This window comes from Nonomuraea sp. NPDC049649, from assembly GCF_040675175.1.
GTDB lineage: Bacteria > Actinomycetota > Actinomycetes > Streptosporangiales > Streptosporangiaceae > Nonomuraea.
Map to the genome: position 1 here is coordinate 166,848 of NZ_JBFAOH010000010.1, position 54,722 is coordinate 221,569.

General features: G+C 72.3%; 49 protein-coding genes, 7 tRNA genes, 2 pseudogenes and 1 riboswitch (1 of these 59 only partly in view). Of the genes and pseudogenes, 29 read left to right on the forward strand and 29 right to left on the reverse strand.

What is annotated here, in order from left to right:
* Positions 1-95 carry the beginning of a tRNA dihydrouridine synthase DusB gene (gene dusB / locus AB0J42_RS16355; protein ID WP_364294537.1) on the reverse strand. It extends 1,015 nt beyond the left edge of the window, so 95 of the gene's 1,110 nt are visible here — the first part of the coding sequence; it begins with the start codon at positions 93-95; the stop codon falls past the left edge of the window.
* Between the two features lie 107 nt (positions 96-202).
* Between dusB and AB0J42_RS16360 the strand changes: the two genes are divergently transcribed.
* The 5 genes and pseudogenes from AB0J42_RS16360 to AB0J42_RS16380 all read left to right on the forward strand — a co-directional run bounded on the left by AB0J42_RS16360 (position 203) and on the right by AB0J42_RS16380 (position 1,983).
* Positions 203-274 (forward strand) — tRNA-Gly (locus tag AB0J42_RS16360).
* Between the two features lie 15 nt (positions 275-289).
* Positions 290-363 (forward strand) — tRNA-Cys (locus AB0J42_RS16365).
* A 1-nt stretch (position 364) separates the two neighbouring features.
* Positions 365-439: transfer RNA gene (locus AB0J42_RS16370), tRNA-Val, on the forward strand.
* 405 nt (positions 440-844) lie between these two features.
* Positions 845-1,345 (forward strand): annotated as a pseudogene (locus tag AB0J42_RS16375) (hypothetical protein); the annotation flags it as partial.
* Between the two features lie 467 nt (positions 1,346-1,812).
* A complete protein-coding gene (locus AB0J42_RS16380; RefSeq protein WP_364294539.1) occupies positions 1,813-1,983 on the forward strand; it encodes a hypothetical protein in 171 nt (56 codons plus the stop codon).
* Here the strand turns inward: AB0J42_RS16380 and AB0J42_RS16385 are convergent.
* Positions 1,980-2,606: an alpha-ketoglutarate-dependent dioxygenase AlkB gene (locus AB0J42_RS16385; RefSeq protein WP_364294542.1), complete on the reverse strand. Its 627-nt coding sequence runs from the start codon at positions 2,604-2,606 to the stop codon at positions 1,980-1,982. The two genes, AB0J42_RS16380 and AB0J42_RS16385, sit on opposite strands and share 4 nt — an antisense overlap.
* A 64-nt stretch (positions 2,607-2,670) precedes the next feature.
* Between AB0J42_RS16385 and AB0J42_RS16390 the strand changes: the two genes are divergently transcribed.
* Positions 2,671-3,510 (forward strand): VOC family protein, encoded by an 840-nt coding sequence (locus AB0J42_RS16390; protein ID WP_364294545.1) that lies wholly within the window; start codon positions 2,671-2,673, stop codon positions 3,508-3,510.
* A 19-nt stretch (positions 3,511-3,529) separates the two neighbouring features.
* Complete coding sequence (locus tag AB0J42_RS16395; protein WP_364294548.1) at positions 3,530-4,795, forward strand: MFS transporter; 1,266 nt, start codon at positions 3,530-3,532, stop codon at positions 4,793-4,795.
* A gap of 40 nt (positions 4,796-4,835) precedes the next feature.
* Here AB0J42_RS16395 and AB0J42_RS16400 read toward each other — a convergent pair whose 3' ends face one another.
* A complete protein-coding gene (locus AB0J42_RS16400) occupies positions 4,836-5,204 on the reverse strand; it encodes a DUF2203 domain-containing protein (protein WP_364294551.1) in 369 nt (122 codons plus the stop codon).
* An 11-nt stretch (positions 5,205-5,215) separates the two neighbouring features.
* The gene (locus AB0J42_RS16405) at positions 5,216-5,806 is read right to left on the reverse strand and encodes a GntR family transcriptional regulator (protein WP_364294554.1); all 591 of its coding nucleotides are present in this window, start codon (positions 5,804-5,806) and stop codon (positions 5,216-5,218) included.
* Here AB0J42_RS16405 and AB0J42_RS16410 point away from each other — a divergent pair.
* From AB0J42_RS16410 to AB0J42_RS16420, 3 genes are all read left to right on the forward strand, one after another.
* Positions 5,796-6,479 carry an MFS transporter gene (locus AB0J42_RS16410; protein WP_364294557.1) on the forward strand — a complete coding sequence of 228 codons (684 nt, stop codon included), beginning with the start codon at positions 5,796-5,798 and terminating at the stop codon, positions 6,477-6,479. The two genes, AB0J42_RS16405 and AB0J42_RS16410, sit on opposite strands and share 11 nt — an antisense overlap.
* Before the next feature lie 399 nt (positions 6,480-6,878).
* The gene (locus AB0J42_RS16415) at positions 6,879-7,550 is read left to right on the forward strand and encodes a hypothetical protein (RefSeq protein WP_364294560.1); all 672 of its coding nucleotides are present in this window, start codon (positions 6,879-6,881) and stop codon (positions 7,548-7,550) included.
* Positions 7,551-7,593: 43 nt separating this feature from the next.
* Positions 7,594-8,142 carry a GNAT family N-acetyltransferase gene (locus tag AB0J42_RS16420; protein ID WP_364294563.1) on the forward strand — a complete coding sequence of 183 codons (549 nt, stop codon included), beginning with the start codon at positions 7,594-7,596 and terminating at the stop codon, positions 8,140-8,142.
* Between the two features lies 1 nt (position 8,143).
* Here the strand turns inward: AB0J42_RS16420 and AB0J42_RS16425 are convergent, their stop codons facing one another.
* Positions 8,144-8,332, reverse strand: coding sequence for a hypothetical protein (locus AB0J42_RS16425; RefSeq protein ID WP_364294566.1), 189 nt, complete (start codon positions 8,330-8,332; stop codon positions 8,144-8,146).
* Between the two features lie 22 nt (positions 8,333-8,354).
* A pseudogene (locus AB0J42_RS16430) lies at positions 8,355-8,666 on the reverse strand (epoxide hydrolase N-terminal domain-containing protein); the annotation flags it as partial.
* 35 nt (positions 8,667-8,701) lie between these two features.
* Here AB0J42_RS16430 and AB0J42_RS16435 point away from each other — a divergent pair.
* Entirely contained in the window at positions 8,702-9,529 is an 828-nt protein-coding gene (locus tag AB0J42_RS16435) for a transcriptional regulator (protein ID WP_364294569.1), read from the forward strand.
* On the forward strand, positions 9,514-9,969 hold the full coding sequence (locus AB0J42_RS16440) for a hypothetical protein (protein WP_364294572.1): 456 nt from the start codon (positions 9,514-9,516) through the stop codon (positions 9,967-9,969). Before AB0J42_RS16435 ends, AB0J42_RS16440 begins: the two co-directional genes overlap by 16 nt.
* A gap of 446 nt (positions 9,970-10,415) precedes the next feature.
* Here the strand turns inward: AB0J42_RS16440 and AB0J42_RS16445 are convergent, their stop codons facing one another.
* Complete coding sequence (locus AB0J42_RS16445; protein ID WP_364294575.1) at positions 10,416-16,859, reverse strand: CHAT domain-containing protein; 6,444 nt, start codon at positions 16,857-16,859, stop codon at positions 10,416-10,418.
* 96 nt (positions 16,860-16,955) lie between these two features.
* On the opposite strand from AB0J42_RS16445, the gene AB0J42_RS16450 reads away from it, so the two are divergent.
* Positions 16,956-17,360, forward strand: coding sequence for a nitroreductase family deazaflavin-dependent oxidoreductase (locus AB0J42_RS16450; RefSeq protein ID WP_364294578.1), 405 nt, complete (start codon positions 16,956-16,958; stop codon positions 17,358-17,360).
* Here the strand turns inward: AB0J42_RS16450 and AB0J42_RS16455 are convergent, their stop codons facing one another.
* Together AB0J42_RS16455 and glgA are read right to left on the reverse strand one after the other, a co-directional pair.
* The gene (locus AB0J42_RS16455) at positions 17,361-18,839 is read right to left on the reverse strand and encodes an Nramp family divalent metal transporter (RefSeq protein WP_364294581.1); all 1,479 of its coding nucleotides are present in this window, start codon (positions 18,837-18,839) and stop codon (positions 17,361-17,363) included. It abuts the gene before it with no gap.
* A gap of 66 nt (positions 18,840-18,905) precedes the next feature.
* On the reverse strand, positions 18,906-20,075 hold the full coding sequence (gene glgA / locus AB0J42_RS16460) for a glycogen synthase (RefSeq protein ID WP_364294584.1): 1,170 nt from the start codon (positions 20,073-20,075) through the stop codon (positions 18,906-18,908).
* 168 nt (positions 20,076-20,243) lie between these two features.
* Between glgA and glgC the strand changes: the two genes are divergently transcribed.
* Positions 20,244-21,479: a glucose-1-phosphate adenylyltransferase gene (gene glgC, locus AB0J42_RS16465; RefSeq protein WP_364294587.1), complete on the forward strand. Its 1,236-nt coding sequence runs from the start codon at positions 20,244-20,246 to the stop codon at positions 21,477-21,479.
* 9 nt (positions 21,480-21,488) lie between these two features.
* Positions 21,489-21,776: a hypothetical protein gene (locus AB0J42_RS16470; RefSeq protein ID WP_364294590.1), complete on the forward strand. Its 288-nt coding sequence runs from the start codon at positions 21,489-21,491 to the stop codon at positions 21,774-21,776.
* 4 nt (positions 21,777-21,780) lie between these two features.
* Here the strand turns inward: AB0J42_RS16470 and AB0J42_RS16475 are convergent, their stop codons facing one another.
* Positions 21,781-22,449: a DUF2249 domain-containing protein gene (locus tag AB0J42_RS16475; protein WP_364294593.1), complete on the reverse strand. Its 669-nt coding sequence runs from the start codon at positions 22,447-22,449 to the stop codon at positions 21,781-21,783.
* 11 nt (positions 22,450-22,460) lie between these two features.
* Positions 22,461-22,886 carry a MarR family winged helix-turn-helix transcriptional regulator gene (locus AB0J42_RS16480; RefSeq protein ID WP_364294596.1) on the reverse strand — a complete coding sequence of 142 codons (426 nt, stop codon included), beginning with the start codon at positions 22,884-22,886 and terminating at the stop codon, positions 22,461-22,463.
* Between the two features lie 82 nt (positions 22,887-22,968).
* Here AB0J42_RS16480 and AB0J42_RS16485 point away from each other — a divergent pair, with 82 nt between their 5' ends.
* On the forward strand, positions 22,969-23,244 hold the full coding sequence (locus tag AB0J42_RS16485) for a DUF3040 domain-containing protein (protein ID WP_364294599.1): 276 nt from the start codon (positions 22,969-22,971) through the stop codon (positions 23,242-23,244).
* Positions 23,245-23,330: 86 nt separating this feature from the next.
* Positions 23,331-23,786 carry a hypothetical protein gene (locus AB0J42_RS16490; RefSeq protein ID WP_364294602.1) on the forward strand — a complete coding sequence of 152 codons (456 nt, stop codon included), beginning with the start codon at positions 23,331-23,333 and terminating at the stop codon, positions 23,784-23,786.
* Positions 23,787-23,899: 113 nt separating this feature from the next.
* Here the strand turns inward: AB0J42_RS16490 and AB0J42_RS16495 are convergent, their stop codons facing one another.
* From AB0J42_RS16495 to AB0J42_RS16525, 7 genes are all read right to left on the reverse strand, one after another.
* The gene (locus AB0J42_RS16495) at positions 23,900-25,036 is read right to left on the reverse strand and encodes a mechanosensitive ion channel family protein (protein ID WP_364294605.1); all 1,137 of its coding nucleotides are present in this window, start codon (positions 25,034-25,036) and stop codon (positions 23,900-23,902) included.
* A gap of 21 nt (positions 25,037-25,057) precedes the next feature.
* On the reverse strand, positions 25,058-26,053 hold the full coding sequence (locus AB0J42_RS16500; RefSeq protein WP_364294608.1) for a ribonucleotide-diphosphate reductase subunit beta: 996 nt from the start codon (positions 26,051-26,053) through the stop codon (positions 25,058-25,060).
* 12 nt (positions 26,054-26,065) lie between these two features.
* Positions 26,066-28,210, reverse strand: coding sequence for a ribonucleoside-diphosphate reductase subunit alpha (locus tag AB0J42_RS16505; RefSeq protein ID WP_364294611.1), 2,145 nt, complete (start codon positions 28,208-28,210; stop codon positions 26,066-26,068).
* A gap of 90 nt (positions 28,211-28,300) precedes the next feature.
* Positions 28,301-28,499, reverse strand: a riboswitch (cobalamin riboswitch).
* Between the two features lie 32 nt (positions 28,500-28,531).
* Positions 28,532-29,446 carry a tripartite tricarboxylate transporter substrate-binding protein gene (locus AB0J42_RS16510; protein WP_364294614.1) on the reverse strand — a complete coding sequence of 305 codons (915 nt, stop codon included), beginning with the start codon at positions 29,444-29,446 and terminating at the stop codon, positions 28,532-28,534.
* 75 nt (positions 29,447-29,521) lie between these two features.
* Positions 29,522-30,259, reverse strand: coding sequence for an SAM-dependent methyltransferase (locus AB0J42_RS16515; protein WP_364294617.1), 738 nt, complete (start codon positions 30,257-30,259; stop codon positions 29,522-29,524).
* Positions 30,260-30,356: 97 nt separating this feature from the next.
* Positions 30,357-32,180: a glutamine--fructose-6-phosphate transaminase (isomerizing) gene (glmS, locus tag AB0J42_RS16520; RefSeq protein ID WP_364294620.1), complete on the reverse strand. Its 1,824-nt coding sequence runs from the start codon at positions 32,178-32,180 to the stop codon at positions 30,357-30,359.
* 9 nt (positions 32,181-32,189) lie between these two features.
* Positions 32,190-32,477: a hypothetical protein gene (locus tag AB0J42_RS16525; protein ID WP_364294623.1), complete on the reverse strand. Its 288-nt coding sequence runs from the start codon at positions 32,475-32,477 to the stop codon at positions 32,190-32,192.
* A 910-nt stretch (positions 32,478-33,387) separates the two neighbouring features.
* Here AB0J42_RS16525 and AB0J42_RS16530 point away from each other — a divergent pair.
* From AB0J42_RS16530 to AB0J42_RS16555, 6 genes are all read left to right on the forward strand, one after another.
* Positions 33,388-35,106 carry a peptidoglycan recognition family protein gene (locus AB0J42_RS16530; protein ID WP_364294626.1) on the forward strand — a complete coding sequence of 573 codons (1,719 nt, stop codon included), beginning with the start codon at positions 33,388-33,390 and terminating at the stop codon, positions 35,104-35,106.
* Between the two features lie 86 nt (positions 35,107-35,192).
* Positions 35,193-35,264, forward strand: a tRNA-Gly gene (locus AB0J42_RS16535).
* 15 nt (positions 35,265-35,279) lie between these two features.
* Positions 35,280-35,350, forward strand: a tRNA-Cys gene (locus AB0J42_RS16540).
* A gap of 52 nt (positions 35,351-35,402) precedes the next feature.
* Positions 35,403-35,474 (forward strand) — tRNA-Gly (locus AB0J42_RS16545).
* A 19-nt stretch (positions 35,475-35,493) separates the two neighbouring features.
* Positions 35,494-35,565: transfer RNA gene (locus AB0J42_RS16550), tRNA-Val, on the forward strand.
* Between the two features lie 686 nt (positions 35,566-36,251).
* Positions 36,252-37,073, forward strand: a complete 822-nt coding sequence (locus AB0J42_RS16555; RefSeq protein ID WP_364294629.1) for a hypothetical protein — start codon at positions 36,252-36,254, stop codon at positions 37,071-37,073.
* Positions 37,074-37,233: 160 nt separating this feature from the next.
* Here the strand turns inward: AB0J42_RS16555 and AB0J42_RS16560 are convergent, their stop codons facing one another.
* Genes AB0J42_RS16560 through AB0J42_RS16585 form a run of 6 tightly spaced genes read right to left on the reverse strand, consistent with a single transcriptional unit; the run spans position 37,234 to position 42,464 of the window.
* Positions 37,234-37,545, reverse strand: coding sequence for a DUF6401 family natural product biosynthesis protein (locus AB0J42_RS16560; RefSeq protein WP_364294632.1), 312 nt, complete (start codon positions 37,543-37,545; stop codon positions 37,234-37,236).
* 43 nt (positions 37,546-37,588) lie between these two features.
* Positions 37,589-38,722: a 4-carboxymuconolactone decarboxylase gene (gene pcaC / locus AB0J42_RS16565; protein WP_364294635.1), complete on the reverse strand. Its 1,134-nt coding sequence runs from the start codon at positions 38,720-38,722 to the stop codon at positions 37,589-37,591.
* Positions 38,719-40,146: a lyase family protein gene (locus AB0J42_RS16570; RefSeq protein ID WP_364294638.1), complete on the reverse strand. Its 1,428-nt coding sequence runs from the start codon at positions 40,144-40,146 to the stop codon at positions 38,719-38,721. Before AB0J42_RS16570 ends, pcaC begins: the two co-directional genes overlap by 4 nt.
* Positions 40,136-40,627: a protocatechuate 3,4-dioxygenase subunit alpha gene (gene pcaG / locus AB0J42_RS16575; RefSeq protein WP_364294641.1), complete on the reverse strand. Its 492-nt coding sequence runs from the start codon at positions 40,625-40,627 to the stop codon at positions 40,136-40,138. Before pcaG ends, AB0J42_RS16570 begins: the two co-directional genes overlap by 11 nt.
* On the reverse strand, positions 40,627-41,292 hold the full coding sequence (pcaH, locus tag AB0J42_RS16580; RefSeq protein ID WP_364294644.1) for a protocatechuate 3,4-dioxygenase subunit beta: 666 nt from the start codon (positions 41,290-41,292) through the stop codon (positions 40,627-40,629). The genes pcaG and pcaH overlap by 1 nt, the downstream gene beginning before the upstream one ends.
* Positions 41,293-41,306: 14 nt before the next feature.
* Positions 41,307-42,464: a 4-hydroxybenzoate 3-monooxygenase gene (locus tag AB0J42_RS16585; protein WP_364294647.1), complete on the reverse strand. Its 1,158-nt coding sequence runs from the start codon at positions 42,462-42,464 to the stop codon at positions 41,307-41,309.
* Between the two features lie 80 nt (positions 42,465-42,544).
* Here AB0J42_RS16585 and AB0J42_RS16590 point away from each other — a divergent pair, with 80 nt between their 5' ends.
* The 4 genes from AB0J42_RS16590 (at position 42,545) to AB0J42_RS16605 (ending at position 46,324) form a co-directional block, all read left to right on the forward strand.
* Entirely contained in the window at positions 42,545-43,300 is a 756-nt protein-coding gene (locus AB0J42_RS16590; protein WP_364294650.1) for an IclR family transcriptional regulator, read from the forward strand.
* Between the two features lie 28 nt (positions 43,301-43,328).
* Positions 43,329-44,174, forward strand: a complete 846-nt coding sequence (locus AB0J42_RS16595) for an SDR family oxidoreductase (RefSeq protein WP_364294653.1) — start codon at positions 43,329-43,331, stop codon at positions 44,172-44,174.
* Positions 44,175-44,271: 97 nt separating this feature from the next.
* Positions 44,272-44,847, forward strand: coding sequence for a cupin domain-containing protein (locus AB0J42_RS16600; RefSeq protein ID WP_364294656.1), 576 nt, complete (start codon positions 44,272-44,274; stop codon positions 44,845-44,847).
* A gap of 61 nt (positions 44,848-44,908) precedes the next feature.
* The gene (locus AB0J42_RS16605) at positions 44,909-46,324 is read left to right on the forward strand and encodes an FAD-dependent oxidoreductase (RefSeq protein ID WP_364294659.1); all 1,416 of its coding nucleotides are present in this window, start codon (positions 44,909-44,911) and stop codon (positions 46,322-46,324) included.
* On the opposite strand, the gene ligD is transcribed toward AB0J42_RS16605, so the two are convergent.
* Positions 46,321-47,502 carry a non-homologous end-joining DNA ligase gene (ligD, locus tag AB0J42_RS16610; protein ID WP_364294662.1) on the reverse strand — a complete coding sequence of 394 codons (1,182 nt, stop codon included), beginning with the start codon at positions 47,500-47,502 and terminating at the stop codon, positions 46,321-46,323. The genes AB0J42_RS16605 and ligD overlap by 4 nt on opposite strands.
* A gap of 36 nt (positions 47,503-47,538) precedes the next feature.
* Entirely contained in the window at positions 47,539-50,871 is a 3,333-nt protein-coding gene (locus AB0J42_RS16615; RefSeq protein ID WP_364294665.1) for a BTAD domain-containing putative transcriptional regulator, read from the reverse strand.
* 55 nt (positions 50,872-50,926) lie between these two features.
* Here AB0J42_RS16615 and AB0J42_RS16620 point away from each other — a divergent pair, with 55 nt between their 5' ends.
* Positions 50,927-52,201 carry an FAD-binding protein gene (locus AB0J42_RS16620; protein WP_364294668.1) on the forward strand — a complete coding sequence of 425 codons (1,275 nt, stop codon included), beginning with the start codon at positions 50,927-50,929 and terminating at the stop codon, positions 52,199-52,201.
* 74 nt (positions 52,202-52,275) lie between these two features.
* Here AB0J42_RS16620 and AB0J42_RS16625 read toward each other — a convergent pair whose 3' ends face one another.
* From AB0J42_RS16625 to AB0J42_RS16635, 3 genes are all read right to left on the reverse strand, one after another.
* Positions 52,276-52,479, reverse strand: coding sequence for a hypothetical protein (locus AB0J42_RS16625; protein ID WP_364294671.1), 204 nt, complete (start codon positions 52,477-52,479; stop codon positions 52,276-52,278).
* A gap of 113 nt (positions 52,480-52,592) precedes the next feature.
* Complete coding sequence (locus tag AB0J42_RS16630) at positions 52,593-52,874, reverse strand: hypothetical protein (RefSeq protein ID WP_364294674.1); 282 nt, start codon at positions 52,872-52,874, stop codon at positions 52,593-52,595.
* 1 nt (position 52,875) lies between these two features.
* Positions 52,876-53,403, reverse strand: coding sequence for an ATP-binding protein (locus tag AB0J42_RS16635; RefSeq protein ID WP_364294677.1), 528 nt, complete (start codon positions 53,401-53,403; stop codon positions 52,876-52,878).
* Between the two features lie 210 nt (positions 53,404-53,613).
* Here AB0J42_RS16635 and AB0J42_RS16640 point away from each other — a divergent pair, with 210 nt between their 5' ends.
* Complete coding sequence (locus AB0J42_RS16640; protein ID WP_364294680.1) at positions 53,614-54,429, forward strand: helix-turn-helix transcriptional regulator; 816 nt, start codon at positions 53,614-53,616, stop codon at positions 54,427-54,429.
* Positions 54,430-54,722 lie beyond the last annotated feature (293 nt).

Consider the following 54,722-nt stretch of genomic DNA (forward strand, 5'->3'; position numbering starts at 1 on the left):
TGCTCCCTGCAGAGCACGCGGAACGGCGCGTTCGTGATGCCCGCCATCGGCGCCAGCACCACCGGCGGCCACACCTGCATCGGCCCGATCCTCACCCAGCCAGTTGTAGCGCACGTCCGCGCACGAGCGGTATTCGCGGGGGCTCCGCGCCCGCCGATGAGGCATAACGACGGGAAATTCGCTACAGTAGGCGGGCAACAACGCGGAAGTGGCTCAGGGGTAGAGCATCACCTTGCCAAGGTGAGGGTCGCGGGTTCGAATCCCGTCTTCCGCTCGGAGAGGTCGCCCCGGTGGAGTGGCCGAGAGGCGAGGCAGCGGCCTGCAAAGCCGTGCACGCGGGTTCAAATCCCGTCTCCACCTCCATGGACGATTAGCTCAGCGGGAGAGCGCTTCCCTGACACGGAAGAGGTCACTGGTTCAATCCCAGTATCGTCCACCACCTCTTCAAGCCCCCGGCCACCCGGGGGCTTCCTCATGTACGGGGTGTGATCAGGTCCTCGAGCCGGCTTCCGCATGTCCGGACCGCGAGCCCCGGCGGCTCACTTCCCGGTAGCGGCTACGAGCCCGCGGGCCGGTGAGCGCCGGCATACCGGGCGCTCGTACTCTTGCGCGGGTGCGTCCTCACAGGTGCTGGACCAGAACCGCCGCCGTGCTGCTCCTCGGCGCTCCCCTGCTCGTGACAGGCTCCCCCCGCCGAGGCGAGACCCCTGTCGGCTGGCGACCATGCCCTGGCCGAACGGCGGTTGCCCGGGCAAGCCCACCCTCCGGCTGACCTTCGACGACGGCTCGGCGAAGACCCTGCTGCCGGCCGACGACACCCACATCTGGGCGGGGCCACCCCGACAACGTCAACGGCGACAAGTACCTGCTGCGGGTCGCCGACCAGGGCAAGGGCCCGTTCACGGCCGCGACGAGCAAGGCCTGCCTGCGGTTCGACCTCGACGGGCTGCCCACGGTGAAGAAGGCCGAGCTGACGCTGACCGGCAAGGCGGACGCCAGGAAACAGGTCATGCTGTTCGGCAACGGCGAATCCTTCGACGAGGACACCCGTACCTGGAACAACACCGTGCAGTACACCTACTCCTGGCAGGGCGACCCCGGCGGTTTCGACTGGAAGCGGCCGGCCGGCGCCGACAAGGAGTACTACGTCCAGCTCCCCCGCTTCTCCTTCGCGGGGCCGCTGGCCGCTGCTGCTGCACCTCGCGGTGTACTTCCCCGAGTTCCGCGTGGCGGGCGAGTGGCGCGCCGACGCTCTCGGCTTCCTGGAGGGGCAGCTCGACGACTCGACCTACCCCGACGGCGGCTACTGGGAGGCGACGGACGGAGGACATGCGCTCGACGCTGAGACAAGGCGCAGGATTCGACGGCCCCGGGGTCGATCACGCACCTGGTCTCCAACCCGGTCTTCGACCGAATCGGAGCCCACATCAAAGCCTCCGCGCGCTCCACGAACGGTCCATCCTGGCCCTGCACTCGAGCCTGTGGCAGGACGCCGAGTACGCGTCGTACGTCAAGACGGGTCACGGGCGGAACCACCTTCGGCACCCTCCTGCTGCCCTCCACGGGAGCGGCGGACCCGTCGGCCGCCGTGGAACGCCTCCCCGTCAGCGGCGCCACGCCGTTCGAGGCGACCGCGCTGAACCTGGGCGCGCGCGGCGAGGGCGTGTACGGCAAGTCCTGGAACAAGCAGGCGTCCCGGTCGTTCGGGCCGTACGACTACGACGGGAAGATGTTCTACACCGAGACCGGCGCCGCGGGTCAGACGGTCGTGATGGTGCCACCCGGGTCAAGTCGCCCGTCGAGGTGCCGGACGTGGCCGTGCGCGCCGGGACCGGCGGCACCGTCCGCATCGACGGCGGCGGCCTGACCGCGAGCACCGACCAGGCGCGTGCCACCGCGCCGGGGGCCACGAAGGTGCTACTGAACGGCACCCAGGTGCCCTTCACCCGGGACGGCGCGCTCGTCTACGCGGCGGCCGTCTAGCGGACGCCGCGAGGGCGGAACTGGATGCTGATCCGGGGACCCGCGGGACGGGTCGTCTTGGGGACGGCGTGCTCCCAGGTGCGCTGGCAGCTGCCGCCCATCACGATCAGGTCGCCGTGGCCCAGGTCGTAGCGGAGCGACGGGCCGCCGCCGCGCGGACGCAGCAGCAGAGGACGCGCGTAGCCGACGGACAGGATCGCCACCATCGTGTCCTGGGTGCTGCCGCGGCCGATGGTGTCGCCGTGCCAGGCCACGCTGTCGCGGCCGTCGCGGTAGTAGCAGAGCCCGGCGGTGGCGAACGGCTCGCCCAGCTCCTCCCGGTAGTGGTCGTCGAGGGCGCGCTTGGCGTCGGCGAGCACCGGGTGCGGCAGCGTCTCGCCCTCGTCGTAGAACTTCAGCAGCCGGGGCACGTCGACCACCCGGTCGTACATCTTGCGCCGCTCGGCCTTCCACGGCACCGACTCGGCCAGCCTCTCGAACAGCTCGTCGGCCCCCGACAGCCAGCCGGGCCGCACGTCGAGCCAGGCGCCCCGGTCGAGGACGGTGCGGCGGACCGCCGGGCCGAGCGGCCCCAGGGCGAGCTCTTCGTCCAGGCTGAGCAGAGACGCTTGGTATACAGCCATGCCACCGAGTGTACGTCACCGACTCAAACAGATTTTCGATTGTGCCGGATGTCACGCCTGGGGCATGAGGGATGGGGTAAGCGCGTGGCGTCACCTCGGGCCGCAGCGGGGCACGGGCCACCACATCCCGACCAAGGAGCGCGTCATGCTCACCACCGAGTTCCCGCCGGGCAGCCCGTGCTGGGTCGACCTCGGCAGCCTCGACCTGGAGACCACCACGGAGTTCTACAGCGGCCTGTTCGGCTGGAGGTTCCAGCCCGTCATGGAGGGTTACGGCTTCTGGCAGTCCGACGGCAAGACGGTGGCCGCGGCCGGGTCGGTGCTGGAGGAGGGGTCCGGGCCGGCCTGGATGATCTACTTCCACGCGCCCGACTGCGACGCCACCGCCGAAGCGGTGCAGCGGGCGGGCGGCACGGTCCGCGCCCGGCCCTTCGACATCGAGGGGCAGGGGCGGATGGCGCAGTTCACCGACCCGGCGGGGGCGGAGTTCGCCGCCTGGCAGCCGGGCGGCACGCGCGGTCTCGACCTGGTGACCGAGCCGGGGTCGCTGGCCTGGGCGGAGCTGCACGTGCCGGATCCCGACGGCGTCCGCGGCTTCTACCAGTCGGTCTTCGGCTGGCGGATCGAGGACATGGACATGGGCGACCTCGCCTACCCGGTCGTCTCCCCGGAGGGCGGCGGCGCGGACTCGGCGATGGCGGGGCTGATGCCGCTGGAGCCGGGCGGCCGGGCCCACTGGCTGCCGTACTTCGAGGTGCCCGACTGCGACACGACGGCGGCCCGCTGCCAGACGAGCGGCGGCTCCGTGCACGGGCCGGTGGACGAGGTGCCCGGGGTGGGGCGGATGGCGTTCCTGTCCGACCCGCACGGGGCGCGGTTCGCGGTGATCACCAGCTCGCCCTGAAGGCTGTAACGTCCTGCGGGTGCTGAGACGTTACATGGCCGGCGCGCTCGTCTCCCGGACCGGCGACGAGATGTCGGGGCCCGCGCTGCTGGTCGCCGGGCTGGCCGTGACCGGGTCGCCGGTGCTCGCGTCGGCGCTGCTGGCCGGGCTGACCGCGTCGGCGGCGGTCGGGGGGCCGCTGCTGGGCGTGCTGCTCGATCGTACGAGACGGCCCGGGCGGGTGCTGTCCTGGTGCCTGGCCGGGTACGGGGCGGGCCTGCTGGCCGTGCTGGCGGGGCTGGGGCGGGTGCCGGACGCGGTGCTGATCGGGGTGGCCGTGGTGACCGGGCTGCTGGGGCCCTCGCTGAGCGGCGGGTGGACGGCGCAGCTGCCGCTGGTCGTGGAGACCGCCCGGCTGCCCAGGGCGAACGCGCTGGACGCGATGACCTACAACCTGGCGGGGCTGGCCGGGCCCGCGCTGGTGGGGCTGATCGCGACCGCCGCCGGCGGGGAGGCGGCGCTGGTGATCGGGGTGGCGCTGCTGGCGGCTGCGCTGCCCGCGGCCCGGATGCTGCCGCGGCGGCCCGAGGCGCGGGAGCCCGCCGGGGCGGTGCGGGAGGAGATCGCGGCCGGGTTCCGGGCCATCACCGGGAACCGGGCGCTGCTGCGGGCCACCGTGACGTCGATGGTGTCGATCGCGGGGCTGGCGATGGTGGTCGTGGCGGCGCCGCTGCTCGGGCAGCGGCTGCTGGGCGACGCCGGGTACGGGGCGCTGCTGCTGGCGGTGATGGCCGGGGCGGCGCTGGCGGCCAACGCCGTGGTCGCGCGGGCGCGGGTGACCTGGCGGTGGGACACGGTGCTGGTGGTGTCCACTGTGCTGATCGGGGCGGGGACGCTGGCGGCGGGGCTGGCCGGGTCGTTCGCCGCGGCGGTGGCGGCCTCCGTGGTGCTGGGGGTGGGCGAGGGGCCGCAGCTGACGGCCCTGTTCGGGATCCGGCACCGGGAGTCGCCGGACCGGGTGCGCAGCCAGGTGTTCACCACCGGGGCCAGCTTGAAGATCACCTCGTTCGCGGCGGGCTCGGTGCTGGCGGGGCCGCTGGCGGCGCACTCTCCCGCCCTCGCCCTGTTCGCGGGCGCGGCGGCCCAGCTCCTGGCCGTCGCCGCGTACGGACTGCTGTCACTCTCGCGCGGAGAACCCACGACGGATCCGGCACCTCCCGCGCAACCGGAGACAAGTGCCACGGATCCGGCGTCTCCCGCGCATGGGGAACCGGAGAGGAGCGCCACGGATCCGGCGTCTCCCTAGCCCTCACGCGGGGAACCGGAGACGTTCAGGGCGGGCACCCCTACCCGCGCGGCAGCCGGCGGCGGCCGGCGAAGCCCAGCTCCGAGCGGTGGTACCAGCCGAGTTCGGTCTCGCCCTCGATCCAGCAGAGCCGGACGGACGCGCCGTCGAGCACGGCGGGGAAGTCGAGCAGGACGGGGGCGATGCCCTTCACCTCCAGGCCGAGGCCGGTCCAGCCGGACAGGATCTCCTGGAGGCGCGCCTCGATGCCCTTGATCTCCGGCAGCCCGCCGAGCGGGGAGGATCCGCCGGTCTCGCGCTCGTAGGTGATCTCGGCGAGGTCGGCGCGGGCGTCGATCAGCTCGCGGGCCTCGGCGAGGATCTTCGGCATCAGCGAGCGGGCCTCGTCGAGGGAGAAGAGCCTGTTCATAGGGCGGAAATCTAGCGGTTGGGCTCGTAGGCGCGGAGCAGAAGCCGCTCGGCGTGGTCGAGATATCCGTCGAGGTAGGCGGCGGCGCGGTCGTGTTCGCCCGCCTGGACGAGTTCCAGCAGCTCGCGGTTGCGGTCGACGAACGGCTCGTGGAAGTCGCGCGGGTTGTCCATCACGTGGAAGACCAGGCGGAGCTCGGCGAGGAGCTGGCGCATCGTCTCGTCGATCCTGGGGCTCTGGTTGAGGGTGACGAGGGCCTGGTGGAAGCGGATGTTGGCGGTGCCGACGGCCCGCCAGTCGTCGGCCGCGGCGGCGCGCTCGGCGTCGGCCATGGCCTCGGCGATCTGCGCCAGCGCCTGCGGCGTCGGGGTGCGGCGGACGGCCGCGCCTTCGAGGACGCGGCGCACGCGGTAGAGGTCGGAGACGTCCTCGGCCGACAGCACGCGGACGAACACGCCGCGGTTGAGCCGGTGGTCGAGCAGCCGTTCGTGGCTGAGCAGCCGGAACGCCTCGCGCAGGGTGTTGCGCGAGACGCTGAGCGCCTCGCAGATCGACTCCTCGGAGAGGCGCTGGCCGGGCCTCTGGGTGCGCGTGAAGATCACCGAGTCGCCGCTCTTCGCCGACGTCGAGCGTAAGGGGGTCAAGGCGCGGATGCCGCTGCTGGAGGTGCTGCGCACGCACCCCCGCGCGCTGCTGTCGGCCTTCGCCGCCCGGATCGGCGTGGACGTGGCCTTCTACACCTTCACCGCGTACATCCTGGTCTACCTGACCGGCCCGCTGGGGCTGGACCGGCAGGTGGGGCTGAACGCGGTGCTGATCGCCTCGGCGCTGCAACTCGGGCTGATCCCGCTGTTCGGCGCGCTGTCGGACCGGTACGGCAGGCGCCCGGTCTACTTCGCGGGGGTGGTGGGCGCCGCGGTCTGGGTGTTCGCGTTCTTCCCGCTGCTGGACACCCGGTCCACGTTCCTGATCGTCGTGGCGGCGGTGGTCGCGCTGGTCACCCACGCGGCGATGTACGGGCCGCAGGCGGCGTTCATCGCCGAGCTGTTCAGCACCCGGCTGCGCTACAGCGGCGCCTCGATGGGCTACCAGGTGGCCGGCATCGCGGGCGGCGCGCTCGCCCCGGTCATCGCCATCAAGCTCGTCGACTCGTTCGGCAGCACCATCGCCGTCTCGGTGTACGTCGTGATCGCGCTGGCCATCACCGCCCTGGGCCTGGCCATCGCCCCGGAGACACGGGACCTGGACCTGGCCGCCGAGCCACAGCGCGCCTGAGACCTCTCGTTGCCGCGAGACAACCGCGGGCGGCGGCTGCCACCGCCGCCCGCGGGGGGAGGGAAGACCGGACTCGGTCGTCGTCTCCGCCCGCCGGCCCGAGGACCGGCCGTGCGCCCGCCCGGAACAGGGGCGCGGGTGGGCCACGGCCCCAGGTCAGAGGCACCAGTCTGCCGATATCTGCGCATAAGTCAACGTTTTCGAGCATTACGACGTCATTACAGTCACCGAATCGCGCGTTGTAACGCAATCGCTGCCGATTCCCGGCACTTGTCGGGTCGATTCCGCCTAAACTGCGCGCCTGTGAGCCTCCCTGTACGTGAACGTTCCCCTCGCCCGGGCGGCGGCCGGCACCGTCGGCCGGTCCCCACGTCCCTCCCACCGGACGCGCCCGTTCTCGTGCTCGTGGCGCCCGGCGGCGCCTCAGGCGTGGCGGCGGAGATCGCCGCCGTCGTGCGCGTCGACCACCCCCAGATCGAGGTACGGCTCACCGCCGTCGAAGAGCTGGCCCAGGCGCTGCCGTCGGGCCGGGACGCGGTCGTGGTGCCCCTGCTCACCTGGGACGACCCCAAGATCCTCGCCCCGATCAGCCAGGCCGTCGCCGACAGCGGCGCGAGCGCCGTGGTGACGGGCGCGCTCGGCCCGCACCCGCTGCTGGCCGAGGCGCTCCACATCAAGCTGGCCGAGCGCGACCTGGCCAGGGCCGACCGGGTGCGGCTGCTCAACGTCTCCAGCCCCGTCGACGCGGTCATCCTCGCCACGGTCGGCGGGGAGCTGGCGGTGCAGGCGGCGCAGGCGACCGCGGTGCTGCTGGCCTCCCGGCTGACGCTCCCCGTGGTGGCCGCCTCGCTTGACAGCGAGCCCGGAATCAGCGTAGCCGCGGACCGGCTGCGCGCCGCCGGTGCCGCCCGGATCGCGCTGTCGCCGTGCCTCATCGGCCACGAGACCCCCGCCGACCTGGTGAAACGCGCCGCCGAGTCGATCGGGGCGGGCCATGCCGAGCCGCTCGGCGCGCACAGCATCATCGCCGAGCTTGTCGCTCGCGCTTACGGTAGTCAACTGGCGACTTGACAAGGGCTTGTAGAGATCGCTGAAGTAGCGTTACCGTCGGCGCATGTGCGAGGTCGTGTGCAAAGGCGAGCGTCTGTGGCTCCGTGAGGTCGCAGAGTCGGATGTCGAGCCCCTGCACGCGATCTACGGAGATCCGGCGGCCACCGAGCACCTGCCCTTCCCGCCGCGCACGGTCGAGCAGGTCGCGGAGGTCGTCCGGAGGGCGCTGCGCGCCGCCGCGGAGCAGCCGCGGCGCCTGTACGCGCTGGCCGTGGTCGACGCCGCCGACCAGGACGTGATCGGCGTCGCGCGCCTCCACATCGAGGCCGACCGCCCGCACAGCGCGGAGATCGGCCTCGGCCTGCGCCCCGACCACTGGGGCCGCGGCATGGGCACCGACCTGGTGCGGCTGCTGCTGAGCTTCGGCTTCAAGCAGCTCGGCCTGCACCGCATCTGGGGCGCGCGGGCCCCGGCCAACCTGCCCGCGCAGCTCGCCCTGCTCACGGCGGGCATGGTCGAGGAGGGACGGCTGCGCCACCACGTGGCCACCCCCGACGGCTGGCGCGACTCGGTGATCCACGCCGCCATCGTGGACGAGTGGCGCGGCCGCTGACTCACCGCACCAGCCGGAAGAACTCCCGGATGTCCCCGACCAGCAGATCGGGGGCCTCCATCGCGGCGAAGTGCCCGCCGCGGCCGAACTCCGACCAATGCACGACCCGGTGCTCGCGCTCGGCGAAGCGGCGGATGCCCGGGTCGCCGGGGAAGACGGCCACGCCGTGCGGGAGCGCCGACGGCTCCACCGGCTTGCCCCAGGAGGCGGCGCCCCGGCCAGCCGTGCGTGATCAGCAGGGGCAGCGCGTCCGGCTCGGGCGAGCGCACGTGCAGGAAGTGCACGTTCTGCCCGTCGATCTCGGTGGTGAACTGCGGGAACGCGTTGAGCGCCGCCTCCTGGGCGCGCCAGTCGAAGCCGGTGCGCCAGTACTCGGCGAGGGCTCGCGCGTACGAGACCGGCACCCCGTACGACCAGCCGGCCCGGTCCAGCCCGTCCGGCCAGCGGGTACGGGCGAGACGGGCGCGCAGGTCGTCCAGGTCGGACTGCGGGATGTCGATGCGGAAGGGCTTGAGGTCGCTCATGACGATGACGCTAGAAGCCGGTTACCGTCCTAGGCGTGCTGGAGACCTCCGCCCGATTGCTGAAGCTGCTGTCCCTGCTGCAGACGCGGCGCGACTGGCCCGGACCGGAGCTGGCCGCGCGGCTCGGCGTGTCGGGCCGTACCGTCCGCCGCGACGTGGAGCGGCTGCGGGAGCTGGGCTACCGGGTGGACGCGCTGCAGTCGATGACCGTGCCGCTGACCGGCGGGGCGCCCGCGGTGCAGGCGGGCACCCTCTCGGCCATCGCGGCGGCCTGCCGCGGCCACGAGAGCCTGCGTTTCGGCTACGAGTCCGGCGACGGGACGGTCAGCGAGCGGCTGGTGGAGCCGTACCGGCTGGTGGCGTCGGGGCGGCGCTGGTATCTGGTGGCGTTCGACCCGGGGCGGGCCGACTGGCGGGTGTTCCGGGTGGACCGGCTGCGGCTGCGCACGCCGAACGGGCCGCGGTTCACCCCGCGCGAGCCGCCCGCCGCCGACCTGGCGGCCTACGCCTCACGCAAGATCTCCAGCGCGCCGTACCGCTATCGCTGCGTGGTGACGGTGCGCGCGCCGGCGGAGGCGGTGGTGGCGCGCATGCCGCCGTCGGTGGCCGCCGTGGAGCCGCTGGACGCGGGGAGCTGCCTGCTGGAGAGCGGCGCGAACTCGCTGGACGAGCTGGCGTTCTGGCTGGTCTCGCTGGGGATGCCCTTCGAGGTGCGGGAGCCGCCCGAGCTGGCGGCGCACCTGCGGGCGCTGGCGGGCAGGCTGGCCGAGGCGGCGGGCGGGGTGTCGGCGCCGGGAATTGTCGGTGGCGGGCCCTACCATGATGCTCCTCACCGGAGGGATGGCCCATGCTCGACTCGCTGATCGTGCCCCTGTTCGTCACCACCGACCTGCCGCCGCGGGCCGAGCTGGCGGAGTTCGGCGACCTGCTCGCCGACGCGGCGCGCACGCTCAGCCACGACGGCGCGAGCTACGACGCCTACCTCGCGGGCAAGGTGTTCTGGCTCGACCGCCCGGTGCTGCCCAAGCAGCGCCCCGCCGCCGAGGGCGAGTCGCGCTTCGCCGGGATGCTCGGCTACCTCGCCGCCCCGGGCGACGCCAGCTCGGCCCGCACGGTGCTGGCCGACCTGCGCACCGCGATCGGCGCGGCCCTCACCGCCCGTTACGGCGACGCGGGCGCGCCTCCGGCTGTGTTCGCCATTCGCGACCGCGACGTCCGCGAACGCACCCCCGACACCGCCCTCCCCGTCGACACCCGCAACGCCCCTGCCGACCTGGTATCGGTCACCCGCCCTTACCTCTGACCACCTGAGAGGACGTCGGCTCGGGAGGCGGCGCAATGGCCCGAGGCCGCCCACCGCCACCCACACCCCCGACCCCGCTAGCACCCCCGCCACCCACACCCCCGACCCCGCTAGCACCCCCGCCACCCACACCCCCGACCCCGCTAGCACCCCCGCCTCCCGCCACCCGGCACTTGGCAGGAGATCGGAACCGCCGCTCCGATAAGGCCGCCCCCCCTGATGGGACGTGTCCCGCCCCACGCTGGTGGGAGGCCGACGCCGCTCTCCCGGATGGGACGTCGGCACGCCGCCCCGGGGACACCAACCTGAACCGGGATGTAGTCCCCTTCCCGCACAGAACTGGACGTCCGGTCCGCCAACCCGCGTCGCCCGGGTGGGAGGTCGACACCACCGACTCGGGCGTCTGCTGAGGTCCGGGCTGGTTCTGGAGGAGCCGGTCAGGGTGGTCAGGCGGCCAGGCCGATCAGGGCGTAAGGGGCCCACAGTTCCGGGCGGGATGATCCGTACAGCTCGCGCGACTCCAGGGTGGCCCGCCTGAGCGCCTCCCCCGGCCCGCTGCTGACAAGACGCGAGTAGAAGGACGGCAGCAGTTCCCGCGCCACCTCCGGATGCACCGGCCACAGGGGCAGCAGGGCCGCGGCGGCGCCCGCGTGCAGCAGGGCGTGCCCGAGCGCCGTCACGCCGGCACCGGCGGGCGGCGGCTCGCAGCCCGCGACGGAGACGAGCCGGGCCTCGATCCGCAGGTCCCTGACCGCGCGGGCGTTCAGCAGCCCGCCGGGGAGGCGGAGGCCGGAGCCGTACGGGTCGGCGCCGTCGTAGCAGGCCGCGCAGGACAGGTGGACGGTGTCCCAGACGCCTTCCAGGTCGCGGGCGGCGGCGGTGACGGGCGTGGCGCCCACCGCGGCGGCGGTGACCGGCGTGGCGTCCGCTGCTGCGGCGGTGACGGGAGTGGTGCCCACCGCGGCGGCGATCGCGTCGGCCTCCTCACCCTGACCGGCCACCAGGGACCGCCCGCCGTGATCGGTGCGGCGCAGCGCCAGCCGGGCCAGCGTGGCGGCGGACGGCGCGTATGCGACGACGTAGCGGTCGAGCAGGAGCCGCCCGCCGGGGGCGAGCGCGTGCAGCGGCAGTCCGTGCAGGTCGCCGTGGGGCAGCAGGTAGAGCACGTCCAGGTCGTCGCCGAGCGCCTCGACCGCCTCGCCGAGCAGCAGGTCGGCGACCGCCCGCCACAGCTCGGCCCGTCGCCGCCCGCTCTCCCCGGCCCGCGCCGCCGCCGCGAACTCGGCGAGCAGTTCCGGGCCCGCCGAGGTGCCGAACGCCCGGGGCAGCGCCCATCCGTCGCGGTGCGCCACCACGCTGACGAACGTCTCACCGGCGTGGAAGGCGACGACGCCGGTCCGGCCGGGCAGCACGCCGAGGATCCGCCCGGCGTCGCCGCCGATGACCCGCGCGATCTCCTCCTCCGGGCCGAGCAGCGTCTCCTTGGCCCGTTCCGCCTGGGCCCAGGCGGTGGCGGCGCGCCCCAGCCGGACGGCCAGCCCCACGGCCCTGGATCGAAGCGCCTCGACGGCCCCCGGGCGGGGATCGTGCAGGTCGCTCGCGTGCTCGACGTCGGCCAGGGCGGCGGCCGGTTCGCCCAGTTCCTCCCGTGCGGCGGCCCTGGTGGCGTAGGCGGCGGCCAGCTCGGCACGGTGCGCGCTGCCGTCCAGCAGGCCGATGGCGGCCGTCGCGCGGTCCCGGGCGCCGGAGAACCGCCCGGCCCGCAGGTCCAGCGCGGCCAGTTCGGTGAGCGCCAGGGCCTGCCCCTCGGCGTACCCGATCCGCTGCGCCAGCGGCAGCGCCTCCGCCAGCCGCTCGCTCTCCCCCAGCCGCCCCAGCGTGATCAGGTCGCGGACCACGGCCCGCAGCCGGCCGCGCGCCCGGTCGATGTCCAGGGCCCGTTCCGCGAGCCGCACCGCCTCGTCCCGATCGCCCCCGGCCTCGTGGACCGGCGCCAGCTCCAGGCACACGGTGGCCACCGTCGCGTCGTCGCCTGCCGCCTCCGCGAGCGCCAGCGCCTCCCGGTACAGGGCCGCCGCCTCGTCCGCGTCGCCCTGCCGGTAGCGGGTCCTCGCCCGTACGGCCAGCAGCGACGCCCGCATGCCGCGCCAGGCGGGACCGGCGGCCAGCGCCAGTGCCTCGGCCAGCACCGCCTGCGCGTCGGACCACCGCCGCTCCTCCGTCAGCGCCGCGCCGAGCGTCCCGAGCGCGGCGACCAGCCGGACCGGCATCGCCTGCCCGGACTCGCGCGCCAGCCGGACGGCTTCCGACAGATGCCCGATCGCCTCCGCCGTGCGTCCCAGCGCGACCGCGGCGGCGCCGCGCCCGCGCAGGTGCTCGGCCAGCAGCCCGTCGCGCAGCTCACACCCCTGTGACGCGTACGTGTAAGCGCCCTCGGGATCGCCGGCCGCCAGCGCGAGCGCACTGAGCTTGGCCAGCAGTGCGGAACGGCGGCGCGGGTCCCCGGTGGCATCGGCGGCCCTTCTTGCCAGTTCGAGCGCCCCGGCCAGGTCCCCCGCCTCCTCGGCGTCCTCGATCCGTACCCGCTCAGCCAGCCGTTCCGCCAGCGCCGGGTCCGCGCCGACGCGCCGCACCGCGGCCAGCGCCTGCGCCAGCGCCGCCCGCCCCCGCGTCACCTCCCCCACGGCGAACCGCAGCTCGGCCACCCGCACCAGCACCGCCGGATCCACCCCGCCGACAGGGATCACCTCGTACGGAGCATCACCCACCGGCCCGGCCACCGGCGCCCCCAGCCCGTCTTCGATCGCCTTCCTCGCCCGCCGCAGGTCACCCCGCTCCTCCAGCGCGAACCCGAGCCGCAGCGAAGCCAGCGCCGCCAGCCCCGCACGCCCGCTCGCCCGGAACCCCTCGACGGCCGGCCCCAAATGCTCAACCACAGCCGCCGACCCGGCCTCTCTGCCGCTCACGGCCGGGGAGTCCCCCACACCGGCGGTCCCCCTGCCGGCCCCGACCGCCCAGCTTTCTCCGCCGTGAGGCCCCCTCGCGGTCTTCAGCGACGAGCCGGTTCCGCTCTGGGCCGTTGGCGGGACGTCGGTGGTGTGCGCGTGGACCAGGGCCAGGCGGTCGTGGACGACGGCTTCCCGCAACGGGTCGCCCGCCGCCAGCCCCATCGCGGTACGGAGGTGTTCGAGGGCCTGGTCCGGGCCGCCGGAACGCAGGTCGGCGGCGGCGCGTACCAACGTGATGGAGAACAGCGCGGCGAGGTCGCCTTCCTCGACGGCGGGCCACATCGCCCGGTCCAGCTCGGCCCAGGCCTCGTCGCAGCGGCCCAGCTCCACCAGGCAGGCCGCGCGCATCGTACGGGCCGCGGCCTCGCGCCCGGCGTCGGACACCGCCGCGAACGCCTCGGCCGCCGTCCCGAAGTCCTGCGCCGCCCGCTCCATCCCGGCGCCGGTGAACCCGATCACGCCGAGGTGATGGCGTACGGCGGCGACACCGTCCTGGTGGCCGAGCTGATGGTAGCCGCGCTCGGCCCGCTCGAACGCCCGCCTGGCGCCCGGCACGTCACCGCGGGACAGCCGGCGGCGGGCGATGTGGTACCACTCGTCGGCGGGCTCGCGCCGATGGCCGCGCCGCCGTATCACGTCCACGATGGCGGCCTCGCAGGCGGCGGCGTGGTCGGCGTGCCCGAGCTCGTACAGCAGCACCGCGTGCCCGTCGAGCGCCTGGCAGGCGTCGTCCCACTTGCCGATCGCCTCCAGTTCGGAGGCGCAGGTGCTGATCAGCTCGGCGGCGGCGGGCAGGTGCCCGAGCTCGGAGCCCGCCCGCGCGCCCGGGATGAGCGCCCGCGCGGCCCGTTCCGCGTCGCCGCGCGCCAGGTGCAGCTCACGGGCGCGGCCCGCGCGTTCCAGCGCCGCCGCCCGGTCGCCCGCCTCCAGGTACGCGACGGCGGCCTTCTCCTGGTACGCGGCCTCGTCCTCCTCCAGACCCGCTTCCCTGCACAGCTCGACGGCCCGCTGGTAGCAGCCGACGGCCCGGCGGGGCTCCCCGGCCTTCACGCAGGCGTCCCCCATCGCGGCCCACTGAGCCGCCTCTTCCCCGGCCAGCCCGATCGCCCGGTAACCGTCGGCGGCCCGCTCGAACGCCCGCAGCGCCGCCTCCCACGCGCCGAGCTCCCCGTGCTCGCGCCCCATCCGCGCGGACGCATCCGCCGCCCGCGCCACATCCCCGGCCTCCCCGTACATTCGTTCGGCCCGTTCCAGCAGCTCGATCGCCATCCGGTGCCGCCCCCGCCCGGCCATCCCGGCAGCCGCGCCAACCAGAAAACCCCCTACGGCCTCAGCCACCCGCACCTTCCGGACAGCCCTCCCAGACGGACCGGACTCGGCAACGCCAACCGCACCGGCCACGTCGCCGCCATCCCTGCCAACCTCAACCGCACCGGCCACATCGCCGCCATCCCGGGCAGCGCCACTGCCCTCGGCACTGCCGTCGTCGCCGCCCCAGAAGGCACCTGCCTGCAAGGCGTCCTCAGCCTTTGTCTGGCTGTCGCCGTCAGTGGCGCCATCTGTCTCAGAGGCGGTCAGACCTCCCCTTCCAGCGACACCGCTGGCTGTGTTCTCTGCCACGGTCTCCGGGATGCCGGGCATAGAGGTGAGGGCGTGGCGTTCGGCAAGATGGAGCAGGTCGCGGGCCGTCTCATCGTCGTCCAGGATCATGGCCAGCCGGGTCGCCGCCTCGGCCAGCGGCTCGTCCGGGGCGGCCGGTACTGCGCTGATTGCCTGGCGGAGCAGGGAGGTGAGTTCCGGGTCGCCTCCAGGCAGGTTGCCGACGAGTTCCAGAGCCTCCGTCAGGTCCCGCTCGTCACCTCGTACGGTGAAACGTGCCAGCAGTCCCTTGACCAGCGCCGCCGGTACGGGGGGTGGTGCGGCCGGTTCGCCGGAGGTGGTTCCCGGCGAGACTTCGCGTGCTTCCGCAGCCGGTGAATCGGCTGGGTGGCCGTCCGTGGTCTTGGTGGCCAGTTCGGCGGACCGGCGGGCTGCTTGGACCGCGACGTCCAGGTCGGCGGGGTGGTCAGCCGCTTGGACCGCGGGATCCAGGTCGGCGGGGTAGTCAGCCGTTTCGGCCTCGGTGCCCAGGTCTGCGCGGTGGCGAAGCGCGTCCGAGAGGGCCGCGTGGGCTTCGGCCTGGAAGCGTGGCTCCTGGTCCGCCGCGATCGCCTCGCGGAGCACTGTGACCGCCTCGTCGGCTGCCCGGGGCGAGGGGTTCAGGGAGAGCGCGCGGCCGAGCAGGAGGAGGATGCGGGGGCGGTGGGGGTGGTGTGCGGGGCAGGCGTCGGCGGCGGCGCGGGCGGTGGCGATAGCCGCGCCGCCGTCACCCGTCTGGGTGGCGCGGTGCAGGAGGGCACCGGCCAGGTCGGCGAGGAACGCCGGCCGGTCGGGATGTCCCTCCGGAGCGCGTACCACCGCCTGGCGGAAGGTCTGTATGGCGAGCTCCAGGTCAGCCGGGTCGCCTGTCCGCCGGTGGCGCCGCCAGTGGCGCTGGCCGAGCAGGTCGAGCCGGAGCGCCGGATCGTCCGTACGGGACGCTGCCGGGTGGACGTGCCAGGCGGGTGACGGAACGGTCTGCGTCCCCGCGGAGTCCGGGTCCGGGTGTCCCCCGGGCTGCGGCTCGGCGACCCACCAGCCGGGCTCCACGAAGGCAGCCGAAAACCACTCAGGCTCCGCGTAGGCGGCCAACTTCCGGCCAAGGGCTACATCGACGGCCGACCACCGACCACCGGAAGGTTCCACACCGGCGCCTGGCAACTGATCGGGTTCCCCAGCGGCGGCCGAAGACAGGCCTGAGGCCGAGTCCGAGATGGCAGGCGTGGTCTCAGGAGAGAGCGGGGCCGGGAGAACGGTGGGTGGCGAGTCTGCGGCAGGCGCAGGGGAAGGCAGGGTGGCGAGCATGTCGTGGCCTGCTTCCAGGGAGCGGGCGTCGCCTGTGACCACGTACCACTCCAGGAGTCCCGCACCGTAGCAGGACAGGACCGCCGGGTGGGCGCCCGCCTCGTGCCAGTGGTCGAGGCAGGCCTGCCCCACCCGGAGGAGCGCCAGCAGGTCGGCGTCGGCGCAGGAGGCGGAGGCGCGGGCGGCCGTCAGGCGGAGGAGGCCGAGGAGGGCGGAGGAGCGTTCGGGGCCGGCGGGGCGGCCGGCGGCGAGGAGGTAGGCGCGGATCAGGTCGGTGTCGCCGGGCAGGGCGTGGCCGAGCGCCGCGGCGAGGTCCGTCATGTGGCCGGGGTCGGCGAGGGCGGCGCGGAAGAGGGCGTGGATGGCGTCGTCGAGCGCTCCGGCGTCGCCGGTGGTCCGGTAGAGGCGGACCTGGCCGTTGCCGAGGAGGGCCAGCGCCTCGGGTGCCCAGGCGGGTTCGGGGATGTCCAGGGCCTGTTCGAGCAGGGCCTGGCCGAGGCGGTCGCACACTTCGGCGGTGGGTTCGGCGAGGGCGCGGCGGAGGATGGCGTGGACGAGGTGCCCGACGTGCGGGTGGGCGGACACGTCGACGTGCCGGAAGACCTGTTCGGCCAGGCCCGCCCAGGTCTCGGCGGAGCCGGCGGCGGGGACGTGCGGCCCGCGCAGCCGCTCGGGCAGCCCGCCGGGGTCGAGCACGGCGACGGCGGCGAAGAACACGCCCGCGACGGCGGCCTCGTCCTCGTCCGTGCCGAGCCGGTAGCGGGCCAGGTGGAGGGCCCCGATCAGCTGCCAGACGACGGCGTCGCGGGGGCCGCCGGTGCAGGCCAGCATGGCCTCCTCGGCCTCGGCGAGCGCCGCCTCGTCCAGCACCAGCCGGGGGTCCGCCGCCCGTTCGAACTCCTCGATTCGGGCAGCGAGCGCCACAGCCGGATCTTTCATGGTGCTTAGGCTCTCATCAGCGCGTCCTTCCCGTACAGGAGTGTCCGGTACGGAGCGCCGAGGTGATGCCGGGCACCGTGCGGGTAGGCGCGGGGCATGCTCTACGGCAGAGAACACGTCAAGCGTTACCGCGAGACCGACGGCGCGGAAGGACACGACTGGAACGACACCACAGTCCTGCTGCTGACCACGAAGGGCCGCAAGTCGGGCGAGCCGTACACGACGCCGCTGATCTATCAGGCGCACGACGGGGACTTCGTGGTGGTGGCGTCCAAGGGCGGCGACCCCGCCGATCCCGACTGGTACAAGAACCTGGCGGCGGACCCGGAGGTGGAGGTGCAGGTCAGGGGTGACCGGTTCGCGGCGCACGCCCGTACCGCCTCCGACGCCGAGCGCCCGGAGCTGTGGCGGCTGATGACGGCGACGTGGCCGGAGTACGACGAGTACACCACGAAGACCGACCGGAAGATCCCGGTGGTGGTGCTGGAGCCCCGGCGCTGATCAGAAGGTGACGAGCGGCTCCCCGATGAAGTCGGCGATGAAGTTGACGAAGAAGAACCCGAAGAACAGGAAGTTGAGCACCAGGATGACGTGGTGCCACCAGTGGGCCCGGGCGGGCTTGGGCAGCTTGCTGTTCAGGTACATGAGCATGAACGGGTAGATGAGCGCGCCGAGGTTGGACATGTTGGCCGACCATTCCACCAGCGCGACCGGCAGCGACAGGTGGATGACGACGGCGATCACGACCAGCAGCAGGATCATGAACGGGTAGTAGAAGCGGCGCGGGTCGCCTTCGATGAGCCGGCGCAGCCGGGGGCTGGTGGCGTGGGCGGCGTCGGTGGTGACGCGGACCATCGCCTCGAAGATGCCCAGCTGGGTGCTGAACAGGATGAGCACGCCCATGATCAGCACGAGCACGAACATGAACTGCCCGTGCTCGTCGCCGAGCGCGGCGGCGACGAAGGTGGGCACGTCGGCCCGGGTGGGCTCCTTCCCCGACAGGTTCACCGAGTGGGCCATGAGGATGGTGGGCAGCAGCATGCCCAGCATGGCGCCGACGAAGAAGACGCCCCACATGTCGACCATGATCAGCCGGTACCAGCGCCGCCACATGCCGCGGTTGCGGTCGTCGTCGGGGAAGGTGACGCCGCTGGCCAGGATCTCGCGCCGGCCGCCGCGCAGGCCGGAGATGTAGCCGGCGCGGTGGCCCATGCCGTAGCCCTTGTCGCGGTAGTGGCCCATCACGTACCAGTTCAGTCCCGAGGCCAGGGCGGTGAACCCGGCGAGGCCGCCGAGCTGGGTGGCGGTGATGCCGGCGGGCGGCGCGGCCGGGGTGAAGAAGCCCCTGATGCCTTCCCACCACAGCTCCCACGGCACGAGGAACAGGTCGATGATCAGCAGGGCGATGAGGATCGACCCGACCATGAGCCAGTTGGCCAGTTCCAGGGCGCGGCTGATCCGCCGGGCCGCCGCGGTGATCAGGAAGACGAGCACGAGCAGCGCGATGGCCCATAACCGCGGCTCTTCGGCTCCGGCGGGCGGGACCTCGCCGTGGAAGAGCGCGTACACGCCCTGCCCGGCGGAGGCGGCCCAGCCGCCGGCGATGAAGGCGAAGATGACGACGAAGACCGAGATCGGGATCCAGAGTTTCCAGCCCGGCGGGACCCGCCCCCAGCCGACCACCGGGGTCTCGCCGGTGGCGGTGACGTAGCGGGCGCACTCGACGTTGTAGAAGGTCTGCAGCACGGCCGAGACGAGGATGACCCAGCCGACGCCGACGAATCCGTACTGGCCGACGCTGAGCGGGCCGAGCAGCCATTCTCCGCTGCCGATGGAGATGCCGAGCGCGATCAGGCTCGGCCCCACGGCGAACTTGAACAGCTCCTTCTTGCCGAGCCGGGGGACGTTGAAGACCTCCTCCGGTGTGGGCAGGTCGGCGACTTCGAGGTCCGGGCGGCTGACTCCGAGCTGGTGCGACATCTCTGCCTCCTGCCGTTCAGCGTCGACCTGAACGGCGGGCCCGACAAGGCCCAAATGAGACCTATGTCACACCAGCGAGGCGTACAGCTCCATCGTGCGGCGGGCGATCGCGGACCAGGAGAAGTGCTCGACGGCCCGCGCCCGTCCGGCCAGCCCCATGCGGCGGGCCCGCTCCGGCTCCTCCAGCAGCGCGTTCACCCGTTCGGCGAGGTCGGCTGCGAACCGCTCGGGGTCGTGCGGGGTGCCGTCGGGTCCCTGGTCGATCGGTACGAGCAGGCCGGTCTCGCCGTCGGCCACCACCTCGGGGATGCCGCCGGTGGCCGTCGCGACCACGGCCGTCTCGCAGGCCATGGCCTCCAGGTTGACGATGCCCATGGGCTCGTAGACCGACGGGCAGACGAAGACCGCGGCGTGCGTGAGGAGCTGGATCACCTCGGGCTTGGGCAGCATCTCGGAGATCCAGACCACGCCCTTGCGGTCGAGACCCCGTACCAGCTCGGTCACCTCGGCGGCGATCTCCGGCGTGTCGGGCGCGCCGGCGCAGAGCACGAGCTGCGCGTCGGGGGCGAAGGACCGCGCCGCGTGCAGGAGGTGGACCAGGCCTTTCTGGCGGGTGATCCGGCCGACGAAGATGACGTACGGCCGATCGCGGTCGATTCCGTACTTTTTCAGGACCTGGTGGTTGTCGTCCGGGGCGTACTCGGCGGTGTCGATGCCGTTGTGGATCACGGTCACCCGGGCCGGGTCGATCTGCGGGTAGGCGGCCAGCACGTCGCGGCGCATGCCCGCCGACACCGCGACCACCGCGTCGGCGGCCTCCAGCGCGGTCCGCTCGGCCCACGACGAGATCGCGTAGCCGCCGCCGAGCTGCTCGGCCTTCCACGGGCGCAACGGCTCCAGGCTGTGCGTGGTGACCACGTGCGGCACCCCGTGGAGCAGCTTGGCGACATGCCCGGCGAAGTTCGCGTACCAGGTGTGGGAGTGGACCAGGTCGGCGCCCGCGCAGGCGGCGGCGATCTCCAGGTCCACGCCGAGCACCTGGAGCGCCGCGTTCGCGCCGGACAGCCCGGGGGGCGTCCGGTAGGCCGACACCCCCGGCTCCGCGCGCTCGGCGCCGAAGCACCGCACCCGCACGTCGGCGAGCTCGCGCAGCTCGCGGGAGAGGTACTCCAGGTGCACGCCGGCACCGCCGTAGACCTCCGGCGGGTACTCGCGGCTGAGCAGATCCACTCGCATGACTCGACCTTACGAGCCCGGCGGGACATCCGATACGGCGACAGGCGCACGAGCGGAAATGACCGGTGCGCCGATGGCGGGACATAGCGGGATCGAGCCGAACAAGACAGGTGAGAGGTGGACGGACTTCCGTCGATAGAAGCGCCGATTGGGGGTAGCGTCCAGGGCATGAGGTCCCGGAGGGTGCTTGCGGTCGTGCTGGCGGGTGGCGAAGGCAAGAGGCTGATGCCTCTCACGGCGGATCGCGCGAAACCGGCGGTGCCGTTCGGGGGGATGTACCGTCTCATCGACTTCGTGCTGTCCAACCTGGCCAACGGCGGCTACCTGAAGATCGTCGTACTGACCCAGTACAAGAACCACAGCCTGGACCGCCACATCTCGCGCACCTGGCGGCTCTCCGCCATGCTGGGCAACTACGTCACCCCGGTCCCCGCGCAGCAGCGGCTGGGGCCGCGCTGGTTCTCGGGCTCGGCCGACGCCCTCTTCCAGAACCTCAACCTGATCTACGACGAGATGCCCGACCACGTGATCGTGTTCGGCGCCGACCACATATACCGGATGGATCCCCGGCAGATGGTCGACCAGCACGAGCAGTCGGGCGCCGACGTGACGGTGGCGGCGATCCGCCAGCCGCTGTCGCTGGCCGACCAGTTCGGCGTGATCGAGACCGACCCGCAGGGCAAGCGCATCGTGGCCTTCCGCGAGAAGCCGAAGGACGCGGTGGGGCTGGCCGACTCCCCCGACGAGGTCTACGCCTCGATGGGCAACTACGTGTTCAAGACGCAGGCGATGATCGACGCGCTCCGCGAGGACGCGCTCGACCCGACCAGCAAGCACGACCTGGGCGGCAACATCATCCCGATGATGGTCAAGTCGGGCGGGGCGGAGGTCTACGACTTCGCCCACAACATGGTGCCGGGCTCCACCGAGCGCGACCGCGGCTACTGGCGCGACGTCGGCACGCTCGACGCCTACTACCAGGCCCACATGGACCTCATCTCGGCCCACCCGATCTTCAACCTCTACAACGACAAGTGGCCCATACACACCGGCCACGACCCGCTGCCGCCGGCCAAGTTCGTGCACAACGACGGCGACCGGGTCGGGCGGGCGCTCGACTCGCTGGTCTCCCCCGGCGTGATCGTCTCGGGCGGCACCGCCGTGCGGTCGATACTGTCGCCCAAGGTCGTCCTCCACTCCCACTCCCTGGTGGAGGACTCGGTGCTGATGGAGAACGTCAAGGTCGGCCGGGGCGCGATCGTCCGCAAGGCCATCATCGACAAGAACGTCGTCATCCCCGACGGCGCCCGCATCGGCTTCGACCCCGAGCACGACCGCGCCCGCTTCACGCTGACCCGCAGCGGCGTGGTGGTGATCGGCAAGAACGAGATCGTCGACCGCTAGAGTGGCCGGGTGCGTCTTCCCCTGGTCAGAGAGCTGAGCGAGTCCGGGCTGCCGCGCCGCTACTGGCGCGGCGACGACGAGCGCGGCGGCGTGTGGCTGTTCGAGAGCGTCGAGGGCGACGGCGAGCACTGGGCGATCCGGCAGGCGGAGATCGACGGGGGGCGGCGGCTGCGCCGCTACTGGTGGCGCCACCTCCAGGACGAGCACGGGTTCCTCACCGACCAGCCGCTGGAGATCTGGGACCTGACCGAGATCGACGCGGAGGCGTTCGAGGCGGTCTGGCGGACGGGCGAGTGAGGGGTCACCTCTCCAGGCGGTGGGCGACGCGGATCCGCCACTGGTCGGGCCCACAGGCCAGGTAGGTGAAGCGGTAGCCGCCCGCGCTCGCGGCGAGCCGGTCGAAGAGCCTGCCCGGGTCGGCGCCGGAGCACAGGTCGAGCTGTTCGCCGCGGCCCAGCCGGTGCAGGCGGTCGCGGACGGCGGGGAGCCGGTCGCGGGCCGGGATCGCGTCCAGGTCGACGGCGGGACCCTCGGTCAGCGTGTACCAGCGGTGCGGGTGGGCGCCGAGCGCGGCGGTGGAGGTGAGCCGCCCGCCCGGCGTGGCCAGCACGAGCTGCTCGATGGCGAAGTGGTGGTCGAGCTGGGCGAGCAGGTCGCGGACGATCGTGGAGAGCGTCGCGGGCGACCGGGTGCCGGAGCCGCGCGCGGCGCCGGCGATGACGTCCACGCAGGCGCGCAGCCGCGCGTGGTCGCGGGCCAGCCGGGACAGCTCGGGGGTGTGCTCCCGGTCCGGGAAGATGAGCCGTTCCTCGTCGGTGACCTGCCTGATGAGCTCGGCGCGCAGGTAGCCGGCCAGCGCCGTCAGCTCCCCGTGCGGCCATCGGCCGGCGTCGGCGGCCCGCAGGACGCGCAGGGCCCGGCCGGTGATCTGGTCGCGCAGGTAGGCGTGTTCCGAGGGCAGCGTCTCCATGACATCTCTCCTCACTCGCTCTCGCCCCAGGTGGGCGGGGTGAGCATGGTGTCGATGCGGCGCAGCTCGTCGCGGTGCAGCGCGCTCAGGCGGGCCAGCACCTGCTCCCCCTCGGGGGTCAGCAGCACCCGCACGGCCCGGCCGTCGTCGGGGTGCGCGCTGCGGCGTACCAAGCCCTGCCGCTGGGCGCGGCTGACCAGCTCGACCACGCTGTGGTGGCGCAGCAGCAGCCGGTCGGCCAGCTCGCGGACGGTCGCCCAGTCGCGGCCGGGGAAGCCCTTGAGCGCCAGCATGAGCTGGTACTGCTGCGGGGCGAGGCCCGCGGCGCGCACCGCCTCCTCGCTGAAGCGCAGGTAGCTGCGGATGCCGTAGCGGAACCGCGCGAGCGCTTCGAAGTCCTGCTTCGACAGGGGCTCTGTCTCCTGGTGGGCGCCCATGGATCTAGGATATATCGTGTTACGATGTATTTTGCACCGGGTGGATAGACCCGCACCTGGCGCGCACCCAAGGAGGTGTGCCGTGCTCGACGACAGCGAACGCGACGAGTTGCACGAGATCCAGCGCCGCCTGCGAGCCGAGGATCCGGAGTTCGCCAAATCCCTCCACACCAACGCGCGACATCTGCCCCGTCCCGCGACCCGCGACCTGTCACGCCGGACCTACACGCTCCTCCTCGTCATCAGCTCGTCCTCCGCCTTGATCATGCTGATGGCCGGGTCGCCGATCATCGCCCTGCTCTTCGCCGTGCTGGCCGCCTGGGTCTGGTACGCACGCGAACACCCTTACGAGGACTGAGGTATCGAGGGATAGGCAGCAACCCCTTCGCTGGAGTACGTTGGCGGTGATCTGCCGCCATCCGTCGTCCCCCGGGGGTCCGCTCGATGCGCTCGCACCACGTCATGGCGGCGGCAGCGGTCCTTCTCACCGCCGCCTGCCTGCCGACCCAGCAGACGGCCACACCGCCGTGCGAATCCCGGGTGATCAAGGGCGAAGTGCCGCTCTGGGCCCGGGCGGGCTTCAGCCCCGGCGCGGAAGCGCCTTACGCGTCGAGCCGCCGCGGCGACATGCTCGCCGTCCTGTTCGGCTATCCCCTGCACAGCCCGCCGCTGCCGGACCGGGGCAACAAGATCCTGTGGCGTTCCAAGGTGCCGGTGACCCCGTCCGAGCCGCTGCTCATCGAGGCCCGGCTGAACGGCGTGGGCGAGCCGACCCGCATCACCATCGAGCACGGGCCCGGCCCCTCGGCGGTCGACCTGCCGGAGCCCGGCTGCTGGCGCCTGAATCTGACGTGGAGCTCCCACACGGACTCCATCGACCTGGAGTACAGCGCCGGATGATCACCCGCTCTCGGAGCGGTATTTTCTGAAGACCCGAATGGCCCCGGGCCGGGCCGGCGTAGCCGTGCCCGGGGCGAGGGCCGTGTCCGGCCGGGGGTCGCCACTCCCGCCGGTCAGATCGGTGCCCGCGGCCCTCTTCTTTCAGGGCCGGTGTTCGGAACCGTAACCGGATGATCGCTTTCAGCGCCAGCGGTTTTCCTGGCGGAAGGGGGCTCCGGCAGGTCGACGCGGAAGCGGGGCAGGGCGTCGGGGTAGTTCTCCCGTACGAATCCGATCATGAACTCGCGGACGTCGCACTTGAGGTCCCAGGCGGAGGCCGAGTCGGCGGCGCTCATCAGGCAGCGCAGCTCGACCAGCCCGTTGGACTGCACGTCCGTCACCTGGAGGGTCCAGTCCTTCTGGTCCCAGAGCGGGTTGGTCTGCAGGTACTTGTAGAGCTCCTCGCGCAGCCGCTCGACCGGCACCGACCAGTCGACCCGCAGGTAGACGACGGCGAGGACCCGGCTGCCGTGCCGGGTCCAGTTCTCGAACGAGTTCTGCGTGAAGTAGGAGACGGGCAGGACCAGGCGCCGTTCGTCCCACAGCCGGACCACGACGTAGGTGAGCGTGAGCTCCTCGATCCTGCCCCACTCCTTCTGCACCACGACCACGTCGTCCAGGCGGAGCGCGTCGCTGAAGGCGAGCTGCAGCCCGGCGAGCATGTTGCCGAGGGTGGGCTGGGCGGCGATGCCGACGACCGCGCCCGCGATGCCGGCGGAGGCGAGCAGACCGGCGCCGAGCGCCTGCACCTGCGGGAAGGTGAACAGCATCGAGCCGAACGCGATCACCACGACGGTGGCGGTGGTGACCCGGCGCACCAGCGTGATCTGGGTCTTGAAGCGCCGGGCCCGCAGGTTGCGCTCGCCCTCGACGAGGTCGAGCCGTTCGAGCGCGACGTCGGTGAAGGCGTACATGACCCGGATGAGCAGCCAGGTCACCGCGCCGATGATCAGCAACGTCATGACCCGCTCGACGGACTCGCCGAACGCCCGCTCCTGCGGGGTCGTGCCGATCATCAGCGGGTAGAACATGATGTTGAAGGTCATCAGCGCGGCCGTCGCCACCGCCGGCCAGTGGCAGCGCTTGACCAGCCGGCGGCTGACCGGCCACTTGCGCCCCACCCGGATCAGGATCTGCCGGGTCAGTTCCAGGCCGAGGACCGCACCGATCACGGCGGCGGCCAGGTTCAGCCAGGCGCCGGGGACATGCACGTGAAGCGACCTCCTGAAGATCTAGAAAGCCTCGTCGAAGGTCACATTGCCCTCGACTGCGATCTGGTAAGCGGATACGCGGCGTTCGAAGAAGTTTGCCAGCTCCTGTACGTCTTGGAGTTCCATGAAGGCGAACGGGTTCGCGGAACCGTAGCGTCTCGGCATGCCGAGCCTGGCCAGCCGCTGGTCGGCGACGTACTCCAGGTAGGCGCGCATCTGCTCGGCGGACATGCCGGGCATGCCGTCGCCGCACAGGTCGCGGGCGAAGGCCAGCTCGGCGGCGACCGCCTCCTCCATCATGCGGCCGACCTGCTCGGTCAGCTCGTCGTCGAAGAGGCCGGGCTCTTCGGCGCGGACGGTGTCGACGACGCTGAAGGCGAACTCCATGTGCATGGACTCGTCGCGGAACACCCAGTTCGTCCCGGTGGCGAGCCCGCTGAGCAGGCCGCGGGAGCGGAACCAGTAGACGTACGCGAAGGCACCGTAGAAGAACAGCCCCTCGATGCAGGCGGCGAAGCAGATGAGGTTGAGCAGGAACCGCCGCCGGTCGGCGGGGCTCTCCAGGCGCTTCAGGTCGCCGATCGAGTCGATCCACCGGAAGCAGAACTCGGCCTTGTCGCGGATCGACGGGATGTGCTCGATCGCGGCGAACGCCTTGACCCGCTCGTCCGGGTCGGGCAGGTAGGTGTCGAGCAGCGTCAGGTAGAACTGCACGTGCACGGCCTCCTCGAAGAGCTGCCGGCTCAGGTAGAGCCGGGCCTCGGGGGCGTTGACGTGCTGGTAGAGGTTGAGCACCAGGTTGTTGGCGACGATCGAGTCGCCGGTGGCGAAGAACGCGACCAGCCGGTTGATCAGGTGCCGTTCCTGGGCGGTCATCCGGGCCAGGTCGGCCACGTCGGAGTGCAGGTCGACCTCCTCCACCGTCCAGGTGTTGCGGATGGCGGCCCGGTAACGCTCGTAGAAGTCCGGGTAGCGCATCGGGCGCAGGGTGAGGTCCATTCCGGGGTCGAGCAGCATGAGCAGGTCTCCTTACTGGCAGGCTTCGCAGATGTCGGGGTTCTCCAGCGAGCAGGCCTGCTGGACGGTGGTCTGCGCGATCCGGGTGGCCGGGCGGGAACGCAGGTAGTACGTGGTCTTCAGGCCCCGCTTCCAGGCGTAGGCGTACATCGACGAGAGCTTGCCGATGGTCGGCGCGGCCATGAACAGGTTGAGCGACTGCCCCTGGTCGACGTAGGGCTGGCGGGCGGCGGCCAGGTCGATGAGCGCCTTCTGCGGCAGCTCCCAGGCGGTGCGGTAGAGCAGCTTGAGGTCGTCGGGGATGCCGGGCACCTGCTGCACCGAGCCGTCGGCGCGTTTCAGCTCGTCGCGGGTACGGTCCGTCCACAGCCCGCGCTCCCGCAGGTCGGCCACGAGATAGCGGTTGACCTGGAGGAACTCGCCCGACAGGGTCTCCCGCTTGAACACGTTGGACACCTGCGGCTCGATGCACTCGTAGCAGCCGGCGATGGAGGCGATGGTGGCGGTCGGCGCGACGGCGACGAGCAGCGAGTTGCGCAGCCCGGTGACGGCGATCTTCTCGCGGAGCGCGTCCCAGCGCGGCGAGCCGGCGGCGCCGTAGTGGTCGGGGTGGAGCACGCCGGTCGCGGCGCGGGTGTCGTCGTACGAGGGGTGCCGCCCGCGTTCGGCTGCCAGGTCGGCCGAGGTGTCGTAGGCGGCCAGCGCGATCTCCTCGGCGATGCGGGTGGACAGCTCCAGCGCCCGCGGCGAGTCGAACGGCAGGCGGAGTGCGAAGAACACGTCGGCCAGCCCCATCACGCCGAGCCCGACGGGCCGCCAGCGCAGGTTGGCCTTCTCGGCCTCGGGCGTCGGGTAGAAGCCGAGGTCGATGGTGCGGTCCAGGAACCGCACGGCGGTGCGGACGGTGGCGCGCAGCCGCTCCCAGTCGAGGCCGCTGTGCCCGTCGAGGTGGGCGGCGAGGTTGACGGAGCCGAGGTTGCAGACCGCGGTCTCGCCGTCGCTGGTGACCTCCAGGATCTCGGTGCACAGGTTGGACAGGTGGATGACGTTCTCCGGCCGGGCGGTCTGGTTGGAGGTGCGGTTGGCCGCGTCCTTGAAGGTCATCCAGCCGTTGCCGGTCTGCGCGAGCGTGCGCATCATCCGGCCGTACAGGGTCCTGGCCGGGATCTGCCGTACGTGGCGGCCCTCGGCCTCGTAGGCCCGGTAGGCGCGGGTGAACGCCTCGCCGTGCAGGTCGGGCAGGTCGGGGACCTCCTTCGGGTCGAACAGCGACCAGACCTCGTCGGCCTCGACGCGGCGCATGAACTCGTCGGGCACCCAGTTGGCCAGGTTGAGGTTGTGGGTGCGGCGGGCGTCCTCGCCGGTGTTGTCGCGCAGCTCCAGGAACTCCTCGATGTCGGCGTGCCAGGTCTCCAGGTAGACGCAGGCGGCGCCCTTGCGCCGGCCGCCCTGGTTGACCGCGGCGACCGAGGCGTCCAGGGTGCGCAGCCACGGGACGATGCCGTTGGAGTGGCCGTTGGTGCCGCGGATCAGCGAGCCGCGGGAGCGGATCCGGGTCCACGAGATGCCGATGCCTCCCGCGTACTTCGACAGCCGGGCGACCTGACCGTACCGTTCGTAGATCGCCTCCAGCTCGTCGCGCGGCGAGTCGAGCAGGAAGCACGACGAGAGCTGCGGGCGGCGCGCGCCCGCGTTGAACAGCGTCGGCGAGCTGGGCAGGTAGGACAGGCTGGACATCAGCCGGTAGAGCTCGGCGGCCTCGGCGACGGTCCGCGACAGCCCGCAGGCGACGCGGAGGAAGAAGTGCTGGGGCCGTTCCAGCACGGCCCGGCTGACGGGGTGGCGCAGCAGGTAGCGGTCGTAGACGGTGCGCAGCCCGAAGTACTCGAAGCGGCCGTCCGCCTCGTCGCGGACGAGCGCGTCCAGCTCGGCGGCGTGCGCGGCGACGAACTCCGCGAGCCCGTCCTGGATCAGCCCGGCCGCGTGGGTGGCGGCGACGGATTCGGAGAACGTCCGCACCCCCTCCGCGGCGGCCTCCTCGGCGATCTCCTCGGCGAGCAGCCCGGCGGCCACCCGCGAGTTCGCCGGGTCGGTGATCACCCGGGCGGCGGCCTCCTCGATGGCCTGCCGCCGGTCACCCTCGACGATCTGTGTCACGTGCTCTCTCCTCGCGAGCTCGGCCCCGTGAGGGCACGCGAGAGCACGGCGGCGCGCGCCGCTACGCCCCCGGGCCCTCCCTCGAGGCCCTGGACATGGTGGATCGCCGGCAGGTCTTCGGGCTCGCGGGCGTCTGGCACACTCCTACTGGCCGTCGCTTCCCGGATGGCTTCCAGTGCTCGTTGACGGCGGTCGTTCCCGCTCACCGCTGCGGGGCAGCCCCGGATTCGCACCGGGTTCCCTTTTGCGCCGCCCCGGGCGGGGGCGGACCGGCGAACGAACGTGATCCTACATCTAGTGGCTGCTTCCGCAACCACCACATCATGTTGTGCCCTTGCCGCTTTCGAGGAGGCCGAGGTCCTGGAGCACGGTCTTGGTGCGGCGGATCTCGGCGGCGACCCAGGCGGCGAAGAGCTCCCCGGCCAGCGGGACCACCGACCAGCCGCCCTCCTGGCAGGTGCGGCGCCAGCCGGGCGAGCCGGTCACCTCCTCGCACATGCCGACGGCCGCGGCGCGGGCCGTCTCGGGCATGTCGCCGGGCCCGACGGCGGCGCTCCAGCTCGTGAAGTTGACCCGGACTCCGCACTCCAGCAGGCTGGGCGCGTCCACCCCGGGGAACCGCTCGGCGCACGAGACGGCCAGCACCCGCACCCGGCCCCCGTCGATGTAGGGCCGCCAGCCGGCGAGCGTGCCGGCCGCGGCGGCGACGCGCCCGGCCAGCAGCGCGCCCGCGGCCTCGGCGGTGCCGGGGTAGCCGGTGTAGTCGACCTGCCGCGTGTCGGCGCCGAGTCCCCGGGCGATGAGCCCGAACAGCAGATGGTCGGGCGAGCCCTGCGGCCCGCCCGCGAGCGGCGTCCCGGCGGGACCGGCGCGCAGGTGGGCGCCGAACGCGTCGAAGGTGGCGAACCGCGAGTCCTGCGGCACCAGCACCACCCCCACCTCGCCGGCCAGCCGGGCGAGCGGGGTGGCGCCGTCGAGGGGCGACTCGGCCGCGTTCAGCGCGGCGGCGGCGAGCGCGGGCAGCCCGGTGACGGTGAGCGTGGTGACCGGCCCCGGCCCGCCGACCTTGTAGCCTTCCGCGCGGGCCGCCCGGGCGAACGCGTCGGCGACGCGCCCCCAGCGCTCGCCGCCGGGCAGGATCTCGTACGAGCCGGGCGGCTTCCCCGCAGACCGGCCGCAGCCCGCCAGGCAGGCGGCCACTCCCAGGCCCGATGTGAGGAACCGCCTTCGCCGCATGAACCGCCTCCCCCGAAGTATCCACTTCAGGTTATTGACAGATCACACAGAGTTACACATGCCGGATATCACCCGCTAAGGTTTCCAGGCCATCCCGGCCAGCAGCGGCAGCCGGGTGCCGCCGACCAGCCGCGGCCGGTCGGGCCGCCACTCGTGGGCCTGCACCAGGCCGGGCTCGACCATGACGAAGTCGCCGAAGAACGCCTGGATCTCCTCCGGGCCCCGGCGGGTGCCGCCCGCCGGGGCGTCGCCCGAGGAGGTGGCGTGCGCGATCGCCAGGTGGCTGCCCGGCGCCAGCGCACCCCGCAGGCAGGCGAGCACGGCGTGCGGGTTCACGCTGTCGGGCACGAAGTGGAGCACCGACACCAGCAGCACCCCGACCGGGCGGGCCGGGTCGAGGTGGGCGGCGGCCTGGTCCAGCATCCGCACCGGGTCGAGCAGGTCGGCCTCGACGAAGACCGCCCGGTCCCGGTCGCCCAGCAGCGCCCGCCCGTGCTCGGCCACCACCGGGTCGTGGTCGACGTAGACGACCCGGGCGTCCGGGACCACCTCGTGCACATTGCCCTGCGTGGGCAGGCCGCTGCCCACGTCCAGGAACTGGTCGACGCCCTGCGCGGCGGCGTATCGTACCGCGCGCTGGAGGAACCCCCGGGCGGCGCGCGCCTGCGGCACCGCCTCCGGGATGAGGTCGGCCAGCCGGTCCAGGGCCTCGCGGTCGACCGCGAAGTTGTCCTTCCCGCCGAGGAGGTAGTCGTACATCCGGGCGAGATTGGGAGTGTCGGGGTTGGGAGTGTGAGGGTCTGACTGAGGCACCTTTTCGAGCCTAGGCGCTCACCTCCGCGGGCGACACGGGCGGGATTCCGACTATGACCCAGCCGAACGGTAAGGGTTTGCTAACCCCGCCTTTCCGCTACTCGACCGTAACGCTCTTGGCCAGGTTGCGGGGCTTGTCGACGTCCCTGCCCAGCGCCACCGCGGCGTGGTAGGCGAAGAGCTGGAGCGGGATCGTGAGCAGGATCGGGTCCAGCTCGATCTCGTTCTTGGGCACCACGATGCAGTCCTCGGCCAGCTTGGCGTCCGGCTCGCGGTGGCCGACCATCAGCACGCTGCCGCCGCGGGCGCGGATCTCGCCGAGCGTGGTGAGGTTCTTGTCGAGCAGCTCGTCGTCGGGGACGATCGCCACCGTCGGCATCTCCGGGCCGATCAGCGCGAGCGGGCCGTGCTTGAGCTCACTGGCCGGGTAGGCCTCGGCGTGCACGTACGAGATCTCCTTGAGCTTCTGCGCGCCCTCCCGGGCCACCGGGTAGCCGCGGACCCGGCCGACGAACATCATGCCCGCGTGCTTGGCGTACTTGCGCGCCAGCTCGGCGATCTTGTCGCCCTGGGTGAGGATCTCCTCCACCTGGTCGGGCAGCCTGCGCAGGCCCTCGCAGATGCGCCGGCCGTCGGCCGGCGACAGGTCGCGCACCCGGCCCAGGTGGAGCGCCAGCAGCGCGAACGCCACCGCGGTCGAGGTGAACGCCTTGGTCGAGGCCACCGACACCTCCGGGCCCGCGTGCAGGTAGACGCCGCCGTCGACCTCGCGGGCGATGGCGCTGCCGACCGCGTTGACGATGCCGATCACCCGGCCGCCCTTGCGCTTGAGCTCCTGCACGGCGGCGAGCGTGTCGTACGTCTCGCCGGACTGGCTGATCGCTATGTAGAGGGTGTCCTGCTCGACGACGGGGTTGCGGTAGCGGAACTCGCTGGCGGGCTCGGCGTCGGCCGGGATGCGGGCCAGCTCCTCGATCAGCTGCGCGCCGATCTGGCCGGAGTAGTACGCGGAACCGCAGCCGATTATCTTCACCCGGCGGAAGGAGCGGGTCTCGCGGGCGTCCATGTTGAGCCCGCCCAGGTGGGCCACGCTGAACCGCTCGTTGAGACGGCCGCTCATGGTGCGGGCGATCGTCTCCGGCTGCTCGGAGATCTCCTTGAGCAGGTAGTGCTCGTAGCCGCCGGTGTCGTAATGACCGGCGTCCCAGTCGACGGTCAGCGGCTCCTTGGCGGTCTCGCGGGCGTCGCTGGAGAAGGTGTGGAACCCGTCGGCGCGCAGCACGGCCAGCTCGCCGTCCTCCAGGTGCACCACCTGGCGCGTGTAGCGGACCAGCGCCGCCACGTCGGAGGCGGCGAACATCTCCTTCTCGCCGATGCCCAGCACGATCGGGCTGCCGTTGCGGGCCACCACCACCTCGCCCGGCCGCTCGGCGTCGACCACCGCGATCCCGTACGTGCCGACGACGCTGTTGAGCGACTTCCGTACGGCCTCCTCCAGGGAGTCGTTCTCGTCCACGGCGCGGGCGATCAGGTGGGCCAGCACCTCGGTGTCGGTCTCGGAACGGAACTCCACGCTGTCGGCCATCAGCTTGGCGCGCAGCTCGTCGGCGTTCTCGATGATGCCGTTGTGCACCACCGCGATGCGCTCGTCGGACGACAGATGCGGATGCGCGTTCACGTCGCTCGGCGCGCCGTGCGTGGCCCACCTCGTGTGGCCGATGCCCAGCGTGCCCTTGAACCGGGCCGGAACCACCTTGGCCAGGTCGGCGACCCTGCCCTTGACCTTGCGGACCTTGAGCCCCCCCTTGCCGGAGACGACGATCCCCGCGGAGTCATAGCCGCGGTACTCCAGCCGCTGCAGCCCTTCGAGCAGGATCGGGGCCGCGTCCTTCGGCCCTACGTACGCGACGATTCCGCACATCCGAGTCTCCTATCCGTAAACGATCCGGCGCAGCTGGCGCAGCGAAAGCTCCGGGGCCGCCACCCGGCGGTTCCTCAGCTCGGCGGCGACCCGGGGGAAGATCTCATCGTTGGTCAGGCCGCGCGCCTGCAGCTCTCCGTGACGCCGCCGCACGAACTCCTCCACGGACTCGGAGAAGTACGACAGCACGTCGTCCACCACACGTGCCGCTTCTCCCGGACCGAGGGGGGTGGTCCTGATGAGATGGGCGATGAGGTCCTCGTAGGGGTGCCGCGCCGTAGCCACAGACGAGGACATTACGCAGATGCCATGAGACACGGCAACATCCTGCCCGATATCGGGCAGGACTTAGCCCTAGTACTCCTCCTTCTTCTCCCAATCCGCACCCTCGTCTCGGTAGAACTCTCACGTCTCCGGGAATGGTCACGCTGAGTATTGATCTGGTTTCTCTTTGTGGGGGTTCGTCATGCTGCTGCAGGTCGTCGTCGCCGCCGCCGTCCTGGCCGGCCAGCCGGAGGGACGCCAGGGCGACTTCGCCGCGGCGGCCCGCGAGTACGGGGTGCCGGTCAGCGTGCTGCTGGGCCTCTCATACCTGCAGTCCCGCTGGGACGCCCACCCCGGCGAACCCTCCACGGCGGGCGGCTACGGCCCCATGCACCTGGTGGACCCGTCCCTCCTCACCGGCTCTGTCCCCCTGTCCAGCGGCCACTCCGGCCCGGTCCCCCGTACGCTTGCGCCGGGTCACGATCACGGCGACGCCCGCGGCGACACCGCCCGCCCCCTCCCCACCGACACCGGCCTTTCCCACACCTCAAGCGGGCGTGACGCCGGCATCCGCCCTTCTCACGCCCTAAGCGGACCTCAAACCAGCGCCCGTCCTCCTCACACCGCCCGCCCTTCTCATGCCCTAAGCGGACACCTTTCAGGGGCGGACATCGGTGCCCCCTCGTCGCACGCCCTAAGCAGGCACCTTTTCGGGGCGGACACCGGTGCCCCCTCGTCGCACGCCCTAAGCGGCCACCTTTCAGGGCCGGGCACCGGTGCTCGCCTTTCGCCCTCCCTGACCGGACACCTCTCAGGGCCGGGCACCGGAGCGCTTGCGCCGCACCCCCATCCCCTCAGTGGGCAACGTGCCGCGACAGACGGGGGCGTCCTTGGGGCGACAGTCGACGAGGCCGCACGACTAACCGGGATCAGCGCAGAACGGTTGCGGCGTGACCCCACGGCTAACATCCGGGGCGGTGCAGCGCTGCTCGCCTCGTACCAGCGGGTTCCCAGCACGGACCCCGCCCAGTGGCACGCCGCCGTCGCCCGCTACGCCGGTTCGCGCGCGTTCGCCGACGAGGTCCTGCGGGTGATCCGTGACGGGGTGATTCGCCGTACGGACGACGGGTCGCTGATCCGGTTGCCCGCGCACCCGGATCTCCGCTCCCCCGCCCGTCCCGCGGAGGGCAAGGCGGAGTGCCCGCGGTCGCTGAACTGCGAGTGGATGCCCGCCGCGTACGCCAAGACCGGCAAGGGCGGCTACGGCAACCACGACCGGCTGAACCGCCCCCGCCGTATCGACTACATCGTCATCCACGACACCGAGGGCCCGTTCACCGGCATCCCCCGCATGGTCCAGAACCCGAAGTACGTCAGCTGGCACTACACGATCCGCTCCCGCGACGGCCACATCGCCCAGCACGTACGGACCGGCGACATCGCCTGGCACGCCGGCAACTGGGACGTCAACACCCGCTCGATCGGCATCGAACACGAGGGCTACCTGGCCAAGGGCGGCACCTGGTACACCGAGGCCATGTACCGCGCGTCGGCCCGGCTGGTCCGTCACCTGGCCGCCGAGCACCGCATCCCGCTCGACCGCGCCCACATCCTGGGCCACGACAACGTCCCCGGCACCACCCCGGACGCGCTCGCGGCCATGCACGAGGACCCCGGCCCCTACTGGGACTGGGCCCACTACTTCGACCTGCTGGGCGCCCCACTGGACAAGCGCACCAAGCGCCTCGACGCCCTGGCCGACGCCCCCTCCGACCGGCCCGACACCCTCGCAGCCGGGCCGTCCGGCGGACTCGCCACCCTGACAGCCGAACCGTCGGACGGGGGCGACACACAGCCCGCCCAGCCGATCATCACCCTGGCAGCCGGGCCGTCCGGTCCGATCAATGCCCTGGCCGCCCGGGCCAGGCCGTCTGACGAGCTCGCGACCTCGTACGAGAACCACCACCTGCAGCCCGCGGGCACCCCGCCCTTGCAGGCCCGCGATCCGTACGCGGAGGCCCGTCCCCGGCGCGCCAAGTCCGTCGTGATCCTTCCCGAGTACGACGAGCACCAGCCGAGGTTCACCGGCTGCAAGCGTGCCAAGCCGCGACGGGCGTGCCCGCCGCACGGCGCGTCCTCGGTGTGGCTGCACACCGAGCCGCGCCATGACGCGCCGCTGGTCGACGACATCGGCAAGCGGGTCGGCAAGCCCAGCACGTACAGCGTGTACGACCACAGCGCCCGCGCCTCCGCCGGGCAGCGGTTCGCCCTGGCGGAGCGGCGCGGCGAGTGGACCGCCATCTGGTACCTCGGCCGCAAGGCGTGGTTCCACGACCCGAAGGACCGCCCGGCCGCCGTCCCCGCCCGGGGTCCGGTGGTCGTGCCGCGCGGGCCGAAGGTCAAGGTGTACGGTCGCGCGTACCCGGAGAAGTCCGCCTATCGCGGCACGGGAGTCGACTACCAGGACCACGTCCCGCTCCCGTACCGGATCGGCCCTGGTCAGGCGTACACGGTCGGCGACACGGTGACCGGTTTGTACCACTCCGCCGCGTACCGGCCCGCCAAGCACGTCACCGTCAAGGGCGACATCCGCTACTACCAGATCCAGCTCGGCCACCGCATAGCGTTCGTCAAGGCGGAGGACGTCCGCCTGAGGCGGTGAATTTCGCCTCAGGCGGGCTCACCATGCGCACAGGCACTCCGGGAAGACGATATGGTTTTCCTCGTGACCGGTCGACGCCGGGACACGCGGAAGTGGCTCAGGGGTAGAGCATCACCTTGCCAAGGTGAGGGTCGCGGGTTCGAATCCCGTCTTCCGCTCGGAGTTCGACTCCTGGTGGAGTGGCCGAGAGGCGAGGCAGCGGCCTGCAAAGCCGTCTACACGGGTTCAAATCCCGTCTCCACCTCGGTGCGTTCGGCGGATCCCCCGAGATCCGCTAGAGTAAAGAACAACACCTCGCGGAAGTGGCTCAGGGGTAGAGCATCACCTTGCCAAGGTGAGGGTCGCGGGTTCGAATCCCGTCTTCCGCTCTAAGTCACAACTTGATAAGGACGATTAGCTCAGCGGGAGAGCGCTTCCCTGACACGGAAGAGGTCACTGGTTCAATCCCAGTATCGTCCACCCCCAAAGACCCTGACTCACGGCAGCAGCCAGAGTCGGGGTTTCTTCATTCCGCCCACCGCAGAGGTGACCCCGACGTCGACCTTTCTGCGGCTGGGCATCTCCCATCCGTACCACTCCCCTGTACGACAAGGCGGCCACCGCCCCAACCCAGACCGCCTACGCCGTCGGCACCCGCGTCACCCACGAACCTAACCGGCGCCCACCGAGAAACCGGCACGGGCGCAGTCCTGGCTAAAGGAGGTGGTGTACGGGCGCGGGGGCGCGATTCCTGCTCGGCTTACGGGTCCTGAGCAGGTTACAGGCCATGAACGGGGGGACGCAGGTCCTGAACGAGTTACGGGCCCTCAGTGCGGGGCCGCTGGACGTCGAGGACGTACTGGTCTTCACCGCAGCAGTACGGTGAGCGCGCCTGGCACGACCTTGTTGGACATGACACGTACATCCGTGCACGTGAACCTGCCATCCGACCCCCTCTTGCGTTACGCGTACATCCAAGCCGTGAAGCCCGGCCGCACCCTCGGCGGTCGTACAACCTCTGTGGGGGCGCGGGATCGCCGAGGTGGGGGTGATTTCACGATTTGTATACATCATGCCCTGTTTAGTACAGATCTAGTTACTCTGGGTGCATGAAGGCCCTCCGAGGGGGTACCGCGCTGTCAAACAGCTCCTCGGAGGGGGGAACCGTGGACATCAACATAGGCCAGGGCTTGTCGGACGCCTGGCGGATGATCGCGACATTCGTACCCAGACTGATCGCTTTCCTGGTCATTCTCATCATCGGCTGGATCGTGGCCAAGGTGCTTGAGAAGATCGTGGACAAGGTGCTGGAGCGGGTCGGGTTCGACCGGGCCGTCCAGCGCAGCGGCGTGCGGAAGTGGATGGAGCGCAGCCAGTACGACGCGAGCAGCCTGCTCGCCAGGATCGTCTTCTACGCGATCATCCTGGTCACCTTGCAGATCGCGTTCAGCGTCTTCGGGCCGAACCCGATCTCCCAGCTGCTGAACGCGGTGGTCGGATGGCTGCCCAGAGCGATCGTGGCCATTGTGATCATCGTGGTGGCGGGGGCCATCGCGCGGGCCGTCGGCGACGTGCTCAGGAACGTGCTCGGCGGGCTGTCGTACGGGCGGTTCGTGGCCACGGTCGCGGAGATCTTCATCTGGGCGCTGGGCATCATCGCCGCGCTCAACCAGATCGGGGTCGCCACCTCGGTCACCACGCCGGTGCTGATCACCGTGCTGGCCACGGTGGGCGCGATCGCGGCCATCGGCGTCGGCGGCGGGCTCGTCCGGCCCATGCAGCAGCGGTGGGAGCGCTGGCTCACCCGGGTCGAGGAGGAGGCCCCGCAGGCCAGAGCGCACGCCGAGGCGTACCAGAGAGGCCGCGAGCACGCCCGCGGCATGACGCCGGAGGAGATGGCCGAGCGCGGCACGTCGGAGCAGCGGGTCACGCCGCAGACCGGCACCGGGACGGTCGGCTCCACCCGGCCGGACATCCGCGAGCCCTGACTCGCGCCTGCCCTCCGGGAAACGAGGGTGGCCGCGCCCCGACGGCGCGGCCACCCTCGCGGCGAGTCAAGGGGCAAGGCGGTCAGGGGGTCGGGCGGGCCCGACATCATGGTCAAGAGGTCGAGGCGGGCCCGGCGGGTCGAATGCCCCGGGTCGGAGGTCAGGCGGGCAGGTCGCCGGTGAGGAAGCCGTGCCGGCGGGCCAGCCAGCACGCGGCCGTCAGCCGGAGCGCCGCCGGGTCGAACGGGGTGGTGAAGGTCCACCCGCGCTCGCGCAGCTCGTCCACGAAGCCCAGCACGTAGTCGCCCAGGATCTCGCGGTCGATCGGGATCGTGTCCCGCAGGACCGCGGCGTGCTGGTCCACCGCGGCGGTCATCCCGGGGTCGGTGGCCATCCTGTCGAGCTGGTCACGGCCCAGCGCGTCCATCACCCACTGCAAGGGCGCAGTCGCCCACCCATCCTCGAAATGCATCTTTAAACCCTAAACCATGACAAAACCCCTTTACCCCATGTGATCAGCCCTCCGCGTCGATCTCCGCGAGCGTCCGCTGCGCCACCGCGAAGGCCGAGTTGGCCGCCGGAACCCCGCAGTACACGGCGGTCTGCAGCAGCACCTCCTTGATCTCCTCGCGGGTGAGCCCGTTGTGCAGCGCCGCCCGTACATGCATCGCCAGCTCCTCCAGGTGACCGCGCGCCACCAGCGCGGTGAGGGTGATGAGGCTGCGGGCGCGGCGGTCGAGGCCGGGACGGTTCCAGATCTCGTCCCAGGCGTAGCGGGTGATGAAGTCCTGGAAGTCGCGGGTGAAGTCGGTGATGCCGGCGTTGGCCCGGTCGACGTGCGCGCCGCCCAGCACCTCGCGCCGGGTCCGCATCCCGTGGGCGCGGCTCTCCCCCAGCGTCTTCCCCGCCCCCGCCGGCCAGGTGCCCGACAGATGGCCGGCCATCGCCGCGGTCGCCCTGTCGGCGCACTGGACGGTCGCCAGATGGGAGGCGCCCGGGATGACGCTGAGCAGCGCGCCGGGGATGCCGGTGGCCAGGGTCAGCGCGTGCTCCACCGGCGTCGCCGGGTCCTCGGCGCCCGCCACCACCAGCGTGGGCGCGGCGATCTCCGGCAGCCTGGCGCGCAGGTCGTAGGCGGCCAGCGCCTCGCAGCAGGCGGCGTAGGTCTCGTCGTCCACCTGGCGGGTCAGGTCGACGACCCAGCTCCCGTCGTAGCCCTCGGTGAACCAGCGCGAGGGCAGCGCGGGCCGGAGCGACCGCACGCCCTCGGCCCGTACCAGCGCCGCCCGCTCACGCCACGGCCCCGGCTCGCCGAAGCGGGCCGACGTGCAGCACAGGATCAGGCTGCGTACCCGCTCGGGCGCCTCCAGCGCGGCGGTCGCGGCGATCGCGCCGCCGAGAGAGATCCCGCCGATGGCGAAGTACGGCTCGTCCACCAGATCCAGTACGGCCTGCGCCAGGTCGTCGACGGTGAACCCGGCGGCCGCGGGTGAGCCGCCGTGCCCCGGCAGGTCGTACCGGAGCACCCGCCAGCGCTCGGTGAGCGCGGGCAACTGGGGCTTCCAGACGTCCAGGGTGGTGCCCAGCGACGGGCCGAGGACGAGCAGCGGCGCGCCGGCAGGGCCGTCGACGCGATGATGGAGCTTCACGGGTTTCCTTCTCTGTCTCGGTACGCGGCCAGTACACGGTCGGTGAGGTCCGGGGCCGCGCCCAGGTAGCCGGCCGGGTCGAGCAGGCCGGCGGGGGCTTCGAGTGGGGCGTCACGCCGGAGCATCGCGGCGAGCTCCTCCTTGCCGAGGTGGGCGGCGAGGCGTTCGGAGACGATGCGCCCGCCGGTGAGCGCGGCGTTGGCGCGCATCCGGCCGGGGAAGACCCGCAGGCCGGCGGCCAGCTCGTGCGCGGTCTCGGCGGCTCCCCCGGTCAGCCGCAGGCACTCCCGCAGCGGGCTCCACTCGGCCTGCCAGGCGCCCGCCGCGCGCTCGTGCTCGCCCACCTGGGCGAGGGCCTGCGCGTAGACCGGAACCTGGAGCGAGGCGGCGCGGACGAGCACCGACAGGGCGGGGTTGCGCTTGTGCGGCATGGCGGACGAGCCGCCGGGCGACGCCTCGGCCACCTCGCCGACCTCCGTCTGGGACATGAGCACCACGTCGGCAGCGATCTTACCGAGCGCCGACGTCACTCCGGCCAGCGCCGCCCCCAGCTCCGCGACCACGGACCGCTCCGCATGCCACGGAACCACCGGCGCGGCCAGCCCGGCCTCCTCGGCGAACAACTCCACGATTCCGAGCGCCCGCCCCGCGGCCCCCTCCCCCAAGCCAGGAGAACCCTCCGAGGAAGGCGCGCGCTCGGCGGAAGCGTCTCCACCGGCCTCCGCCTCATCAGAAGCCGAACCCTCCGTAGCGGCGCTGGACCCTTCACCCGCAGCCGCCGGGACGCCGGCGAGGGCCGCGTGTTCGGTGAGGGCGGCCAGGGTGCCTGCCGCGCCGCCGAGCTGGGCGGGCAGGGTGACGGCGGCCAGGCGGTCGCGGGCGCGCAGGACTCCCGCCAGCCAGGTGGCGGCCTTCAGCCCGAAGGTGGTGGGGACGGCCTGCTGGCCGAGGGTGCGGGCGGCCATCAGGGTGGTCCGGTGCCGTTCGGCGAGCCGGGCCAGGGCGGCCATGACGCCGTCGAGGTCGGCGAGGACGGCGTCGACCGTGCGGCGGGCGACCAGCATGGCGGCCGTGTCCAGGATGTCCTGGCTGGTGGCGCCGAGGTGCACGCAGGCGGCGGCCGGCGGGCCCACGGCCTGGCGCAGGTCGGACACCAGCGGCACGACGGGGTTGGCCGCCCGCCGGGCGCGCCGGGCCAGCTCGGCCACGTCCACGTCCAGGGAGGCCGCCGTGCGGGTGATCAGCGCCGCCGTCTCCTCAGGCAGCAGGCCGGCCCGTGCCTGGGCACGGGCCAGCGCCGCCTCGGCGTCCAGCATCGCCCGTACCCAGGCCTGGTCCGAGGTCAGCTCCTCGGCGCGGACGCCCGCCCGCACGGGCGCCAGCAACCCGGTGTCGAGCGGCCGGGACGTGCCGTCAGAAGTCAAGGAACACCGTCTCCCCTTCGCCTTGCAGGCGTACGTCGAACTCGTAGGTGTCCCCCTTCCCCGTCGCGATGAGCGTCGCACGCCGGTCCGCGTCCAGGCTGTCCAGCAGCGGGTCCGGCCGCTCCTCCAGGTACACCCGGGTCAGCACCGAGCGCAGCAGACCTCGGGCGAAGATCTGCAGTGACAGATACGGCCCAGTGGGACGGACGGTTCGAAAGCGGTAGCGGCCGTCGGGAGTGGTGGAAGCGCGGCCGAACCCGGACACCCCGCCGTCGCCGCGCCGGAACGCGCCGCGGTCGCCGGTCCAGCCGTGCCAGAGCTCCAGCATCGCGTCCGGGACCGGCTCGCCGGCGCCGTCCAGGACCAGGCCGGTGAGGGTGATCGCCTCCGGGTGCCCTTCGGGGACGAGTTCCCAGTCGTGCTCGTACGGGAGCGCGTGGGCGAAGAAGGGGCCGACGGTCTGCGAAGGGGTCACGGACATCAGGACTCCACGGGGGTACGGCCGAGCACGATGTCGAAGGTGTAGCCGAGCGCCCACTCGGGCTCGGTGACGTCGTGCGCGTACGAGGACACGAGCCGCTGACGGCCCGCCTCGTCCGGGATGGACTGCATGATCGGGTCGAACGCGATGAGCGGGTCGCCTGGGAAGTACATCTGGGTGACGAGCCGCTGGGTGAAGGCGGTGCCGAACACGGAGAAGTGGATGTGGGCGGGCCGCCAGGCGTTGGGGTGGTTGCGCCACGGGTACGCGCCGGGCTTGATCGTGGTGAACCGGTAGCGGCCCTCGTCGTCGGTGAGGCAGCGGCCCGCGCCGGTGAAGTTGGGGTCGAGCGGGGCCGGGTGCTGGTCGCCGGCGTGCGCGTAGCGTCCGGCGGAGTTGGCCTGCCAGACCTCGACCAGGGTGCCGCGGACGGGCCGGCCGTCGGAGTCGAGGACGCGGCCGGTGACGATGATGCGCTCGCCGATGGGTTCGCCGTCGTGCTGCTTGGTCAGGTCGGCGTCGAGCGGCGCGACCTCGTCGTGCCCGAAGACGGGGCTGGTCAGCTCGATCGCGTCGGGGTCGGCCTTGAACGCCACCGGCTGCTGCGACGGCGCGCGCAGCACGGTGCTCTTGTAGCCGGGAGACAGGTACGGAGGATGGGTCATGGTCGTCCTTCTGGTCACCATTCGTAGCCGACGTAGTTCTCCGCCAACGTGGTGGCGGCCGCCTCGGACGAGGTCACGTAGTCCAGGTAGGAGAGCTGCAGCCGCCGCCCGTAGGCGTCGTCGGAGTCGAAGGTGTGCAGCAGCGTCGTCATCCACCAGGAGAAGTGCTGGGCCCGCCAGACCCGCTTGAGGCAGGCGGCGGAGTAGCCGTCGAGCAGTTCGGTCGAGCCGGTCTCGAAGTACGCGGCGAGCGCCTCGGTCAGCACCCGCACGTCGGCGACGGCCAGGTTGAGGCCCTTGGCGCCGGTGGGCGGCACGATGTGGGCGGCGTCGCCGGCCAGGTAGAGCCGGCCGTACTGCATGGGCTCGATCACGAAGGAGCGCATCGGGGTGACGCCCTTCTCCACGATGTCGCCGGTGGTCAGGGTGAAGCCGGGCACGGTCTCCAGGCGGGCCTTCAGCTCGTCCCAGATCCGCCCGTCGGGCCAGTCGTCGAGGTCGGCGTCGGGCGGGACTTGCAGGTAGAAGCGGCTGAGCGTGGGCGAGCGCATGCTGTGCAGGGCGAAGCCGCGCTCGTTGCGGGCGTAGATGAGCTCTTCGGAGGAGGGCGGCACGGTGGCGAGGACGCCGAGCCAGGCGAACGGGTACTCGCGCTCGTAGGCGGTGAGCACGCCCTCGGGCACCGACGGCCTGGACACGCCGTGGAAGCCGTCGCAGCCGGCGATCACGTCGCAGTCGAGCCGTTCGCCGCCGAAGGTGAGGTACGGCTGGTCCTCCAGGGAGTGCAGGGCCACGTCCTCGACCTCGAAGCGGATGTCGCCGCCCGCCGCGAGCCTGGCGGCGATCAGGTCCTTGACGACCTCCTGCTGCCCGTACACGGTGATGGCCCGGCCCGGCACCAGCTTCTCGAAGGCGATGCGGTGGGTCTCGCCGCCGTATCTGAGCTCGATGCCGTGGTGGGGCAGGCCCTCCCGCAGCATGCGCTCGCCGACGCCGGCCGCGATGAGCGTGTCGACCGTACCCTGCTCCAGCACGCCTGCCCGGATGCGCCGTTCGACGTAGTCGCGGCTCCGTCTCTCCAGCACCACTGAGGAGATGCCGCGCAGGTGGAGCAGGTGAGACAGCAGCAGGCCCGCGGGCCCGGCACCGATGATCCCTACCTGTGTGCGCATGCCGGAAGCATCCTGCCTCCCGGCCCCCGGAATCGAGAGGAGGCTTCCACTGAGTGGAAGGTTTCTGCGAGGATGTGCGTATGGCGGGCGGATCCCGGGAGCCGGGCAGGAGTGTGACGTCGAAGGTCCTGGCGATTCTCGGCGCGTTCGACGCCGCTCACCCGAGGCTGACGCTGACCGAGGTGGCGGCGCGCAGCGGGGTGCCGCTGTCGACGGCGCACCGGCTGGTGCGGGAGCTGGAGCGGTGGCAGGCGCTCGGCCGCGGCCCCGACGGGCGGCTGAGCGTGGGGCTGCGGCTGTGGGAGCTGGGGCAGCTCGCGCCCGCCCGGCTGCAGGACCTGGCGCATCCGTGGCTGCAGGAGGTGTTCGCCGGCACCGGCGAGAACGTCCACCTGGCGGTCCGCGACGGCGTGGAGGTGCTGTACGTGGACAAGGTGTACGGGCGGCGGGCGGTGCCGATCGTGTCCAGGACGGGCGGGCGGCTGCCGATGCACCCGACCGGGGTGGGCAAGGCGCTGCTGGCGTACGAGCCCGACTGGTTCGTCCACTCCTATCTGGCGCGGGAGCTGGAGCGGCCCACGCCGCACACCATCACCGAGCCGGGGCGGCTGGCCCGCGAGCTGGCGACGGTGCGCGCCCAGGGGTACGCGCTCACGTACGAGGAGATGACGCTGGGCTCGTGCTCGGCCGCCGCCCCGGTGCTGGTGGACGGCCGGGCGGTGGCGGCGCTGGGCATCGTGCTGGCCTCGCGCCGCGCCCGCGAGCTGCCGCGGCTGGTGGAGATCCTGCGGAAGGCGGCGGCGGGCATCGCCGAGTCCTACTCGGCCGCCGCCTGATCGCGCAGGTGGGGGGTAGGGGGCCCGCATGCGCATTCTGGTGACGGGAGCGGGCGGCACGCTCGGCAAGGCCGTCCTGCCCGCCTTGGTCAAGGCGGGTCATGAGGTCCGCGCGACGGGCCGGGTTCCGCGCGGCGGCGGGGACGCCCGGTGGTTTCCCGGGGAGCGCGTGAAGGAGGCCGTGCGCGGCTGCGACGCCGTCCTGATACTGCCGGAGGAGCGGCGCGGGGAGCCGGTGTGGGAGCGCGGGCTGGTGGCGGCCGCGTGCGGGGCGGGCGTGCCGCACCTGCTGCGGGTGGCGGCGCCCGCGGCCGGGCGGGCGGGCCGCCGCCTGGACGAGGCCGAGCGGATCGTCCGGAGCAGCGGGCTGGGCTGGACCCTGGTCCGCCACAGCCATCTGCACCAGTCGCTGGACCGGCTGCTGCGGGAGTACGCCGCGTCGCCGGTGCTGCCGGTGGACCCGTCGGTGCCCTGGCAGCCGGTGGACGCCCGCGAGGTGGCCGCGTACCTGACGGGGCTGGTGGACGGCGGGCCGCGGCAGGCGGCGCTCGCGTTCGGCGGGCCGGGGGTCCTGCGTACGCCCGAGCTGGTCAGAACATGGCTGGGGGCGCGCGGGCTGCGCCGCCTGTGCCCGCGGGTGCGCTATCCCGGCAAGGCGATGGCCGAGCAGCGGGCCGGGCGGCTGCTGGTCAGGAACGCGCCGCTGGGCACGCTCTCCTGGCGTGACTGGCTGACGCCGCCGCCCGTGCTGTCGGACGACTTCGCGGTGGAGCACACCGCCTCGCCGACGAGCCCGGCGGCGCAGCCGGAGAACGATCCGGACCTGCGGGTGTACGGGGGCGACGAGGGGTATCAGCGGCAGACTCGGGCGTAATGTCGAGATTCGCCCCTGTTGCTGCACTTTATATAACCCTGTACCGTCGGTTCCGTTACACTGAACATCTTGTTCAGTGCCGCAGACCGAGGGTTCGATGACGGAGCCAGAGACCGCCCGCCTGGGCGCGCGCATCCGGGCGTACCGGCAGATGCGCCGCATGACCGTGCGCGGGCTGGCGGTCGAGGCGAAGGCGAGCCCCAGCTTCATCAGCCAGCTCGAACGCGGCCGGACCAGCGCCAGCATCGGCATGCTCCGGCGCATCGCCACCGCGCTCGGCCTCACCGTCGCCGACCTGTTCAGCGAGGACGACGAGGCCGGGCACCGCGTGCTGCGCCGCGCGGCCCGGCCCGCGTTACGCGCCGCCCCCGGCACCCGTAAATACCTGATCTCCCAGCGTCCGCTGCAGAATGTGGAGGTGTACGCGGGAGAGTTCGAGCCGGGGACCTCCACAGGCGACGAACCGTACTCCCACGGCGAGTCCCAGGAGATCCTCCTGGTGCTCCACGGCCGCGTCACCGTGTACCTCGGCCCGGCGGGCTCGGCCTCGCCGCAGGTGCTCGAACCGGGCGACAGCGTGGAGTACCGGACCTCGGTGCCGCACCGCGTCGTCAACGAGGGCGACGAACCGGCCGAGGTCATCTGGGTGATCAGCCCGCCCACTCCCGCGTGACCGGCCGGGTCGCCGGCTCCGTTTCTTCTTCGCTACTAGCCCGATATGGAGGGGGTTCGACGTGCAGGGGATCCCGCTGACGGGGGACTTCGCCAACGGCGGGGTCTCGTTCTGGTACCGGCAGGCCGGTCTGCCCGCGCGCCGGGCGCCGCTGCCCGGCCCACGCGACTACGACGTGGCGATCGTGGGCGGCGGCTACACCGGGCTGTGGACCGCCTACTACCTGAAGAAGGCCCAGCCGGACCTGCGGATCGCCGTGCTGGAGAAGGAGTTCGCCGGGTTCGGCGCGTCCGGCCGCAACGGGGGGTGGCTGTCAGCCGAGTTCGCCGGGTCGCGCAAGCGGCACGCCAAGGCGCGCGGCCGGCAGGCCATGATCGACCTGCAGCACGCCATGTTCCGCTCGGTGGACGAGGTGATCGAGGTGGCCCGCGAGGAGGGCATCGACGCCGACATCCACAAGGGCGGGCTGGTCCACGTCGCCACCAACCCGGCGCAGCGCCGCAGGCTCCGCGCCGAGGTGGCCGACCTGCGCACCTGGGGGTACGGCGAGGACGACATGCGGCTGATGGACCGCGACGAGATGCGCGAGCGGCTGAACGTCGCGGGCGCCATCGAGGCCGCCTACTCGCCGCACTGCGCCCGCATCCAGCCCGCCAAGCTGGCGGTCGGGCTGGCCCGCGCGGCCGAGGCGCTGGGCGTCGACATCTTCGAGAGCACCCCGGTGACCGAGATCCGCCCGCGTGAGAACGGCCGGGCGTCGGCCGTCACCCCCCGGGGCACGGTCACCGCCGAGTACGTGATCCGCGCCACCGAGGGCTTCACCGCCAGCCTGGCCGGTCAGCACCGGCAGTGGCTGCCGATGAACAGCTCGATGATCGTCACCGAGCCGCTGCCCGCCGAGTTCTGGAAGCACGCCGGCTGGGCGGGCAACGAACTCCTCGGCGACCAGGCCCACGGCTACATCTACGCGCAGCGCACCGCCGACGACCGGATCGCGATCGGCGGCCGGGGCGTCCCCTACCGGTACGGGTCGCGTACGGACGTGTGGGGGGCGACGCAGGCGCGGACGGTCGCGGCGCTCTGGCGGATGCTGGTCAAGCTCTTCCCGGCCACCGCGGACGCGCGGGTGCAGCACGCCTGGTGCGGCGTGCTCGGGGTGCCGCGCGACTGGTGCTCGACCGTACACCTGGACCACGCGACCGGGCTCGGCTGGGCGGGCGGCTACGTCGGCAGCGGCGTGACCACCGCCAACCTGGCCGGGCGCACCCTGCGCGACCTGCTGCTGCGGCGCGACAGCGACCTGGTCGCGCTGCCGTGGGTGGGCCGCCAGGTGCGGCAGTGGGAGCCCGAGCCGCTGCGGTGGATCGGCGTGCAGCTGATCTACGCGCTGTACCGGGCCGCCGACCGCCGGGAGAACGACCACGGCACCACCACCTCGCCGTTCGCCCGCGTCGCCGACCTGATCTCCGGCCGCTAGCGCCACGGGTCGTAGTCGACCTCCAGCGGTTCCTGCGGCGGGCGCTCGTCCTCGGGGACGTGCTGGAGGTTGACCCGGATCCGGTACCACACGCTGCTGCGCCCGCGCATGCCGTCGACCAGCACGTCGGCGGGCTCCAGCCGGGCCGCGGCGGCGGGGTGGCGGGCCTTCCAGCGTTCGAGCCCGGCCAGCGCCTCGTCCTTGTGCCGGGCTCTGGCGATCTCGATGACGGGCTTGGTCTGCCGTCTGCGGCCGGTGCCCTTGGGCGGCCTGGGCGGCGGGCCGAGCTCCTCGGCCAGCGCGAGCAGGCGGTCGAGGGAGCCGGGGTGCAGGTCCATGTCCTCCCACGGGTCGCCGGACGCGGCCAGCCGGCCGGGCACCGTGTCGAGGGTGAACTCCTCGGGGCGGCAGCCCTGCACCTCGTCCCAGGTGAGCGGGGTGGAGACGCGGGCGTCGGGGACGGCGCGCACCGAGTAGGCGGAGGCGACGGTGCGGTCGTAGGCGTTCTGGTTGAAGTCGACGAACACGCCGTGCCGCTCCTCCTTCCACCACCGGCTGGTGGCCAGGCCGGGGGCGCGCCGCTCTACCTCGCGGGCCACCGTCTCGGCCGCCTTGCGCACCTGGGCGAACGGCCACCGCCGCTCGATCCGGGCGTAGACGTGGAAACCGCGCGAGCCGGACGTCTTGGGCCAGGCGGTCAGCCCGTGATCGGCCAGCACCTCCCGGGCGACCTGGGCGGTTTCGAGCACGTCGCCCCAGCCGACGCCGGGGACCGGGTCGAGGTCGATGCGCAGCTCGTCCGGGTGAACGAGGTCGTCGGCCCGCACCGGGTGCGGGTTGAGGTCGACGCAGCCGAGGTTCACCACCCAGGCGAGCTGCGCCAGATCGGTGCAGACCACCTCGGACGCGCTCATCCCCGACCGGTAGCGCAGCTCGGCCACCTCGATCCAGTCAGGCCGCTTGGCCGGGGCCCGCTTCTGGAAGAACGCCTCCTCCTCGACGCCGCGCACGAACCGCTTGAGCACCATCGGCCGCCCGTACACCCCGCGCAGCGCCGCCTCCCCCACGGCCAGGTAGTAGCGCACCAGGTCGAGCTTGGTGTGACCGGTGCGCGGGAAGACCACCTTGTCCGGGTTGCTGATGCGGACTTCGCGGCCTGCGACCTCGATGTCGGGCATGTGGTCACGATACGCGCACGCCCCGACATATCCCGGTCACCGGCCGCGGCCCGCGTGTGCGGCCTCCCACAGGTCGCGGCTGTGCCGCTCCCAGTACGCCAGGCCCAGCCGCCGATGGGTCGCGACGGCGGCCCGCGCGTGCTCCGCCGCCTCATCCGTACGGCCGAGCCGGAGCGCGAGCTGGGCCAGCACGTCGCGCACCGAGCCGAAGACCGCGCTGCCCGAGCCCATCACCACGAGCTGATCTGCGATCGGCAGCAGCCTGGCGTAGAGGTCGTCCGGGGAGGGGGTGCCGAGCCGGGCGGCGACCAGCCCCCACACCGGCCACAGGAAGTCGGCCGCCCAGTCCCCCCGCAGGCCGCCGCCCCAGCGGGCGGCCAGCTCGCGGGCCAGGTCCTCGCGGCCGTCCTCCAGGGCGGCCAGGACCGCGACCGGGCGCACCGGGGCCATCAGCGCGGGCTCGGCCGCGGTGACCAGCTCGTCCACCAGCCCGGCCGCGCCGCCGCCCGCCCGCCCGCACACGTAGCGGGCGATGAGCCGGCGGGCGTCCAGGCCCCACAGGCTGGCGCCGTAGCGGGGGGCGGGGAAGCGTTCCAGCAGCGCCTCGGCCTCCTCCCAGCGGGCGCGGAGCATCAACCCGCCCGTCTGCGCCACCCGTACCATCGCCTCCAGCTCGGGCCTGCGCAGCTCGCGCAGGAGCTGCTCGCAGCGGGACAGCTCGCGCTCCCACTCTGCGAGCTCCCCCGCGCGGAGCAGACAGGACATGCGGATGGTGCGGGCGATCAGCCGTTCCTCGCGGCGCAGGCACGAGAGGGCGAGCAGCTCGTCGGCGGCGCGCAGCCGCTCCTCGTTCCGTCCCGGTACGAACGACGCCAGCAGGTGGTTGTTGAGCGTCCGGGCGAGCAGGGCGGAGTCGCCGGTGGCGCGGGCCAGCTCGACCGCCTCGGCGGCGTACCGCTCCCCCTCGGCGCGGCGCGGCCCGTAATGCAGCTCGACGCCGAGCGTGCCGAGCAGCGCCGCCCGGTCGTGGTCGCACATCGGGCCGGCGAGCAGGTTCTCCAGCACGCCGGTCAGGTCGTCGTCGACGAACCCGTACGGCCGCCAGTTCCACACCGCGGGCGCTCCGAACGCCGACGCCGCCGCGACCAGCGCCGCCCGGTCATCGATCCGCTGCGCCTGCGCGATCGCCTCGGTCAGATCCCGGAAGGCTCCCTCGGCGTCTCCTGCCGCCCGCCTGGCCTGCCCGAGGCCGGTCAGCGTGCGGCAGCGGGCGGGCGAATCCCCCGCAGGCAGATGGGTCAGCGCCAGCTCCCAGAACCCGACGGCCTCCTGGTAGCCGTGCCGCCCCGCCGCCTGCAGCGCGGCCCGCGTGGCGTACGCGACGGCCTTCCCTGCGGGCGCCAGCGGCACCGCGGCGGCGAAGTGCGCGGCCAGCACCTCGGCTCCCGGCCCGCCGACACCCCCGAGCGCGTCCTCCCAGCCCCAGCCCCAGCTCCACGCGTCCGCACCACCACCCGACACCCGCACCGGACCCCGCCCATCCGGCTCGGCCTCCCCGCCCTGCCCAGCGACGCCACCGTCCGGCGCAGCCGCCCAGTTCTGAACGTAGGCGGCTTCGAGGTGTTCGGCGGCGCGCAGGTGAAGGCGGGCGCGTTCGAGACGGGTGAGGCCGGTGTCGAGAGCTTCGCGTACCAGGGCGTGGGAGAAGCGGTATCCGCCGGCCGCCTCGGCGACCAACCCGGCGGCCAGCGCGGGCTCCAGGGCGGTCATGACGTCCTCGGCCGGGCGGCCGGTGAGCGCGGACAGCAGGTCCACGTCCGACTCGCGGCCCGCCACGGCGGCGGCTTTCAGCAGGTCCTGGGTGGGGCCGGGCAGCCGGGCCAGACGGCGGCCGATCACGTCGCCGGCGCCGGGCGGCACCCGGTCCCGCTCGCTCTCCGGCAGCCGCAGCAGCTCCTCCAGGTAGAACGGGTTCCCGCCGGACCGGTCGAGCAGCGCCACCGGGTCGGCGCTCACCTCACGCAGCCGCAGGTAGTCGCGGACCTCGGCGGCGCCGAACGGGGCCAGCGGCAGCCGCAGCCCGTCCCGCGACAGCGCGCCCAGCGTCTCGCGCAGCCGCTCCGGCTGCTCGCCCGGCCGGAGCGTGGCGATCGCGAGCGTGCCGGTACGGGGCAGCTCGGCGGCGACGTACTCCAGGAGCCGCAGCGAGGAGGCGTCGGCCCAGTGCAGATCCTCCAGCACCAGCAGGGTCGGCTCCGCCCGCAGACAGACCAGGACGTCGTCGTACAGATCGAACAGCTCGGCGTGCGCCCGCGCGGGCAGCACCCCGGCCTGCCGCCACGGCCAGAACGCGGGCGCGCCGCCCCCGTCAGGACACCGCCCCCAGGCGACCCGGAACCCGCGGGCCTCGGCCAGCCCGGCGGCGGCACGGGCCAGGCTGGTCTTGCCGATGCCCGCCTCGCCGCTCAGCACGACCAGCCCGCCGTGCCCGGCCCTGGCCTCGCCGATCCGCTCCTCCAGCGTGCGGATCTCCCGTTCCCGGCCCACCAGCCGATGACGTCCCGGCACGTCCGGCCGCGGCCCGGCCGCCACCGGCGGGGCGGGCGGCTCGTCCAGGTCGGGCGACTGGGCGAGGACCGCCTGTTCGAGCCGCTTCAGGGCGGGCCCCGGCTCGATGCCCAGCTCGCCGGCGAGTAACGCGCGCACCCGGCGCAGCGCGGCCAGCGCCTCGGCCTGCCGCCCCGACCGGTAGAGGGCCAGCACCAGCAGCGACCACGCCCGCTCCCGGTACGGGTCGGCCGCCACCAGTTCCTCCAGCTCCGGCACGCTCGCCTCGCCCAGCTCCACCCGGGCCGCGAGCCGGTCCTCCAGCACACCGGAACGCAGTTCGGCCAGCCGCGCCGCCTCCGCCGCCGCGAAACCCAGCCCGGGGAACTCCGCCAGCGGCTCCCCCCGCCACAGCCCGAGCGCCCGGTCCAGCACGCCCGCCGCCTCTCCGGGCCGCCCTGCCGCCAGCAGCCGCCTCCCGTCGGCCGCCCAGGCGGCGAACCGCCCGGCGTCGGTCTGGGCGGGGGTGATGTCGAGCAGGTAGCCGGGCTCGCGGGTGAGCAGCAGCCGCGGCGGGGTGCGCGGCCGGCGGCCGGGCTCCAGCACCCGCCGCAGATGGGAGATGTACGCCTGAAGCGTCGCCGTCGCCTTGGCCGGGGCCTCGCCCGCCCACAGCTCCTCCACCAGCCGGTCCAGCGAGACCGGGCGGCCCGGGCTCAGCGCGAGCATGGCGAGCACGGCCCGCTGCTTGCGGGTCCCGAGGTCCAGGCGCTCCCCCGCGGAGCCGACCACCTCCAGGGGGCCGAGCAGTCGCACGTCCACGGACCCCAAGTGAACCTCAAGTCACTCGCAAACCGGAAAGTGGATGCTGTCCCGCATGAACGAACTGAAGAACTTGATCAAGGGCAGGCTGTGGCTCCCGGGGGACGCCGGGTTCGACGAGGCGCGCACGCCGTGGAACCTGTCGGTGAACCAGCCGGTCGCCGCGGTCGTGGAGGCGACCGGCGCCGACGACGTGGCGGCCACGGTCGGTTACGCCGCGTTGCACGGGCTCACCGTGACCGCGCAGGCGAGCGGCCACGGCGCGGTGGCCGCCGAGGGCGTGATCCTGCTGCGCACCCACCTGATGGACGGCGTCGAGATCGCGGACGGCGTCGCCCGCGTCGGCGCCGGCGCGAAGTGGGGCGAGGTGCTGGCCGCGGCCGGGCCGCTCGGGCTCACCGGCCTCGCGGGCAGCTCCCCGGTGGTGAGCGTGGCCGGGTACACGCTGGGCGGCGGGGTCGGCTGGTTCGGCAGGAAGTACGGGCTGGCGTCCTCGCGGGTGCTGGCCGCCGACGTGGTGGACGCCGCCGGGGCGCGGGCGCGGGTGACGGCCGAGTCGGACCCGGAGCTGTTCTGGGCGCTGCGCGGCGGCGGCGGTGACTTCGTGGTGGTGACCGGGCTGGAGTTCGCGCTCGACCCGGCGCCCGTCCTTTACGGCGGGCGGGTGACGTGGCCGCTGGAGCGGGCTCCCGAGGTACTGGCCGCCTACCGCGAGGTCACGGCCCGCGCGCCCGAGGAGCTGACGGTCTGGTTCGACCTGATGAAGTTCCCTGGCGCGCCCGGGTTCGTCGCGATCGACTGCACGTACCTGGGCGAGCACCCCGGCGAGCTGCTGCGCCCGTTCGACGCGATCGGCGGCACCATCAGCGACAGCAGGGCGGTCCTGCCTGTCGCCGACCTGGGCTCGATCTGCGCCGAACCCACCGACCCGACTCCGGGGGCCGGGCGGGTGGAACTGCTGACCGGGCTGGACGACGCGGTCGCGGACGTGCTGCTCGCCGACCCCATCGACCCGCTGATCAGCGTCCAAGTCCGGCACCTGGGCGGCGCCCTGTCCCGCCCCTCCGGCGGCGCGGCCGGGCGGTTCACCGAGCCGTACCTGGCGTACATGGTGGGCGCGCCCCTGCCCGGCACCGCCGAGCGGATGGACGCCCTGTCGAAGGCCCTGGTGCCCCATACGAGCGGGCGTAAGCCGTACACGATGCTGCACCCCGGGGAGCAGGCCGCGGCCGCCTTCGACGCCTCGGCCCTCGCCCGGCTGCGCGACCTCAAGCGCGCCCGCGACCCCCACGGCGTGATCCGCGCCAACTACCCGGTGCTGGGCGCGTAGCACTGGACTCTCAACCGTCCGGGGGTCCTCACTGAAGGGTTTCCGACCGTACGGCCTTTCACCGCGGGCTTGCGTCAGATCGTCCCGAAATCGCCGTGCCGTCCCGCACCGGCCGTGAACCGGGCGGCGCCCTCGGCGGCCTGCGGGAGGGAGGCCAGGCCGTGCCGGAGCTCGTTCCGCATGGCCTCCTCCCCCAGCCCCTCCTGCTCCAACACGGACATCCGGTCACTCCGCAGGCAGACCTGGGGGAATCCCTCGCGCTCCACCCGTACGCTCATACGAGCCTCCTCGGCTGCTGATGACAGAATGCGACTAGACGAGCGCCCTCCGCCAAGCGCGGTCAAGAGGGTGATGGAGGTCTTGCCCTTTTTCTCCGCACCTCCAGATGGGATCAGCTCGCTTCTCCGCGCAGGATCTGCGCGAAGAGCCGTACGGCGGTCGCCGTCAACGTCCACGAGGTTTCGTGTACGGTCTGCTCCTTGCGGTCTGTACGGCGGACGAAGGCTTGGCCGCCGGCCGCGCACAGTTCGTACGTCGTTTCGCGGCACTCACAGGTGTGCAGGATCACCCGAATGCGCGGTGTCCGAGGCGTGGGGTCATGCCAGGTGAGCTTGACGTGTCCGACTATCGGCGGCTCGACGTGCGGGCCGTGGAAGTCGTGGATGATCTGCACGTCACGCGCTCCTTTCGACGATCTCGACGTGGTTCTGAGGAGCGACGCCGACTTGGGCTCTGGCGGAATCGCGGACGGGGCCCGCGTCAGGAGGGGCGGCCGCCGGGAGAGAGACGGGAAGCTCGAACCACACGGCCCGGCCAAACCAGCGCCTCTTGACGCCCCATTTCTTGGCTACGGCCTCCAGGATGTGCAGCCCCCGCCCGCCGGATCCGCCGGGGTCGTCGCGAAGTCGCGGCCCGGACCACCACCCCTGGTCTGTCACCTCGACCCGGACCCATCCGGCACTCAGCCACATGCGGACTCGAAACGAACCTTTGCTCCATCTGCCGGAGATCGTGTGTTTGATCGCATTACCGGCAAGTTCGGTCGCGAGGAGACGCAGATTATCCAGCAGCTCTCCGTCGTCAGCCACTTCAGGTAGGGCGACTACAAGCCATCTAGCAACATAAATACGGATATCACTTACAATTTCCGGGCGTCCGGGAAACCGCATCTCACCTATGAGTTTCATCCTGAGCGCAGTCATACCCTATGCCCCATTCGTGTAGGTATACATACCAGCAGTGACCTTGCAAAGTGCTGTTATATGACCGGTCGCTGAACCGGTTACCTTGCGGCACTCCACACACTGCCTGCCAAGCGCTACATTGTCTGCGGAAACATTCCCAGAGCGATCCCAGACTTCGACTGTTACCAACCCAGAAGACCTGGGATAGACCTGGCAACGGGAGCAGAGATGCCAGCACCGAAAGAGCTCGACCCAACCGCCGGCCCGACAGCACGTTTCGGTGCCGAGCTACGCAAATACCGATATGCAGCTAAATTGACTCAAGCTCAACTCGCCCAACGCATCGGCTACAGCCAGAGCCGTATAGGCAATGTGGAGCGCGGTGACGAGAACCCGACCCGCGAGTTGATCGAGCTCTGCGAGAAGGCACTGGGGCTGGAGGGCGTTCTCCTCACCTACTGGCCTGCCATCAGCGGGAGCCGCGTTCCGGAGTGGTATCGGCAGTGGCCACCCATCGAGCGACGAGCCGACCAGATCATCAGCGTCGCCCCTCTCCTCGTGCCGGGGCTGGCGCAGACCGAGGAGTACGCTCGCGCCGTCTTCGAGGGAGAGCCGGATGCGACACCCCAGCAGGTCGAGGAGGCCATCCAGGCCCGGCTGGAACGGCAGACCATCTTCGACCGCCCCACACCACCTCAATACCTCGCAGTCATGGACGAAGGCATCCTGTATCGTCCGATTGGAGACGGCTCCGTGATCCGGCGCCAGCTTGAGCACCTGATCACCATGGCCGAGAACAACTGGTTCAACGTCCAACTCATCCCGTACGAGGCCCTATGTACGGCGGCGCTGGTGGGGCCGATCGTTCTGGCCCAGGAGGATGGCGTGCCGATCGCCGGATACGTCGAATCAGCCCTCCACGGTCGCGTTGTCGACAAACCCGACGAGATCAAACGCCTCGTACGTCGGCTCGAATGCGTGCGCAAGGCCGCGCTTCCCGAGTACCTGTCAATGCAGCGGATCAAGGAGAGAGTGACGTCGTGAAGTTAAGCGAAGAGATCACCAGGGAAATATCGGACCCTACAGGTACTACATTCACAGATCTTGGCGTTCGGCTGCGTAACTGCCTGTAGTAGGTCCATCGTCATGCTGTGACCTGTTCTCTCACCTACGATCTGGTCGTGTCCTGGGATGCAGAGCTGAGCGCGTTGACCGAACGGATCGCCAGGCCGATGTTCACCCGGCCTGAGCCCCGCTCAACGTTCGGTGACCTGGTCCGCGCTCTGCTGGCCGACGTCCCGCGGAAGAACTCCTGGCAGCTGGCCGACCACATCGGC

Excerpts from the sequence above, each read along its gene's own strand:
- AB0J42_RS16385 (WP_364294542.1), bottom strand. The coding sequence starts at position 2,606 with ATGGCTGTATACCAAGCGTCTCTGCTCAGCCTGGACGAAGAGCTCGCC.
- AB0J42_RS16390 (WP_364294545.1), top strand. The coding sequence starts at position 2,671 with ATGAGGGATGGGGTAAGCGCGTGGCGTCACCTCGGGCCGCAGCGGGGC.
- AB0J42_RS16400 (WP_364294551.1), bottom strand. The coding sequence starts at position 5,204 with ATGAACAGGCTCTTCTCCCTCGACGAGGCCCGCTCGCTGATGCCGAAG.
- AB0J42_RS16420 (WP_364294563.1), top strand. The coding sequence starts at position 7,594 with ATGTGCGAGGTCGTGTGCAAAGGCGAGCGTCTGTGGCTCCGTGAGGTC.
- AB0J42_RS16440 (WP_364294572.1), top strand. The coding sequence starts at position 9,514 with ATGCTCGACTCGCTGATCGTGCCCCTGTTCGTCACCACCGACCTGCCG.
- AB0J42_RS16445 (WP_364294575.1), bottom strand. The coding sequence starts at position 16,859 with ATGAAAGATCCGGCTGTGGCGCTCGCTGCCCGAATCGAGGAGTTCGAA.
- AB0J42_RS16450 (WP_364294578.1), top strand. The coding sequence starts at position 16,956 with ATGCTCTACGGCAGAGAACACGTCAAGCGTTACCGCGAGACCGACGGC.
- AB0J42_RS16455 (WP_364294581.1), bottom strand. The coding sequence starts at position 18,839 with ATGTCGCACCAGCTCGGAGTCAGCCGCCCGGACCTCGAAGTCGCCGAC.
- glgA (WP_364294584.1), bottom strand. The coding sequence starts at position 20,075 with ATGCGAGTGGATCTGCTCAGCCGCGAGTACCCGCCGGAGGTCTACGGC.
- glgC (WP_364294587.1), top strand. The coding sequence starts at position 20,244 with ATGAGGTCCCGGAGGGTGCTTGCGGTCGTGCTGGCGGGTGGCGAAGGC.
- AB0J42_RS16475 (WP_364294593.1), bottom strand. The coding sequence starts at position 22,449 with ATGGAGACGCTGCCCTCGGAACACGCCTACCTGCGCGACCAGATCACC.
- AB0J42_RS16480 (WP_364294596.1), bottom strand. The coding sequence starts at position 22,886 with ATGGGCGCCCACCAGGAGACAGAGCCCCTGTCGAAGCAGGACTTCGAA.
- AB0J42_RS16490 (WP_364294602.1), top strand. The coding sequence starts at position 23,331 with ATGCGCTCGCACCACGTCATGGCGGCGGCAGCGGTCCTTCTCACCGCC.
- AB0J42_RS16500 (WP_364294608.1), bottom strand. The coding sequence starts at position 26,053 with ATGCTGCTCGACCCCGGAATGGACCTCACCCTGCGCCCGATGCGCTAC.
- AB0J42_RS16510 (WP_364294614.1), bottom strand. The coding sequence starts at position 29,446 with ATGCGGCGAAGGCGGTTCCTCACATCGGGCCTGGGAGTGGCCGCCTGC.
- glmS (WP_364294620.1), bottom strand. The coding sequence starts at position 32,180 with ATGTGCGGAATCGTCGCGTACGTAGGGCCGAAGGACGCGGCCCCGATC.
- AB0J42_RS16525 (WP_364294623.1), bottom strand. The coding sequence starts at position 32,477 with ATGTCCTCGTCTGTGGCTACGGCGCGGCACCCCTACGAGGACCTCATC.
- AB0J42_RS16560 (WP_364294632.1), bottom strand. The coding sequence starts at position 37,545 with ATGCATTTCGAGGATGGGTGGGCGACTGCGCCCTTGCAGTGGGTGATG.
- pcaG (WP_364294641.1), bottom strand. The coding sequence starts at position 40,627 with ATGTCCGTGACCCCTTCGCAGACCGTCGGCCCCTTCTTCGCCCACGCG.
- pcaH (WP_364294644.1), bottom strand. The coding sequence starts at position 41,292 with ATGACCCATCCTCCGTACCTGTCTCCCGGCTACAAGAGCACCGTGCTG.
- AB0J42_RS16585 (WP_364294647.1), bottom strand. The coding sequence starts at position 42,464 with ATGCGCACACAGGTAGGGATCATCGGTGCCGGGCCCGCGGGCCTGCTG.
- AB0J42_RS16590 (WP_364294650.1), top strand. The coding sequence starts at position 42,545 with ATGGCGGGCGGATCCCGGGAGCCGGGCAGGAGTGTGACGTCGAAGGTC.
- AB0J42_RS16595 (WP_364294653.1), top strand. The coding sequence starts at position 43,329 with ATGCGCATTCTGGTGACGGGAGCGGGCGGCACGCTCGGCAAGGCCGTC.
- AB0J42_RS16600 (WP_364294656.1), top strand. The coding sequence starts at position 44,272 with ATGACGGAGCCAGAGACCGCCCGCCTGGGCGCGCGCATCCGGGCGTAC.
- ligD (WP_364294662.1), bottom strand. The coding sequence starts at position 47,502 with ATGCCCGACATCGAGGTCGCAGGCCGCGAAGTCCGCATCAGCAACCCG.
- AB0J42_RS16620 (WP_364294668.1), top strand. The coding sequence starts at position 50,927 with ATGAACGAACTGAAGAACTTGATCAAGGGCAGGCTGTGGCTCCCGGGG.
- AB0J42_RS16625 (WP_364294671.1), bottom strand. The coding sequence starts at position 52,479 with ATGAGCGTACGGGTGGAGCGCGAGGGATTCCCCCAGGTCTGCCTGCGG.
- AB0J42_RS16635 (WP_364294677.1), bottom strand. The coding sequence starts at position 53,403 with ATGACTGCGCTCAGGATGAAACTCATAGGTGAGATGCGGTTTCCCGGA.
- AB0J42_RS16640 (WP_364294680.1), top strand. The coding sequence starts at position 53,614 with ATGCCAGCACCGAAAGAGCTCGACCCAACCGCCGGCCCGACAGCACGT.